This window comes from Novimethylophilus kurashikiensis (genome assembly GCF_003112435.1).
Taxonomy (GTDB): domain Bacteria; phylum Pseudomonadota; class Gammaproteobacteria; order Burkholderiales; family Methylophilaceae; genus Novimethylophilus; species Novimethylophilus kurashikiensis.
Genome location: NZ_BDOQ01000002.1, coordinates 288,358 through 346,028, shown reverse-complemented (window position 1 = coordinate 346,028; position 57,671 = coordinate 288,358). Strand labels below are relative to the sequence as shown.

The window sequence follows — 57,671 nt, the reverse complement described above, 5'->3', positions numbered from 1 at the left end:
ACAGGTATTGCGTCGCGTCGAAATCCTTCACTTCCCCGGCAATTTGCGAGGAGAAGGCAGTCGGATCGAATTTGGTAATTCGCGAAATGCCGGACTTGCCTGCAACAATGTTGGCCCAGGCGGTTTCGACGCCGATACCGACTGGCGAAACAATACCCAGGCCCGTAATGACGACCCTACGTTTGGACAAGGCTACTCCAGGAAAAACTTAAAGAATGGTGAGGCGAGATTACTTGACGTGAGCGTTGACGTAGTCGATCGCTTGCTGAACAGTGGTGATCTTCTCAGCTTCTTCGTCAGGGATTTCGCAGTCGAATTCTTCTTCGAGTGCCATCACCAGTTCGACGGTGTCCAGAGAATCGGCACCCAGGTCATCCACGAAGGAAGACGTGTTCTTGACGTCGGCTTCGTTGGCACCCAATTGCTCGGTAACGATCTTCTTAACACGTTGTTCGATATCAGACATCAAATTTCCCCTTTCAAGTTGTAGCAAAAAAGCTGGCCGCCATTCTAGCAAACTCCAGCCGATTTCCAAAGAAACGGCCCTTAGGCCATGTACATGCCGCCGTTGACGTGCAGCGTTTCACCGGTGATATAGCCTGCTGCCGGAGAGGCCAGGAAAGCCACGGCAGCAGCGATATCCTGCACATCGCCGAAGCGCCCTACCGGTACGAGCTGGACCAATCCGTTGCGCTGATCTTCAGACAGCGCACGCGTCATATCGGTGTCGATAAAGCCTGGAGCGACGCAATTAACCGTAATACCGCGACTGCCCACTTCGCGTGCCAAAGACTTGGTAAAACCTGACATACCAGCCTTGGCAGCAGCGTAATTGGCTTGTCCGGCGTTGCCCATGTGGCCGACGACGGACGAGATACTGATGATTCGGCCCTGGCGCGCTTTCATCATAGGGCGCAGAACGGCCTGGGAAAGACGGAACACCGACTTCAGGTTGGTCGACATCACGGCATCCCAATCGTCTTCGCTCATGCGCATCAATAAGGTATCGCGGGTAATGCCGGCATTGTTGACCAGGATGGAAACGGTGCCGTGCTTTTCGCCAATCGCCTTCAAGACCTCTTCGACCTGGGCTGCGTTGTTCACATCCAACGCTACGCCTTCGCCCTTGACGCCGCCTTGCTGCAATGCCACAGAAATCTGTTCTGCTCCCGACGCAGTCGTCGCCGTGCCGATGACGGTTGCGCCCTGCTTGCCCAATTCCAGCGCTACTGCGGCGCCAATGCCGCGGCTAGCACCCGTGACCAATGCGATTTGTCCTGACAACATTGCTTTCTCCTTAAACTTCGAACTGTGCCTTGGCTTCGGCTACCGATTCATTGCCGATCAGTGCCAAACACGGCATTTCGGCGACGATGCGCTTGTTAAGACCAGCCAAAACCTTGCCCGGGCCACATTCCGCCGCTATAGCGACACCATCGGCAGCCATTTTCTGTACAGTTTCCACCCAGCGCACCGGGCTGTAGAGTTGACGCACCAAAGCATCCTTGATTTGTGCTGCATCGCCATAAGACGCCACGTCTGCGTTGTGCAACACCGGGACTTGCGGCGTGACAATGGCGACGTTATCCAGATACGTCTTCAACTTCTCCGCGGCAGGCTTCATCAGCGCGCAGTGAGAAGGCACACTCACCGGCAAGGTCAGTGCACGTTTCGCACCCTTGCCCTTGGCGGCTTCCATGCCGCGCTCGACGGCAGCCTTGTTGCCGGCTATAACGACTTGACCGGGAGAATTAAAATTGACGGCTTCCAGCACTTCGCCTTGGGCCGCTTCGGCACAGACCGCACGTACTGCATCATCGTCCAAGCCAAGAATTGCTGCCATCGCGCCTACGCCTTCCGCAACTGCGGATTGCATCACTTCGGCACGATAACGGACCAAGGGCAACGCATCCTTAAACGTCAATGCGTTTGCAGCGACCAAAGCCGTGTACTCGCCGAGGCTATGCCCGGCCATGATAGCGGGCTGACTACCGGCGGCCTGTTGCCAGGCACGCCAGGCAGCAATTCCGGCGGTTAGCATCAAAGGCTGGGTATTGGCGGTCAGGTTAAGGTCTTCATTGGCCTCTGTGGCCATTTTCCAGAAATCTTGTCCTAACACGTCGGAGGCTTCTGCAAAGGTTTCACGAACCACGGCGAGGTCGCCGAATCCTTGCATCATGCCAACAGATTGCGAACCTTGGCCGGGAAACAAAAATGCGAATTTCATGCTGAATCTCTAAAGAATTTATTGCCTGAATCAGTACTTGAGCAGCACGGAACCCCAGGTAAAACCACCACCAAAGGCTTCCATGAGCACGTTTTGACCGCGCTTGATGCGACCATCCCGCACAGCCACATCTAGAGCAAGCGGAATAGAAGCGGCTGAGGTATTGCCGTGTTGATCCACCGTGACCACCACCTGATCCATGCTCATGCCGAGCTTTTTGGCGGTGGCCTGAATAATACGAATATTGGCTTGGTGCGGGACCAGCCAGTGCACGTCGGACTTTTGCAATCCGTTGGCTTCCAGCGTTTCGTCCACGATCTGATCCAGGGTGTTCACAGCCACCTTGAATACGGCGCTCCCTTCCATCTTGATCGTCGAATCGTCACCACGCTTAGAGACGCCACAGGGAACATTCAACAGATCGGCATAACTGCCGTCCGCATGGAGATGGGTGGAAAGGATGCCAGGCTCTTCCGCTGCCTTGAGCACGACGGCTCCAGCACCATCGCCCCACAAGATACAGTTGGTGCGATCTGTCCAATCGGTAATACGGGAGATCGTTTCCGCCCCCACCACCAGGGCACATTTTGCACTGCCGGTGCGAATAAATTGATCGGCAGTTGCCAAGGCATACACAAAGCCGCTGCAAACCGCCTGAATATCGAAGGCGGGACAACCGCTGATACCCAGTTTGGCCTGGAGCGTACAAGCGGTGCTTGGGAAAACTTGATCCGGCGTAGTGGTGGCCAGGATCAGCAGATCGATATCAGTAGGCGCAATGCCCGCCGCAGCGATAGCTCGCAGGCTTGCTTGATACGCCAGATCGCTCGTCACCTCGTCATCCGCAGCAATATGGCGTTGGCGGATACCGGTGCGGGTATAAATCCATTCGTCGGTGGTTTCAACCATCCGCTCGAGGTCGGCGTTTGTGAGTATTTTTTCCGGCAGATAGCTGCCGGTGCCAGCAATTTTTGAATATATCAAGATACAGACACCATGGCGGGATGAGCATCCACTGCAATTTGTTCACCGATGCGCCGCAGCACACCGTTGCTAGCCTCTTCGACCGCTTGGTCGATGGCAAAGCCGAAAGCGAAACTATCCGCCGATCCGTGACTTTTGACCACTAATCCGTTCAGTCCAAGGAAACTAGCACCATTGTAGCGGCGATGATCGACGCGACGCTTGAATGCGTTAAGTACCGGCATGGCCGCAAGGCCCATCAGTTTGGTAAAGAGATTACGCTTGAATTCTTGGCTAATGAAAGAACGCATCATTTGCGCCAAACCTTCCGACGCCTTCAATGCGACATTGCCAACGAACCCATCGCAAACCACAACATCCACCGTGCCCTTGTAAATGTCGTTACCTTCCACGTTACCGTAGAAATTGAGATGGCTGCCGCGCAGCAACTCGCCGGCCTCCTTCACTATCTCGTTACCCTTGATCGCTTCGGAACCAATATTGAGCAGTCCTACCGTTGGGTTCGGCTTGTGCTCAACGCAGGAGCACAACATGGCACCCATGATGCCGAATTGCAGCAAATGCTCGGCCGTGCAATCCACGTTAGCACCCAAGTCCAGCACATAGGTCTTGCCATGCAGCGTAGGCAGCGTAGAGGCGATCGCAGGACGATCGATCCCAGGCAGCGTCTTCAGCACGTAACGTGCCGTTGCCATGAGCGCACCAGTATTGCCGGCGGAGACGCAGGCATGCGCTTCGCCGCTCTTGACCAGATTGATCGCCACCCGCATCGACGAATCTTTCTTGTTGCGCAAGGCGGATTGAGGCTGCTCGTCCATGGCCACAACTTCGCTGGCATGATGAATGCGCAAGCGCGGGCCGACAGAAGCACCATGAGAACGCAACTCCATCTCGATGGCCTCGGCCAGACCGACCAGAACGATATTGATTTCACTATGCCGCTTCAGAGCCTGAAGGGCTGCGGGAATGGTGACATGAGGGCCGTGATCGCCTCCCATGGCATCGATAGCAACTGTAATATCCATAACAAAACGCCGCGCCTTTTGGGCGCGGCGCATGCTTCATCGGCGGCGGGTGATTATTCGCCCTTAGCCGGCATCACCTTGCGGCCGCGGTAGTAACCGGAAGCGCTGACGTGGTGACGCAGATGCACTTCACCCGTGGTCGGCTCGACGGCCAGTGCGGGAGCGGTCAGGAAATCGTGCGAACGATGCATACCGCGCTTGGAAGGGGACTTCTTGTTCTGTTGAACAGCCATTTGTTGCTCCTAACTAAAAATCAAAAAACCTAACTTTTATTACCGGTTTTCAATCCTTCCAGCACCTGAAAGGGATTGGGCTTGCGCTCCTTGGGAGCACCATCACCAGAAGAGCAACCGTCCTCATGCCGCAACGACATTGGCAACGCCAGAAGAACTTCCTCTTCAACCAGATCCGTGACATTCAATCTAGGCTCGATGACAAGATAATCGACGTCATCGTCATCAAGATCGGAATCGGGAATATCCGATTCGTCCTTAACCAACTCGAAACGCCTGACGATTTCGAATGGATAGTCCAGCCCATTCAAACAGCGCTGACACATTAAACCTAACGTCCCGCGCAGATCCAACTGCAAGTAGAACTTGCCGCGGGAACCCCGGCTACCCACAAGCCTATACTCAACATCACCCCGACCAGAAAACAGTACTTCCTGCACCCGGGGCAAATCAGAGGCGCGGATTTTATCATGAATTTCAAGCGATTGCTCGACGAATTCAAGAGTATTGATTAACACGGGCGTAGACACCAGCCAAACCTATTCAGTCAGTAACCCAGCATGATATAATTCTTAGGTTTGGGTGTCAAAAAGCCAGCAACCACCGGCTTTCCAAGCCTATCTATTATCTATAGACGCACGCTGAAACCAATGATCAAGAAGATTCTCGTAGCCAATCGCGGCGAAATTGCTGTACGCATCGTGCGCGCTTGCTCCGAAATGGGCATCAAGTCGGTCGCCATTTATACCGATGCCGACCGCCACGCACTGCATGTCAAGAAAGCGGACGAAGCCTATAACATCGGCTCCGACCCGGTGCAGGGCTATTTGAACGCTCACAACATCGTCAATCTCGCGGTAGCAGCAGGTTGCGATGCTCTGCATCCGGGTTATGGCTTTCTTTCAGAGAACCCTGTGCTCTCTGAAATCTGCGCCAAGCGCGGCATCAAGTTCATCGGCCCTGGCCCGGAGGTCATTGCCCAGATGGGCGATAAGATCCAAGCCCGCAATGCCATGATCGCCGCCGGTATTCCATGCGTACCCGGTAGCGACGGCAATCTTGCAGATGTCGAGGAAGCGCGCAAGCTTGCAGGGAAGATCGGCTATCCGGTCATGCTCAAAGCGACCAATGGCGGCGGCGGCCGGGGCATTCGTCGTTGCAATGATGAAAAAGAGTTGCTGGCCAATTACGAACGCGTAATTTCCGAAGCCAGCAAGGCATTCGGCAAGCCCGAAGTCTTCATGGAAAAGTGCGTAGTCAACCCGCGTCATATCGAAGTGCAAATCCTGGCTGATAGCCAAGGCAGTGCAATTCACCTGTTCGAACGCGACTGCTCGATCCAGCGCCGAAACCAGAAACTGATCGAAATCGCTCCGTCGCCGCAACTCACGCAAGCCCAACGCGATTACATCGGTAATCTCGCCGTGAAGGCGGCCAAGGCGGTCGGCTACGAAAACGCAGGCACAGTCGAGTTCCTGCTCGACCAGGACAATAATTTCTATTTCATGGAAATGAATACGCGCCTGCAGGTCGAGCACACGGTGACAGAAACCATCACCGGCATCGATATCGTGCAAGAGCAAATCCGCATCGCCGACGGCATGCCGCTGCAGTACAAGCAAAGCGAGGTGCAGTTCCGCGGCTTTGCGATGGAATACCGCATCAATGCAGAAGACCCCAAGAACGGCTTCTTGCCGAGCTTCGGCAAGATCACCCGTTATTACGCTCCGGGCGGACCCGGCGTGCGCATCGACGCGGCTATGTATTCCGGCTATGTCATTCCACCCTACTACGACTCCATGTGTGCCAAGCTTACAGTTTGGGCACTGGATTGGCCTGGCGTGATCGAACGCGGTCGCCGCGCGCTGAGCGACATGGTGGTGTACGGCGTCAAGACCACGATTCCTTATTATCAGGAAATCATGAAGCATCCGGAATTCCGCTCCGGTCGTTTCAATACCAGCTTTGTTGAGTCGCACCCGGAACTAGTCAATTACGCGATCCAGTTCCCGCCCGAGCTCATGGCAGCCGCGATTTCGGCAGCCATTGCAGCGCACGAAGGCATTTGATCAATTTTTAGATAGAAGATTAAGACTATGGCGAAAGTTCTTGTTTCTGAACTTGTTTTGCGTGACGGACACCAGTCCCTCATCGCTACGCGGATGCGTACCGAAGACATGCTCCCGATTTGCGCATCGCTCGACAGTATCGGCTTCTGGTCGCTGGAAGCCTGGGGTGGCGCCACCTTCGACGCTTGTGTGCGCTACCTGAAGGAAGACCCGTGGGAACGCCTCAAACGCTTGCGCAAAGCACTTCCCAATAGCCGCATCCAGATGCTGCTGCGCGGTCAAAACCTGCTCGGCTATCGCCATTATTCGGACGATGTGGTGCGCGCCTTCGTGCAGAAATCTGCCGATAACGGCGTAGACGTATTCCGCGTGTTCGACGCCATGAACGACGTACGCAACCTTCGCGTATCGATTGAAGCCGTCAAGAAATCCGGAAAGCATGCCGAAGGCACCATCAGCTACACCACAAGTCCGGTTCACGACATCCCCTATTTCGTGAACCTGGCCAAAGAACTAGAAGCCATGGGCAGCGACACCATCGCCATCAAGGATATGGCTGGCCTGCTCACCCCGACGGCAACCTATGACTTGGTCAACGCGATCACCGCCGCGGTCAAGCTACCGGTTCACCTGCATAGTCATGCAACGTCCGGTCTATCCGCCATGTCTTTCATCAAGGCCGTGGAAGCCGGTGCTGCCATTCTGGACACCTGCATCTCTCCCTTCGGCGAGGGCGCCAGCCACCCTTCTACCGAAAGCATCGTGGCAGCGCTGGCCGGCACCGAGTACGACACCGGCCTCGATCTCGGCAAGCTGCAAGAAGTGGCAGCTTATTTCCGTGAGGTGCGCAAGAAATACTGGCAGTACGAAAGCGATTTCACCGGCGTGGATACCCGCGTGCTGGTTAATCAGGTTCCGGGCGGCATGATCTCCAACCTGTCCAACCAACTCAAGGAACAAGGCGCGCTCAATCGCATGGACGAAGTGCTGAGCGAAATCCCCCGCGTTCGTGAAGACCTGGGCTTCCCTCCGCTCGTCACACCAACCTCGCAGATCGTCGGCACGCAAGCCGTGCTTAACGTACTCACCGGCGCACGCTACAAATCTGTGACCAATGAGGTCAAGAATTACCTGCTCGGCCATTACGGCAAGGCACCGGGCACAGTCAACGAAAGCATTCGCGCATTGGCTGTCGGCAACGGCGAAGTTATTACCTGCCGCCCCGCCGATCTGCTGGAAGACGAAATGGACAAGCTGCGCACCGAGGTCGAATCGCTCGCTCGCAGCGAAGAAGACGTACTGACCTATGCAATGTTCCCGGAATTGGCCCAAACCTTCTTCCAGGAACGTGCCGCAGGTACGCTCAAACCCGAACCGCTGCTGGAAAAAGAAGCAGTTTCTGCCGCTGCTCCGCGTTTCGCACCCAGCGAGTTCAATGTGACGCTGCACGGTGAGACTTTTCACATCAAGCTCACGGGCAGCGGCCACGCAGGTGAAGAGCAGCGCCCGTTCTACGTCTCGGTCGATGGCATCGCAGAAGAAGTTGTCGTAGAGACCCTGAGCGAGATCGAAGTCTCCGGCGGCAGCAACGGCGGCCAGAAGAAAAAAACCTCTTCGTCCTCGTCCAGCAGCGGCAATCGCCCGCGCCCCACCCATGAAGGCTGCGTAACCACCGCCATGCCTGGCACCATCGTCGACATCAAGACCAAGGTCGGCGAGAAGGTCAATGCAGGCGACGGCGTGTTGGTGATCGAAGCCATGAAGATGGAAAATGAAATCCAGGCCCCCAAGAGCGGGATCGTGGTCGGCATCCATGTCCAGAAAGGCGATGCTGTTACGCCGGACGAAACCCTGATCGAAATTCAATAAGACTGTCAGGCCGGCGCAAGCCGGCCTTTTTATTTGTACTCATGAAACTGATACTTGCATCATCTTCTCCCTATCGCCGCGAATTGCTCGAGCGCCTGCAACTCCCTTTTTCAACGATTTCCCCCGAAGTCGATGAAACACCGCTTGCTGGCGAAACGCCGAACCAGACAGCCCTACGTCTCGCCCAAGCCAAGGCCCGTAAAGTCGCCGAATCGCATCCTGATGCCCTCGTCATTGGCTGCGATCAAGTCGCCACACTCGAGGGATTGCAACTCGGCAAGCCGCTTACGCACGACAATGCCGTCAAACAACTGCGTTTAGTGCGCGGCCGCATCGTTAATTTTCACAGCGCCATGTGCCTGTACAACCCTCAAACCGGCAACATGCAGGCCGAGGACGTCGTGTATGAGGTTAAATTCCGCATGCTAAGCGATAGTCAGATCGAAAATTACCTTGTCCGCGAACAGCCCTACCACTGCGCCGGTAGCGCCAAGTCCGAGGGGTTGGGCATCGCGCTTATCGAATGGATGCGAGGCGATGATCCGAATGCCTTGATCGGGTTGCCTTTGATTCGGTTGATCTCTATGCTGGAAAAGGAAGGCGTCGCTGTTATTTAACTGAACAGAAAGGTCTACAGATGAATGTCCGGTTCGCGATCCCCGTTTGCCTGATCATGCCGTTATCGGTATTTGCCGCAGAAACCGCGACTTCGTTGCAAGACCAGAAAAACGTTGCTGTCACCATCTATAACGACAATCTGGCGCTGGTCAAAGACCAACGTAACCTTCATCTCGATCCGGGCAGCAGCACCCTTGCTTTCAAGGATGTGAGCGCGCAGATTCGACCGGAAACCGCCCTCCTGCGCAGTCTAAGTCAGCCGGGCAAGCTTGCCGTGATCGAGCAAAATTTCGATTTCGACTTGCTTACGCCGCAAAAGCTGCTGGATAAGTTCGTCGGGAAAACCGTCACTATCGTAAAAACCAATCCGGCTACGGGCGCAGAATCATCCGAATTGGCACATGTGCTTGCAAACAATGCCGGAACGGTACTGAAATTTTCAGACCGTATCGAGACCGGCGTCCCCGGTCGCATCGTCTACCCGGAAGTGCCGGCCAATTTACGCGAGCGGCCGACGCTCGTCATGTCGCTCACTAACAGCGGAGCGGCTAATCAAGACGTCGAACTAAGTTACCTGACGGGCGGGCTGGGATGGCATGCGGATTATGTGGCTGAACTGAATGCAGCCGAGAACAAACTGGATTTATCGGGCTGGGTGACGCTCACCAATACCAGCGGAACGACTTATCGCAACGCCAAGCTGCAACTGGTCGCCGGCGACGTCAATCGTGTTGTAGCGGCCATGCCGATGTTGGCTGCCCCCATGGCTGCACGCAAGGCAGAGATGGCAGCAGACAATGCCATGCGAGAAGAAAGCCTGCTGGAATATCACCTTTATTCGCTGGATCGGTCGACCACGATAGAAGAGAGCCAAACCAAGCAAGTGTCCTTGCTTTCCGCCTCTGAAGTGCCTGCGAGAAAAGAACTCGTGCTTCAAGGCAGCAGCTATTATTACCAGGCCAGCTACGGCGATCTGGGTCAAAAGCTTAAGGTGGGTACGTTCCTGGAGTTCGACAACAAGGAAGTCGCGCACCTGGGATTGCCTTTACCCAAGGGCGTGATGCGGGTCTACAAGAAGGACGCGAACGGCAACGTGCAATTTGTTGGCGAAGACAGCATCGACCACACGCCCAAAAACGAGAAAGTTCGCCTCAAACTTGGCGACTCGTTCGACGTAACCGCAGACAAAAAACAGACTGACTTCAAGAAAATTGCCGGCGACTCACGCAATCTCACCATCGAGAGCGCTTACGATATCCAGCTTAAAAATGCCAAGAATGAGGTCGTTACCGTCACGGTGCTGGAGCCCGTTCCGGGCGATTGGAAAATCGTCAGCGAAAGCCAACCGCATACCAAAGGTGCCAGCAACACGGCGGTGTGGAAGATCATTGTGCCTGCTGAAGGCAAGGTCAGCCTGGTGTACAGGACACGGGTTAAATTCTGATTTACTTGCAGAGGCCTATAGAGCCTTTTGCGCATGTCTTGCCATCTACCCATTTCGCACCGGATAGGATGGCTTTATTGAATTGCGCATTGCGAATATCGGCACCGGAAAGATCCGCATAAGATAAATTTGCGCCAGTAAAATTTACATTCGCGAGATTCGCATCCCGTAAATCCGCTCCAACCATCAAATAACCGGATTTATCACAACCGTGCCAATCTGCCCCACGCAGGGGCGCCGCTACACAGTTTCCGCGTACTTTCCCAGACAAGCCGAGATCGATGACAGGGCTATCGTGGAATGCATACAAGGCCAACCCCACAGGTAGCGCAGCCAGTAGCAATAACACGGCGCTCCACCCCATCCTAAAATGCGAGCGACGAAGCTCGGTATCGACTTCCATATAGGTAAGTCGATACGCGTGCTCTTCAACGGTTTCCGGTCTATTTCGTCGATCCCCGCTCTGCCTTCGGCTCACCCATACCGATGGCTGATCCGAAGATTCATTGGCACGTCGGTCAGGATATTTGCGTTCGTCGTAATGGCGCAGAGCCGCTTTTACACGTTCATCCCGCCACTCCAGATCATCCGCGACGGTTTCGGGCTCTAACAGGCGCTGGAGTGTTGCATTGATTTCTTCAATCTGTCGAAAATCGCTCCATGCATGCGTGTCCAGACTGAGCAAATCTCCCTCTTGGATGCGACCCAGAAGAATTTGCTGACAAACCACAGTTTCGGGAAACGGACCGCTCGTCTCCGTTCCGCGCCTTACCCAATAAGTCCGATAGACGCTCATACTGTCGCCGGCTTCGCTTTACTCAGCCTGGACATGAGTTGAGCCGACAAGAGGGAAATTTGTTTGAATTGTTCGTACCCCGCGGCATCAAGTTCCGCTTGATCCCGATCCGCGTAAAACAAGCCTACTACCTTGCTCTGCACGCTCAAGGACATGGCAAAAAAGTCGCGACCGGAGGTAGTGGTTTCAATGTCCGGCGTCATTACTGGAGCATATCTCTGTCTGGTTTCGTCAGATACCCACACAGCTTGAGGCTTGCCCATCAGGATGCTGAACAAATGCCGTTGCTGCATCCCGAACTGGAATTTCTTAAGCGGCGAATCGGATGTCGCTCCAAACACATATCGTGCAGTTAATGTTGTATTGTCCTTTGCCAATAGCGCAAATACGATACGGTTAAGCCCAATCCCTTCGTGCATCCCGCGAACAACCAGACTCAGCAGCTCGCTCAAAGAGATTTCCCCTTCGGACTTACTCCGAATTTGCTCCATCACAGTTTCAAAAGCACTTTTGGCATGAGCATCAGCCAAGGCATCATCCTGTTGCAATTCAGGCCAATCACCCTCGAGCATGGGTAGCCATGCCGCTGGTGGAGTTACATCAGCAAAAGGATGTCGCCTGGCAGCCTCAACCATGCAGCGGTGAACCTGTACAACCGTCTCGTCAGGCGTTTGACGGCGAATAACGGATGCCAACTCCAAATCTTGTTGAATTTCTGGATGCCACCAACCTCGATCTGCGTTCCTCACGATACGATTGGCGAGGAAAACTAATGCGGGACGATGAGCAGGGTCATCGGATGGAAGTGCCATACCGCCCACGACCAGCGGAGGAAGGTGCATCATTTCGCCTAAATTTCTGGCTTGTTTCAACCACGCCTCTTCGAAAGTGCCAGAGAGCGTTTGAAACCAAGAATCGATTTCGTTGCTAACGAGCTCAGGCACCGTCACCCATAGTCCGATTTCTGCCATGTTGTGTAGCAGTCCAGCGACATAGACTTCCTCGGGGGCGATATCCAATCGTTGCATCGCCCACTCCCGGGCCAGATAAGCACTATGCCGGGCCAGCGTAACAGCCTTGAGAAGTCCTCCGCGGTGATCTGGCGCGATCACTTCTTCCACGGCGGGGAGTCGAGTCAAACGTTCAAAGACATTGGAAAAACCGAGCAACATGACTGCATGTTCGACGGTTGCAATACGTTGGTCGAACTCCCCTCCCCGGCGCGCATTTGCTTGTCGCAGCAAGTTAAGCGTCATCATGGGATCAGCCAAGATCACAGCAGCGATATCTGCGGCCGACGTCTTTGCCCTGCTGCTCAATGCCTGTAGCGCTTTCCGTGTTGCATCCAAAACCGGAAACTCTTGTTTTGTCAGTTGCTGCAAACGCGCGTCGTCGAGAAGTGAACTCACTTAAAATTTCCCAGGTGGAACAAATTCTTGTTCATATTCTGCGTATTCCGCAAAACCCCAACAGGAGTTGCGGTAAACGTCGATTCATAGCAGAATCGCACGGGTATTCTAACCGCGCAAGCATAACAAGCAAGGAACGTAGGGAATGAACCTGATTCTCGGGGCAGTCATTATTTTAGGTTGTATCATCGGCGGTTATGTCTTAGAGCACGGCCATCTCGCTGCACTCATCCAGCCCATTGAATTGCTTATCATTGGCGGCGCCGCCTTTGGCGCGTTCATGATCGCTCACCCGATGTCTACCGTTAAAAAATCGTTCGGCAGCATTGGCAAGATAATGAAGGGCTCGACCTACAACAAAGCCAAGTACATGGAACTGCTGGCATTGATGTATGCCTTGTTCAGCAAAATCCGTAAGGACGGCCTAATCGCGCTCGAAGCCGATATCGAAAATCCCGAACAAAGCGCTGTGTTTTCCCAATACCCAGGCGTCCTGGCCGATCATCATGTACTCGACTTTATCTGCGACTATTTCCGCATGATGGTAGGCGGCAGCATGAATGCCTTCGAAATCGAAAACTTGATGGATGTCGAACTGGAAACCCATCATCAGGAAGCGCACAAACCTATCGCGGCTATTCAAGGGGCTTCAGATGCCCTCCCCGCATTCGGTATCGTGGCCGCCGTGCTGGGCGTGGTGATTACCATGGGTGCTATTGGCGGCCCCCCTGAAGAGTTGGGCCACAAGGTGGGGGCTGCACTAGTTGGTACCATGTTGGGTATTCTGCTCTCCTATGGCTTTGTCGGACCGATGGCAACTTCGCTCAATAACATCATGGAAGATGAAGCCAAGTTCTATGTATGCATCAAAACTTGCATCATCGCCTACTTGAATGGTTATGCTCCCCAGGTCGCAGTTGAATTCGGCCGTAAGGTATTATTCTCCGACGTACGTCCAAGCTTCCTCGAACTGGAAGAACACGTAAAACAAAAGAAATAACAGGCTGAGAGCGCACCATGGCAGAAGACAATACCCAGCCAATTATCGTCAAGAAAATCAAGAAAGGCGGCCATGGTCATCATGGCGGCGCGTGGAAGATTGCATACGCCGACTTCGTGACCGCGATGATGGCCTTCTTCCTCTTGATGTGGTTGCTGGGTTCAACGACCAAAGAACAAAAACAGGCTATTTCCGACTACTTCAACAATCCTAGTCCCATCATGGGTCCGGGCGGCGCGAGTACCAGCATGATCAAGGTCGGCGGCGGCAAGGATGTGACCTATTCAGAAGGCGACACCAAGCGCGGCTCCAACGAAAAGGACGTAGCCAAGGAAGTCCAGGCGCAGAAAAGCGAGGTCGGACAGATCACGCAAGACGATAAACAGCGCCTGCTAGATTTGAAAAAGGAACTGGAAAAAGAAATTGATGCTAGCGAAGCTTTGAAACCTTTCAAGGATCAATTGCTTCTTGAGATTACAAAGGAAGGCTTGCGCGTGCAGATCATCGACAAGGAGAACCGACCGATGTTCAGTAGCGGCAGTGCCATCATGCAGCCCTACGCGGTAGGCATTTTGAAAGAGATCGGTAAGGTCATTAACCATGTACCTAACCGCATCAGTCTATCGGGACACACTGATGCTACGCCCTATTCCAAATTTAACAACCTCTATACGAACTGGGAGCTTTCCGCCGATCGTGCTAACGCTTCACGCCGTGCACTTATCAATGGTGGCATGGATGAAGATAAGGTCGCCCGCGTAGTAGGTTTGTCGTCGGCTGTGTTGTTCGACAAGGAAAATCCTAACAATCCGATCAATCGCCGCATCAGCATCATCGTCTTGAACAAGGAAACCGAAGACGCCATCCTGCATGACGAAGGCAAACTCGACCAGACCACATCAGATGCCAACAAGGCCAGCAATGCTCAGCCCGCGGTTCCAGAAGCGCCTTCGGCAGCGCCACAACCTCAAAACAATACTAGCGAACCTCCCAGCAAGCCGGCTCAAACCAGCAAGCCAATAAACTCATCAAGCAAAGCTGTCCCGGCCGATGCTGTTGCAGCCGCTGCGGCTGCTTCCGCTGCTGCGTCCGCCGCTGCCAAACACTAAAAACGCCAGAGATACAACTTGGATTTGTGCAGGTCATCAACCTGCACAATTTGATGGGGCGGGTGCCCTGGGATATCGAATGTATTGCTGATCAGCACACTCCCCGGGCGCATTTCATTCTTCGCCTTCTGCCACAATGTTGGCATCGGGACGGGTGAAAGGTATGCATACACAACATCGTAACGATTTAAATCGACGCGCCAAAAACTACCCCATGTCACTTGGCAGTTAGCCTGCCTTGCCAGCTTGATGCGTAGCCAACTCATAAAAAATGGCAACGGCGCATGTTCTATTCCGTAGAAGAACCCGTCTGGCCTGGCACTCGCCAAATGAGTCAGCACGCCACCCAGACCGCATCCCACATCTATAAAAGTAATTGATTGTCTAGGCTGCGGTGCTGGCAGCAAGGTTTCCAGTGCGGTCCACGCTTTGTTGCTCGTTAAGTAGAGCGGAACTCGTGATTGGTAAGCGCTCCAATAGATGACCAGCAGCAGCACAAATCCAGCGAGATAAGCCCAAGAAGGCAACTCCAATTGCGACGCCGCGAATACCACCGGAATAAACAAAATCTGGATCGGCACCCACCAAAACGGTAGTTGTGCTGCTGCCCCCAGGACAGCAGCACAACTACCACAAACAAAGCCGAGTTGAAGTGTCGTCAGCGGAAGGTGGAAATGATGTTTAAGCCAAAGGACAAGAACGAAAGAGACGAATTGCGCAAGCAGCGCAGTGGCAATAGGAGGCAGGCTTAACAGGAATCTAGGCAAGGTTTGCCAGCAAGGTTTTCACTGGACCGAAGCTGCGGCGGTGAATCTCCGTTACGCCGTGCAGCGTCAGAGCATCCAGATGCTCCGGCACGGGGTACCCCTTGTGCCGGTCGAAACCGTATTGAGGATAGATTTCATGCAAACGCAGCATATCTGCATCCCGAGCCGTTTTGGCGAGAATAGATGCGGCAGATATTTCAGCCACCTTGCTATCGCCTTTGACGATGCCTTGCGCCGGATATGGGATGTCAGGACAATGCAACCCATCTACCAATACCTCGTGCGGACTCGCTCCCAATCCTTCAACCGCACGTTTCATGGCGAGCAAACTGGCACGCAGGATATTGATGCTATCGATCTCTTCTACGCTGGCTTCGGCAATACACCACGCCAACGCCCGCTCCTTGATCAGCAGCGCCAGCTCGTCCCGTTTCTTCTCGGAAAGCTTTTTAGAGTCGGCCAATCCCTGAATGGGACGAGCCGGATCAAGAATTACTGCAGCCGCAAACACTGCGCCCGCCAAGGGGCCTCGCCCTGCCTCATCAACGCCGCAAATCAGTTTCATCCGATCATCTCCAGTACAGCTTCAGCGGCCTTTTCACCGGCATCCTGCTTCAGCTGATGGTGGATTTCTTCAAATTCACGCTGGATTTCAGCAACACGCTGTTTATCAGAAATCATGGGGAGCAATGCCTCGGCCAAGGCTTGGGGTGTTGCCTTGTCTTGCAATAATTCGGGCACTACGCTCTTTCCGGCGAGAATATTCGGCAACCCCACCCAAGGCAGATAGCCCATGCGCTTCATGATGGGCCAACTCCACTTGGATATCTTGTACGCAATAACCATGGGACGCTTGAGCAAAGCGGCCTCCAACGTCGCGGTTCCCGAGGCAACAATAATGCCGTCAGCGGCGGCCATCGCCATATGCGCATGGCCGAAAAGCAGCTTAAATGCGAGATCCTGCGCCTGATTGCGATAAATCGCACTCTCGAATTTACTACGGGTTTCCCTTGTTACAAGCGGGACCAGGAATTGCGCGTCAGGAAAGTCCGCCGCAATTTTTTGTGCTGTTTTGACAAACAGGTCCGCCATGAAATCGAGCTCGCTTTGGCGGCTTCCCGGCAACAGGGCTATCACCAGGCCAGGGTCGGTGATCTTGAGCGCCATCCTTGCAGCGTCCTGGTCTTGCTTAAGCGGAATCATATCCCCTAGGGGATGGCCAACGTACGTAGCCGGGATATTGGCGGTGTCGTATATCGGTTTTTCAAAAGGGAACAAGCACAGCATGTGACCAGCCGCCTGTTTGATTTTCTTGATTCGACCATGACGCCAAGCCCAGATCGAAGGGCTGACGTAGTGCAGGGTCTTGACACCCCGACGCCGCAGCATCATTTCAAGCCCCAGATTGAAATCCGGCGCGTCGATACCGATGAACAGGTCTGGCGGATTATCGATAAAGCGACGCGCAAGCTCCTTGCGCATGCGCACCAAGCCCCAATAGTGGCGTAGCACCTCAAAATAACCACGGACGGCCAAGCGCTCCATAGGATAAAGCGACTTGGCCCCCTGGGCCATCATTTTTGGACCAGCGATTCCGACAAATTCTATATCAGAGCGTTTTGCCTTGAGTGCGGCAATCAAGTGGCTGCCGAGCAAGTCCCCTGAGGCTTCCCCGGCTACGATTCCAATAGTTGGCATAGATAAAACTAGCGGATAATGCCTCGGGTTGAGGCCGACAGGAATTCCACCAGGATGTCTAAATCTGTAGCGTCTTTGCGCTGAATGTCCAATGCAGTCTTGGCTTCTTCCAGTGACAAGCTGGAGCGATAAAGGGTTTTATAGGCGCGTTTGATGGTGGCAATACGCTCAGGGGAAAACCCGCGACGCTTCAATCCCTCAGAATTGATCCCATGCGGGGCCGCATCATAACCTGCTGCCGTGACATACGGCGGAATGTCCTTGAACACCACCGACCCCACCGCAGTAATTACATGCGCACCGATCTTGCAAAACTGGTGTACCAGCGTAAACCCGCCCAGGATCGCGTAATTATCCATGTGGACATGCCCAGCCAAGGATGAGTTATTGGCCAGGATAGTATTGTCGGCAACATGACAATCGTGCGCGATATGCACATACGCCATGATCCAGTTGTTGTTGCCAATGCGCGTTACACCTGCATCCTGCACGGTGCCACGGTTGAATGTGCAAAATTCCCGGATGGTATTGTTGTCGCCGATTTCTAACCGCGTGGGTTCATCGGCGTATTTCTTGTCCTGCGGCGCAGCACCGAGCGAAGCGTACTGAAAAACCTGGTTGTTCTTACCAATGGACGTGGGGCCTTCGATGACGACATGCGGACCGATACGAGTTCCGCTGTCAATTTTCACATCGGGGCCGATAATGCTGTATGCCCCGACCTCGACATCACTAGCGAGTTCTGCTTTAGGATCAATGATGGCTGTTGCGTGAATCATGCACTACCCGTTACTTGATCATTTTCAAGGTGCAAAGCAGGTCCGCCTCGGCGGCCACGGCGTCGTCCACCAGCGCTTGCGCATTGTATTTCCAGATGCCGCGCATGATGCGGTCGATTTTGACCTTGAGGATTAATTGATCGCCTGGAGAAACGGGGCGTTTGAAGCGCACGTTGTCGATACCAGCGAAATAATACACAGAGTCGTCGGAAGGCTTGCTGTTCATGGTCTTGAACGACAGAATGGCCGCAGCCTGAGCCAAAGCCTCTACCACGAGCACACCGGGCATGACCGGGTAGTAGGAAAAATGGCCGGGGAAAAACGGCTCATTGATCGTCACGTTCTTGACGGCTGTGATCTCCTTACCCTCTTCCAGGGAGATAACGCGGTCAACGAGCAGGAACGGATAACGATGCGGCAGATAATCGAGAATTTCATGGATATCCATGCTGCTCATGTCTGATTTCCCTTCAATTGTTTAAGTTCGTTTTCAAGATTACCGATGCGAGTAACCAATGCATCCAGATGGCGGATATGGGCAGCAGTCGTCAACCATTCCCGGTGCGGCTGGAATGGCATCAAAGCAGTGTAAGTGCCAGATTTCACCACTGAACGGGTAATCATGCTACCGGGAGAGATGGTGACCTCATCTGCGATCTCCAAATGCCCCAGAATCATTGCTGCCCCGCCGATCCTGCAATGCTTGCCGATGATGGCGCTACCAGCGATACCAACGCAGCCTGCAATCACGGTATGTTCCCCGATACGACAGTTATGGCCGATCTGGATCAGGTTATCCAGCTTCACACCGTCTTCGATTACGGTGTCGTCCAAGGCGCCGCGATCGATGGTCGTATTCGCTCCTACTTCCACGTCGTTGCCGATAACAACCCTGCCGATTTGCGGAATCTTCACCCAAGTGCCGTTATCAGGCGCATGCCCAAAGCCGTCGGCACCGATCACGGCGCCTGCATGCACGATGCAGCGCTCGCCTATAGAGCACTCGCGGTAGATCGTCACGTTGGCATTCAGTATCGTACCTGCGCCAATTCTTACATTGGGACCGACAACGCAATTACTGCCGACAACCACGTTCTCCCCCACGATCGCTCCTTCGGCAATCACGGCATTGGCGCCGATACTTGCTGTGGCAGCAATGACGGCACTTGAATCTACGCGTGCTGAATCGGCAATCCCCTTTGGCGCAACAGCTTCCGGGTTAAGCAATGCGGCGACTTTGGCGTAATAGGCATAAGGATTGGCCGTGACGATACGAGGAAGCACAGTAGCATCGGCAAACTTAGGGGGTACCAATACGGCACCGGCCCGGGTATCTGCCAGCGCCGGGAGATACCGTGCATCTGTGAGAAACGCAATATGTTCGACGCCGGCACTCGCCAAAGAAGCTACCTGCCTGACCGTTACGCCGTTGTCAGCCCGAACCTCTCCGCCGAACCGCGCTGCGATTTCGGGCAATGTGTACATTTACGCGATGTTCTGAGTGTCTCTTACTTCTTGCCCAAGGACTTCAACACCTTATCGGTGATATCGGCCTTCTTGCTGGCGTAAGCGACTCCACTGTAAACCACGAGATCGTAACCCTCGGATTCCGCCACCGAGGTCACAGCCTTGTTGATGCGATCTTGCAAGGAAGACAATTCCTCATTCTTGCGCAGGTTCACGTCTTCGCGCAGCTCTCGCTGCTTGCGCTGGAAATCGATTTTCATGTTGGATAGATCGCGTTCCTTATTGCGGCGATCAGTCTCCGACATCGTCAAGCTATCCTTATCGAGTGACGTCTCATGATCCTTGATCTGTTTCGCCATGCGTTCCAGCTCCTGCTGGCGTCCGCTGAATTCCTTTTCCAGCTTGCGCCCGCTTTCGGCGGTTTGCGGAGCGTCTTTCAGGATCTGTTCTACGTTGACGAATCCGATTTTGACATCGGCTGCGTTTACCGTACCTGCGGCAAATGCGAAGCTACCGATCAACAGTAATTGCAACAGCTTATTCAATTAAATTCTCCTGAATTACGTAACTTTAGAATTGCGAGCCGAGCTGGAACTGCAGCATTTGCGTCTTGTCGCCAGTCTTTTCATTGAGCGGTTTTGCCAGCACCAGCTTGATCGGACCGAAGGGCGAGTACCAGCTGATCCCCATACCGGCTGAGAAACGCAAGCAATCGCTGGCACCCGAGCAACCTGTAGTAGTGTTGTCCTCGCCCCCCCAAACCGTACCGCCATCGACGAAGGCAGACAATTTCAATTGCTTATTATCTTTCATGCCTGGTATGGGGAAGAAGAGTTCAGCGTTACCAACTACACGTCGTGTGCCGCCCACAGCATAATCGCTTGAGGTGCCTGTATCAAAGGCACGCGGACCGATGGAGCTGGTATCGAAACCACGTACGGAAGAAACGCCGCCGGCATAGAAATTCTTGAAGAACGGCAGATCCTTGCCACCATAACCACCACCAATACCAGCTTCACCGTTCAGCATCAGGGTGAAATTCTTGGTCAAATCCTTGTACCAGGTATGCTGGTAGGACAGCTTGTAATATTCCTGATCGAGCCCAGGCAAGCCGAACTCCGCATTAATGCGTTGCAACACGCCCTTGTTCGGGTACAACACATTATCGCGAGTATCGTGCGCCCACCCTAAATCAAGGCGTAGGGTAGTGTTATCGCAGCCAGACGTATTGAAATCGCAATATTTCAGATACCGTGTGGAACTGGTGGACGACAACGTAAGGTCGGTATAGTCCACCGTCAAACCATAGCTGAAGCTATCGCGTTCGTTGAGCGGCACACCGAAGTTGACACCGACACCATATGAGGACGTCTTGTAGGAACCCACGTTGAGCGAGCTGGAATCCACGTCCTTGCGGTAGACGTTGAATCCGCGGCTAACGCCATCCGGTGTGTAGTAAGGGTCGACGAAGGAGAACGAGTACGTTGTATTGACCTTACCCGTATTAACCTGTGCACTGACGCGGTTACCCGTCCCCAGGAAATTGGCCTGATTGATGGTCACGCCTAATACGACACCTTCGGCGCTGGACAAGCCGGCACCGAACATCACACTACCCGTGGATTTTTCCGTGACGTTAATATTCATGTCCACCTGATCGGTCGTACCAGGAACCGCAGGTGTTTCGACGTTCACATCGGAGAAATATCCCAAGCGATCCAAACGCTGCTTGGATCGCTCAATCTTGCTTCCGGAATACCAGGCCGATTCGAGTTGGCGCATTTCACGACGCAGCACTTCGTCGCGGGTACGCGTGTTTCCTGTGAGGTTGATACGACGAACGTAAACGCGGCGACCAGGATCGACAAAGAAAGTAAATGCGACTGTACGCTTTTCCTTGTCCACTTCAGGCACAGCGTTAACATTGGCGAACGCATAACCGTCATCGCCTAAACGATCGCCAACGGCCTTGGAGGACTCTGTAATCTTCTGGCGATTAAAGTATTCGCCCGGTTCCACCGTGACCAGCTTGCGCAATTCATCTTCAGGAACCAGCATTTCGCCGGCCATTTTCACGTCGGAGACGGTATATTTCTCACCCTCGGTGATGCTTACCGTGATGTAGATATCGCGTTTATCAGGCGTGATCGACACTTGCGTGGAGTCGATGCTGAAATCCATGTAGCCCTGGTTCATGTAGAACGAACGCAGCGCTTCCAGATCGGCAGACAATTTCTGCTTGGAATACTGATCGTCCTTGGTCCACCAGGTGATCCAGTTAGGCGTAGTCAGATTAAATTGCTGCAGAAGTTCGTCTTCAGTAAATGCCTGATTGCCAACTACATTGATAGCCTTGATCTTGGCAACCATGCCTTCTTCGATGTCGAAGCGAACGGCAACGCGGTTACGCTCCATGGGAGAAACAATAGCCTTTACCTTGGCGCCGTACTTGCCCTGGGAAAGATATTGGCGCTTGATTTCCTGCTCGGCTTTATCGAGCATGGAACGGTCGAAGATCAACCCTTCCGACAAACCGATCTGCTTCAGCCCATCCTTCATCTTGTCACTGGGGAACGCCTTGTTGCCGGAGAACGAAATTTGCGCAATAGCCGGACGCTCCTGCACCGTCACCACGAGCACATCATTGTCTTGTTCGAGGCGTACGTCTTTGAAGAAACCGGTGGCAAACAAGGCCTTGATCGCCTGGGCCGCCTTCTCGTCGCTCATGGTCTCGCCGACTTTGACGGGCAAGTAATTGAACACAGTGCCGGCCTCGGTACGCTGGATGCCCTCGACGCGAATATCTTTCACGACAAAGGGTTCCATCGCCGATGCAGCCGTGGCAAACAACGTCGAAACCAGGAGAGGGAGGATACGTAACTTCATGTTGTTTTAGCCCGTCAGGATGCGGTTGAAATCGTTATATAACGCTATCGTCATGAGGATGCCCAAAAGTGCCAGGCCCACTCGCTGCCCAATGTCCATCGCCCGTTCGGACACGGGGCTTCCCTTAAAAAACTCGACGATATAATACATCAAATGCCCCCCATCCAGAACCGGGACGGGCAGTAAATTGAGGACTCCCAGGCTAATACTCACTAACGCGAGAAAGCCGACGAAAGCCTTCCAACCGATATGCGCAGTCTGGCCAGCAAGGCTTGCAATGGTCGCCGGGCCGCTGATACCCTTCCACGACACCTGCCCCGTAATCATGCTGCCCAGCATTTTCAGGCTGAACACTGAAGTATCCCATGTTTTGATGACGGCCTGCTTAAACGCGGCCAACGGGGAATAGCGCACTTCCACCATGTATTGATCGAGATCGGAAGGCTGCATTCGGGTCGCCGCGCCAATACGCCCGATGCTCTCGCCGCGTTCCTGCATCCGTTCGGGCCGAACACTAAGCTTGATGGACTGGCCTGCGCGATCAATGACGACGTGCAAGACTTTTTCCGGACTCATGCGCACGCGTTGCACAAAGGTTTCCCATTGGGTCACGGCCATGCCGTCTACAGCTAGGATACGGTCCCCGACTTGGATCCCGGATTGTTCGGCTACACTCCCGGGCAGCACTTCGCCGACAATCGCCGGTATCACAGGTTGCGCAGGATTAAAGCCAAGCTTCCCAAGAAGGTCGCCCTCAAGATCGTCCGCGTTCAACGATTTAAGGCTTACGCGATGTAGATAAGTCTCATGGCCGCTGACTGCATCGACTTCAGCCACGCCGCTTTTCAAGGATTGCTTGAGCAAGGCCCAACGTACATCCTGCCAGGTCGTTACAGCCGCACCATTGATCCGCGTGATCAACTCCCCAGCCTTCATGCTGGCTTGTGCGGCCGGAGAATTGGCGTGAACTTCGCCCAGCAACGGTTTCATACCGTTGACGCCGCCCATAAAGAGCAGCCAATACAGCAAGATCGCAAGCAGTAGATTTGCGATAGGACCAGCGGCGACTATTGCAAAGCGTTTTGCCAACGGTTGGCGATTAAATGCTCTCGAAACTTCAGCAGGCATAACGGGCGCCTCGCTCTCGTCCAACATCTTGACGTAGCCGCCAAGCGGAAAAGCGGCAATGACGAACTCGGTTTTGTCTTGGCCGATAATTTTCGTGTAAAGCGGCTTGCCGAAGCCGACCGAGAAGCGCAGCACCTTGACGCCGCTCAAGCGGGCAGCAAGAAAATGGCCGAACTCATGAACGACGATCAGCACCCCCAGGGTGAGTAGGAACGCCGCCACTGTCAGCACGTCACCTTCCTTTCAAGCCAGTCCGAAGCTACAGCGCGGGCTTGTGCATCCGCATTGACCACGTCATCCAGTCCGCTAACTGCCGCCGTGCCCACTTCGGACAGCGTAGTTTCAATCATCCGGGGGATATCCATGAAAGTGATATTACCGGCAAGGAAAGCTTGCACCGCTATTTCGTTTGCTGCATTCAACACCGCGGGAGCGGTGCCGCCCTCATCCAACGCCTCGAAGGCAAGTCGCAGGCAAGGAAAGCGGCCGGTATCAGGCCGCTCGAAATTCAATTGCCCGATGGCGAAAATATCCAGTGGGGCTACTCCGCTCTCGATACGTTCCGGACAACCGAGTGCGTGAGCAATCGGGGTCCGCATATCGGGGTTCCCCAACTCGGCCAATACCGAACCGTCGTTGTATTGCACCATGGAGTGGATCACGCTTTGAGGATGGATCACCACCTCGATCTGATCCGGTGCGGCATCGAACAGCCAGTGCGCCTCGATGACTTCCAGCCCCTTGTTCATGAGGGTGGCCGAATCGATAGTGATCTTGGGACCCATCACCCAATTGGGATGATTCAGCGCCTGGGCCGGCGTCACATGCGCCAATTGGTCTAGCGTAAATTTACGGAATGGACCGCCGGAAGCGGTCAGGAGAATTTTAGTAATCCCCGCAGGGCCCAACCCTTGAGAAAAATTGGGCGGCATGCATTGAAAAATGGCGTTGTGTTCGCTGTCGATAGGCAGCAAGGTAGCGCCGCCCTGGCGTACAGCCTGCATGAAAAGAGCACCGGACATCACCAGTGTCTCCTTGTTGGCAAGCAACACCTTCTTTCCGGCGTTAGCCGCCGCCAGCGCCGGCTTAAGACCAGCTGCACCTACGATGGCAGCCATCACGGCATCAACTTCTTCCAGGGACGAAACGAATTCCATCGCCTCGATGCCGCATAGCACTTCCGTATCCAGCTCGAGAGAACGCAAGCCGTGCTCCAGACGCTCAGCAGCATCCGGATCCAGCATTACCGCATAGCGCGGGTGAAATTGCTGGCACTGCCTGAGCAGCGGCTCTACCTTGCTATGGGCAGTCAGCGCATAGGCCCTGAAACGTCCGGGATGACGGGCAATAACATCGAGCGTATTGGCGCCGATCGTTCCAGTTGCGCCTAGTACGGTGATGTTCTGAACCTTACTCATGGAAAGCAGCGTAATAAATCGGGAAATTCAGACAGACCGCAGCCAGCGGCAGCGTTGAAGTGAGTCCATCGATACGGTCGAGAATGCCGCCGTGACCGGGCAAAACATCGCCGCTATCTTTCAAGCCAGCTTGTCGCTTAAGCAAGGATTCAAATAAGTCGCCGACGATACTGAGTACCATCAACACTAACAAGCCAGCCACGATCCATGGCGTGAACCCGAAGCCCACTGACAGAATGACACCGAAGAGCGCAACAGCAACCGTAGCACCGGCCACTCCCTCCCAAGTTTTACCGGGACTGATCAAGGGCGCCAATTTTCTGCGGCCAAAGGCTTTGCCGGAAAAATAGGCGGCACTGTCTGCGATGGACACCACCATGACGACGATTAGAACAGACCAAGGGCTGACCTTGCGCAAATAAACCAGCGCGAGCCAAGCCGGCAATAAAACCATGGCACCCGCAATAGCAAGCAAGGGTTTACGAGAGGATTTGTGATGCGAAAAAAGCCAAGCCGGAACGACCCCGACCCAGAACAAGGTGGCAGCCAGCATCGACCAATGCACGACGTGGGGCTGGATATTACTCCAAGCCCCCGGCCAAGTGTCAGGCAATAACGCCAAACCGACAACCATGGCACCGAGTGCAAATCCATACTGGGCGCGCGCCGAGAAACCGGTCAATCGTCCCCACTCCCAGGCGCCTAAGGCGATGATGACCAGCATTACCAGCGCCCAATAGAGGTCCGGCAGGAAAAACAGCGCTGAAAGAAAACCGCCGATCAGAAAAAAAGCGGTAAATAACCGAGTTTTAAGCATTGCCAGTCAATTGCTCGCTGGTTCGTCCAAAACGACGCTCGCGCTTACGGTAGGAATTCACAGCAAGCATAAAGGCCTCGCGATCGAAATCCGGCCATAGCGTATCGGTGAAGTACAGCTCTGCATAAGCCAACTGCCATAGCAGAAAATTGCTGATGCGCTGCTCGCCACCGGTACGAATAAACAAATCGGGTTCAGGCGCGTAATGCATGGAGAGGTAAGCGGACAAATCCTCTTCGCTGAATGTCTCGGCTTTTTCCGGATGGGCATGCACCAAGCGCCGCGCTGCTTGCATGATATCCCAACGCCCGCCGTAGTTAGCAGCGATCGTCAAAGTAAGACGTCTATTATGCTCAGTAAGTTTTTCAGCTGCGTGAATTTCCTGCAGCAGCAAGGGATCGAAACGGGAACGGTCGCCGATCATGACGAGGCGAATCTGATTCTCGTGCAGCTTGACGACTTCACGCTTGAGGGCCTCCATGAAAAGCCCCATGAGGAATTTGACTTCATCCGGCGGACGGCGCCAGTTTTCGCTGCTGAAGGCGAAGAGTGTGAGGTACTCCACGCCAAGTTCGATGCACTGCTTGACCATATCGCGCACCGTTTCCACGCCACGCTTGTGACCCATAACCCGAGGCATGAACCGTTTTTTGGCCCATCGCCCATTGCCGTCCATGATGACGGCAATATGACGAGGAACCGGGCTAGCCTCGGGGATATCCTGCGTAGAGCTTTTGAAGAGCGCCAATGGGTTAAACCGCCATCAGGTCGGCTTCTTTGGCCTGGAGCGTCTTGTCGATTTCGGCGACGAACTTGTCGGTGAGTTTCTGGATTTCGTCCTGCGCACGACGCTCTTCGTCTTCGCCGATTTCCTTGTCCTTAAGCAGCTTCTTCAAGGCATCGTTGGCATCGCGGCGTACGTTACGCACAGCCACCTTGGCGCCTTCGGCCTCGCCACGCACAACCTTGATGAGGTCCTTGCGGCGTTCTTCGGTGAGCGGCGGCATAGGAACGCGAATCACATCGCCGTTGGCGGAAGGATTCAAACCGAGATCGGAATCGCGAATGGCCTTTTCAATCTTGCCGGCCATGTTTTTTTCCCAAGGTTGCACGGTAATCGTGCGGGCATCAGCCAGGCTGATGGCAGCGACTTGGCTGATCGGCACTAGGCTGCCGTAATATTCAACCTGAACGTGATCGAGAATGCCGGTATGAGCGCGACCGGTACGCACTTTGCCGAGGTCGACCTTGAGCGCTTCAAGGGACTTGTGCATCTTTTGTTCGGCGGATTGCTTAACGTCGTTAATCATTGCTTGTCCTCTTACCTTAAGGGGAAACCAGGGTTCCTTCGTCCTCTCCCATCACCACGCGCTTGAGAGCACCCTGCTTGAAAATACTGAATACATTGATCGGCAATTTCTGGTCTCGGCACAGCGTAAGCGCCGTGGCATCCATGACCTTCAGATTACGCATGATCGCCTCATCAAAAGTCAGCGACTTGTAGCGCATGGCATCCGGGTGGGTCTTAGGATCGTCTGTGTAAACGCCGTCCACCTTGGTCGCCTTGAGCACGATCTCGGCATTCATTTCCATGCCGCGCAATGCTGCGGCCGTATCGGTCGTAAAGAACGGATTACCGGTTCCGGCTCCGAATATTACCACCTTGCCTTCTTCAAGATAGCGGATGGCCTTGCCGCGAATGTACGGCTCAGCCACCTGCTCGATCGTCAACGCCGACTGCACGCGGCTGACGAGGTCCACGCGCCGCATCGCATCCTGCAATGCCAATGCGTTCATGACCGTCGCCATCATGCCCATGTAGTCGGCTGTCGCACGATCCATCCCCGCGGCGGCCGGAGCCACACCGCGGAAGATGTTGCCCCCGCCGATCACCACCGCCACCTGCACACCGAGGTCGACGACTTCCTTGACCTCAGCCACGATGCGTTCGATGGTTTCGCGGTTAATGCCATAGCTGTCGTTGCCCATCAGGGCTTCGCCAGACAGTTTCAGCAGAATACGCTTGTAAGCGGGAGCGGCCATAGTGCTTAGACCTTGGCAGCAGCAGCCACTTCGGCGGCGAAGTCGGTGACAACCTTTTCGATGCCTTCGCCCACCACGAACATGGAGAAACTGGCAACGCTGGCGCCCTTGGACTTTAGCAACTGCTCGATGGTCTGCTTGTCGTCCTTAACGAACGGCTGGTTGAGCAGTGTCACTTCCTTCAGGAACTTCTGCACGGTACCTTCGGCGATCTTTTCCAGCATCGCTTCGGGCTTGCCGCCTTCACGGGCCTTTTCAATCGCCACGCGACGCTCAGCGTCAATCAGGTCCTGGGAGATGCCGGAAGCATCCAGGGACTTAGGCTTGGCAGCTGCAATGTGCATCGCAATATCCTTAGCCAAGGCTTCGTCGCCGCCAACCAGATCTACCATGACGCCAATCTTGCCGCCGTGCACGTAGCTGGACAGCTTGCCTTGGGCGTTGAAGTTCACAAAACGGCGGATGGCCATGTTCTCACCGATCTTGCCGACCAACTGAGCACGCACTTCATCGACAGTGGAATCGCCAATCTTGAGCGCGGACAGCGCGGTCACGTCAGCAGGGTTGTGCTTGGAAACCAACTCGGCAGCGTTACGGGTCAAGGCCAGGAAATCTTCGTTCTTGGCCACGAAGTCGGTTTCGCAGTTGACTTCGATCATCGCACCTTGCTTGCCGTCAGCGCTGATATAGATGCCCACGGTACCTTCGGCAGCCACGCGACCAGCAGCCTTGCTGGCCTTGTTACCGAAACGGACGCGCAGGATTTCTTCGGCACGGGTCATATCGCCTTCAGCTTCGGAGAGTGCCTTCTTGCAATCCATCATCGGTGCATCGGTGCGCTCGCGCAGTTCTTTGACCATGCCTGCGGTAATTTCCGCCATTTTCGTACTCCTCAAATCTTGTTAACTGAATCGAATATCGTCGGAATCGACGGTATAAAAAAAGGGGCGAATCGCCCCTTTTTGGGAAGCTATTACTTCGTCGCGCCTTCTTCGACTTCGACGAACTCTTCTTCCGGCGAAACCATCTTCACGACTTCCGCCAGGCTTTGCGCACGGCCTTCCAGCACTGCGTCAGCCACGCCGCGGGCGTACAGCGTAATTGCACGGCTGGAGTCATCGTTACCCGGGATCACATAGGTCACGCCTTCAACACTGTTGTTGGTATCGACCACGCCAATGACGGGGATACCCAGCTTGCCGGCTTCGGTCACAGCGCCGGATTCATGACCGACGTCGACGATGAAGATCGCATCAGGCAGACCGCCCATGTCCTTGATGCCGCCGATGGAACGCTCGAGCTTTTCCATTTCGCGCTTCAGAACCAGGGCTTCCTTCTTGCTTACGCGTTCGATGCTGCCGTCGGCGATCATAGCTTCCAGATCGCGCAGGCGCTTGATGGATTGCTTGACCGTCTTGTAGTTAGTCAGCATACCGCCCAACCAACGGTGGTTGACGAAGGAACAACCGGCGCGGACTGCTTCTTCCTTGATGATTTCGCGTGCTTGACGCTTGGTACCGACAAACAGGATACGACCCTTGTTTGCTGCGACTTGGCGGACGTACTTGAGTGCGTCCTGGAACATCGGCAGGGTCTTTTCTAGATTGACGATATGAATCTTGTTGCGTTCACCGAAGATGAACGGAGCCATCTTGGGATTCCAATAGCGGGTCTGGTGGCCGAAATGGACGCCCGCCTCCAGCATTTGACGCATGGTTACTGACATTTTAATCTCCTGTAAGGGTTAGATCCTCCATACGCCGCAGAAACCCGGAAAGTTGTTTAAGCCGAGCACCCTGTACGTGGCGTATGTGTGAATTGCCTTCTCATCATGAAAAGGCCGCGTATGTTAACATAAGCGCCCATCCCCATTCAAGGCGGAGTCACGTTTTCCGCCTGTTAAGCACCATGGCTATCACCATCAAGAATTCGCAAGATATCGAAAAAATGCGTATCGCCGGGCGCCTTGCCGGCGAAGTTCTCGACTACATCACCCCATTCGTTAAACCTGGCGTGACGACCGACGAACTGGACAAGCTGTGCCATGACTACATGGTTGATGTGCAAGGATGCATTCCAGCCCCTTTGAACTATGCTCCACCAGGTCACCGGCCCTACCCCAAGTCCATCTGCACCTCAATCAACCACCAGGTCTGCCACGGCGTTCCAAGTGATAAGAAATTGAAGAGCGGCGACATCGTTAACCTGGATATCACCACCATCAAAGACGGCTACCACGGCGACACCAGCCGCATGTTCATCGTCGGAGAAGGCACCATCCAGGCCAAGCGACTATGCGACATCACGCACGAATGCATGTGGCGCGGCATCGAGCAGGTGAAGCCCGGTGCTACGCTGGGCGATATCGGCCATGCCATTCAGACTTTTGCGGAAAAGAGCGGTTATTCCGTAGTGCGAGAATTCTGCGGTCACGGTATCGGCAAGAATTTTCACGAAGACCCGCAAGTGCTGCACTACGGCAAACCCGGCACTGGACTCAAGTTGCAGGCAGGCATGATCTTCACGATCGAGCCCATGATTAATGCAGGCAAGCGCGACATTCGCCAACTAGGCGACGGCTGGACCATTGTCACCAAGGATCACAGCCTTTCCGCGCAGTGGGAACACACCATCCTGGTGACCGAGACAGGCTATGAAGTCCTGACCGTTTCCGCTGGTAGCCCTCCTAACCCCCTGGCTCCCTGATGCAACTCGCCATATTGCCGCCTCAAGACGTTACGGTCTGGCGCTCCCGCCTCCAGGCCGAACGCAAACAACTCAAAGAATCCTTCGAGCGCAATGGTGACGCCCCCACCCTGCTTCGGGGACAATGCCGGATGGTCGATCAACTGCTGAAAGACATCTGGAAGCAGTTTCAACTGCCTGGCGATCTCTGCCTGATTGCCGTAGGCGGCTACGGACGTGGGGAGCTTTATCCGCAATCCGATGTAGACCTGCTGTTCCTGTTGCCGGAAGGCGAGGAAGCCACACTCGAACCTGTGCTGGAAAAACTGGTCGGCTACCTTTGGGATCTTGGGCTGGCGATTGGCCATAGTGTGAGGACTTTGCCGGAATGTCTGGAGGAAGCCTCCAAGGACGTTACCGTACAAACCAACCTCATCGAATCTCGCCTGCTTGCCGGGAGCAAGCAGCGCTATCAGGAATTCCTCAAGCGCGTGTTTTCCGGGTTGAACGCTGTCGCATTCTTCGATGCAAAAATGCGAGAGCAGACCCAGCGCCATAATCGCTTCAACGATACCGCATATAACCTGGAGCCCAATCTGAAAGAAAGCCCAGGCGGGCTGCGCGATTTGCAGAATATTGCATGGATCGCACGCGCTGCAAGCGTTCCCGCATCCTGGCACGGACTAATGAAGGAAGGCTTACTCAGCAGCCAAGAATGTCGTCAGATCAGGCTGAATGAACGTTTGCTGCAAAACCTGCGCATTCGCCTGCATTACCTTTCCAACCGCCGTGAAGACCGGCTGCTATTCGACCATCAGGATACCTTGGCGCGAACCCTGGGACTGGCTCGTAGCGAACATCTCATGCAGCAGTTTTATCGTTGCGCTCGATTCGTCAGTCTGATGAATGAAATCCTGCTGCAATCGCTAAAGAGCATTGTTCATCCGGAACAGTCGATCCGCGTCGACCTGGACGAAAACTTCGTCGCACGAGGCCATTGGCTCGAAGCTCGCACGGAGGATTTGTTCAAACAAAAGCCGCAAACCATTCTGCAAGCATTCCTGACGCTGCAACACAACAAACAATTGACGGGCATGGGCCCTGCGACAATCCGCCAGCTCTGGCATGCACGCCATACGATCAACAAATCCTTCCGCGCAAATCCCGAAAATCGTAAGAATTTCATGCGTATCTTAAGAGCACAGGATGGCATCCTGCACGCGCTTCGCCGCATGCACCGTTACGACGTTCTGGGGCGCTACATCCCGGCTTTCGGGCGGATTACCGGACAGATGCAGCACGACCTGTTCCACGTCTACACCGTGGACGAACACACGCTGAACGTCATGCGCAACATGCGTCGCTATTCGGAAGCCAGGAATGCCCACGAATTTCCTTTGTGCAGCCGACTGTTCAGTGAGTTCGAGCGGCCGGAAGTGCTTTATCTGGCAGTGTTGTTCCACGATATTGCGAAAGGCCGCGGCGGCGACCATTCAACCTTGGGTGCAGTAGATGCAGAGGCTTTTTGCCGCGAACATGCTCTGCCCGAAGAGGACGCAAAATTGGTTGTCTGGTTGGTAGAACAGCATTTATTGATGTCGGCGACAGCCCAGCATCAGGACATCAGCGATCCCGAAGTGATTGCCAAATTTGCACGCAAAATGGGTGATGTGCGTCACTTGAATGCGCTTTACCTTCTTACCGTGGCTGACATCCGGGGCACAAGCCCAGGTGTTTGGAACGCATGGAAGAGCCGCTTGCTGGAAAGCCTCTACCATACTGCGTTGCGCCATTTGCATGGAAAGTTGTTAGATATCGCCCAGGAAATCGCGGCCAAGCAAAAAGATGCACTCAAGGTATTGGGGTATTACGACGTCACGGAAGAAGCCTGCCGACCGCTGTGGAAATATTTGGACGATGAGTATTTCCTCAAGCTCGACGCCAAGGAAATTGCCTGGCAAACACGTTTATTGCTCACTCATGTCGAAACCGCACAGGCTATTGTGCGTGCACGCCTCTCCCCTGCCGGGGACGGCATTCAAGTCATGATCTACACACGTGATCGGGACGATTTGTTCGCCCGCATTTGTGGATTTTTCGAGCGTATGGGATACAACATCGTCGAGGCTCGCATTCATACCACTCGCCACGGTTACGCGCTGGACAGCTTTTTGATCCTCGACCAAAGCGACCGCTCGGTACGCTATAGCGACCTCATCGCCTATATTGAGCGCGAGCTAACGCCAAGGCTGACCGCCTCTACACCGCCCGAACCGCCCCTTGCCGGACGCATCAGTCGCAGGCTAAAGCACTTCCCCATGACTCCCTCAGTCACTATCAAGCCTGACGAGCGGTCATCCAAACATGTCCTATCTCTCGTCGCAGGAGATCGGCCCGGCTTGTTGTCTCGAGTCGCACAGGTATTGCTCAAACACGGTGCGAGCCTTCATACGGCCCGTATCAATACTCTAGGTAATCGTGCAGAAGATACGCTGATGATCTCCGGACACCGCAGTGCGACTTTGCCTCAGCGCGAAATAGAAGAGATCGAGCAGGAATTGTTAAGGGTGCTGTAATAGCCCCTCCGTGTGGCCGTGCTCCAGGCGATAGAGCCAGGCCAACAACTCAGCGACCGCCACATAAAGTTCAGGTGGAATACGTTGATCGAGATCGACCTGCATCAACAGCGAGACCAGTTCAGGGGATTCGTGCACGTACACCCCGGCTTCCTTGGCCTTCTGAATAATAGCCTCGGCCAAGAGCCCGCGTCCTTTCGCAGTAACCCTCGGCGCCGCCGTCCCGGCCTGATAAGCCAGCGCGACCGCCAGTTGACGTGGGGGCGAATCAGCCATGCTTCACCGTCAAGCCTGCCACCTTGATGCCAGAAGCTTCCATCGACGTCGCCAACTGCGTCATTTCGTTTTTCAACACATTGGCACTATCGCTTTTTTCCGTAGCCATTTCCACTCGAATACCCGCACGGTCTATAGCCAACCTGGCAGTCACACCGCCCAAGCTCGGCAAATCGAGATGCAAGCGCGTGCGCCATTGCGGCGTCTCGTCGTCGTAGTTCGAGTCAGGATGAGAAGCGTCCTCCTCGATTTGCCAGTCCATATTTTGTCCTGGCCATACTTGGCCTTGCCAAACGATCTGGCGAGTATCCAAGGCTTCCAGCTGCTGCTGGACGAGGGGGGCTGCTTGCGGGTGCACTGCATCGCGCCCGGGTTGTAATGTAGGCTGTAGATTATTATCCAGTGCTGTCTTGGTATCGGCACTGACTTGAGTCATCGTATTCGTTGTGGCATGCGCCAATGGCAACTGAGCCTGTGGCTCTTGCATGAGGATAGACAAGCTGCGTTCGCCACTCACCCATTGCGCCTGATGGGATTCATAGAACAGCCCGCTTTGTGTCACCGCAGTCTTGAGCGCCGCTGCAAATTCTCGAATATTGGCAGGAGGTTCACCCGCTAAAATCGGCGCGTTTCTAACCACCCTATTGGTAGTCGCTGCATCAGTATTAGAGACGCCTTTTTGAATCAAGGCACCAAGAAATTTTGCAGTTTCACTAAGACTTACCCCGCTGTTGGCGGGGAGGGCTTTAGCCAGGTCGCCAGCCAGCGCAAAGGTCATTCGGGGCGTTGCAGATACAAAGGTGAGATCGAGCTTCTGTCCTGGCTCGGAATTACGCGGTAGGTTCATATCCAGAACCTGATCCTGGATCTGAACCTGAAAACGCCCGTTGGGCAAACTGGCCAGCACAAAAGCAGGAAGTCGCTCTCCCGGCACCCACTGCGGGGTTTCGGTAACATCCTGCGCCACTTCGATAAGTGGCGCAGCGGATGTCTTGACCAGTAAAGCCAGCTGGTTCTGGATATCGTTGTGAATCATCGCTTCTGCATGGAAACGATTAATTCGGCCTCGCCACGCGAGATACCGCACTCTTCAGACAAACGCGCCGCATCATAACCCTGGCGAGCAAGCAGGATCGCCCGATTGTATGGGGTATCGGTTTCACCTTCTTCATTTTTGATCGGCAAGTTCGCCTCAAGTTGCTCAATGCGTTCGCGCAACGCCTCCAACTCCTGGCGCAGCTCCGTTTCGAACTTTTTTTCCTGGATCAGCCCCAGCCAGCGCGGCCTCCGCAAGTTACCGCTCGATCGCATCATCAGCAGCATCTCGGCAACATAGACACCAAGCACGATAACGAGTACCACCAACAACTCACGCCAGGTAATTACGATTGCGTCCATCTCGGACTCCATGGATGAATGCACGCGATGGTATCAACATCAAGCATAGTCGTCGACGATATGGCCCTCTTCCGAGGTATGCGGATCAGATGATGAATCTTTTTTCTTTTTCTTTCGGTCTTCAGCTGAGTTATTTAACGGAAGGCCAGAAATTGGCTCGCGGGGGTGGATAGGATGCGTTGCATCTACATGCGCTATCGCTTCGTTGCCAGGTGAAATATTGGCGGAAGGAAATCGAATTTCGGGGGGAACCATGAAAGCAAGCTTGTCCTTTCATTGTCCTGCATGAACTACAAGTAACTATCTCCCAACCGGCGTTGGTTCACTGTGGAATCGATGAGCTCTTTTAAATCGCCCATCGCCGTGGCTAACGCGAATTTAGCAGACTCATCACATGCCAAAGCATCTCGAATCAGCGATGCAACCTCAACACTCGTTTCATTAGAAAGCATCTGATGACCGAGCGTTTCAATCTTATGGACTACTTCCGCGCGCGCTTGTTCCAACGCAATTGCCGCATCCCACTCTCCAGATTTGGCAGCCTCAGCCAGCGATTGACTCAACGTCAACAGGCGGCGGTACTCGCTGAGGAGTTCATCGCTCATGCGCGTGCGTAACTCACAGATGCACGTTCGACAGGGGCTGCGGCCTCCGCCTGGGTTTTGCCTTCGATTGCATCCCATGCACCTTTCAAGTCACGCAACAAAACAGCAACTTCATCAAGTTTTGCGGAGTCATTCTGGATATTCGCGTCCAGCAGCACCCTTAACATATATTCGTACAGCATCTGCAAATTGTGAGCCAATTCACCTCCTACAGAGGTGTCCAAGCTCGCTAGCAAGCCAAGATTGATGATAGACATAGCCTTTGAAATGGACTCGCCCTTCGCAGCAACCTCGCCGTTTTGCATGTAAGCCTTGGCTTTGACTATTGCAAGAATGGCTCCTTCATAGAGCATGCTGATCAATTTATGCGGAGAAGCCGTTTCCACCGCGACATCCTGCCCCATCTTCGCATATGCATTCATTGCATTTCTTGCCGAAGTATTCACTTTGTTCTCCAGGTTTATGCTTTATTTACTGCTGGTAGAGGCCGAGATGCTCGCCAATTGCTGCGTCAAATAATTACTCGTAGATGTCATCTGGCTCATTAAGGTATCCAACGCCGTGTATTGGGCACGATAGCGTTTTTCAATATCTGCCAATCGATTGTTAAGCGTCGTACGCTGATCGTCGATACTCTTAATTGAGCTATTAATCCCGTCTGTTCTACTTGCAAGGGGGCCGGTTGAAGAAAGGAATGTATCCATGAGATCGCTGATTTGCAGCGCAAATCCATGGGAATAATTAATGTTCCCTCGACTCCCAATGTTACCCCCATTGATCCTCACCTTCAGACCGTCTGCTGCACTGCCTGCAGCTCCCGTGAGGTATTGCCCAGAACCCAATGCCGTCACGCCTCCAATAGTTCCCTGAACATCCACGCCAGCAACATCTGTTGTCGTTCCCGCGATTGTCGCCTGGGCTGTTCCGCCCGTAATGCTGACATTGGATCCAGAGCCGTAACGATTCGAAGTAAACAAGAGATTGTTGCCGGATACAGTAACTGCTACCGAATCGCTTGCCTTGGAAAAATTCGAGTTTCCGTTAATTGCCGCTTGCACCATAGCAGCTAATTTAGAAGCCGTATATGTACCAGGTGTCAACGTAACTATCGCAGTTGTCCCATCCAGTTTTACTGCAAGAGTATCGTTTACATCTTTAGTAATGACAGCACCCGCGGAAATATCGACGCCACCAGTCGCCGTTGCTTGCGTTGCAATCTGGGTAACGTTCAACGGATAACTACCAGCAATCGTTTTAGTGCTGGAACTACTATAGCTAACTAAACTATCGGACGTTTTGGTATAGGCAGAGAACAAAGCTGCAACATCATCAGGCTTACTGGCCAATGCAGTTTGCAGTTTGCTGGTATCCAGAGATAGTGTGCCATCTTTTTGGAAGGAGACACCCACTTGGGAAAGGGTCGTGTAGCTCCCTCCCACACCAGTTAATGCGGATCCCAATAAACCGCGGATTCTGGCCTGAATCGAATTAACCGCAGAATCCCCGAGCAAAATACCACCTTGCTTGCTCGTGGCATCATAAGATGCCAAAGACGAGATTGTTCCATTTAAGGAATTGTAGGCAGCAACAAAATCCTGAATTGCTTTTTTGGCAGTACTGGTATCCCTAGCCACATTTAGTGTTGTACTGCCAGTTTTAATTAAACTTAAGCTCACTCCATCAATAGCACCACTGACCGAGTTGGACGCGCTAGTAATCGAAATACCATTAACAGTGAGCGCAGCACTTTGTGCAGCGACAGTTTGAGTTAAATTCTGACCAGTCTGCGATCCCGCAGCTTGCGTAGGATCATAATTGAGCAAATTAGCCAGGGTCGAATCGCCGCTAACACTGATACTCATGCTGCTATTAGCACCGGTCGCTTTTGAAGTCAGAACCAACCGGTTGGAAGTACCATCATTAACAATAGTGGCATTAGCACCGACATTCGCAGCGTTGATTGCATCCCGAATGCCTTGCAAAGTGTTGTTCGAGCTATCAATGGTCACCGTACCGGTCGAACTCGTGCCATCTTGTGAGAAGCCAGCCCCAGTATAAACACCGTTCGTGAACGTCCCCCCAGAGATCGTCCCAAATTGAAAGGTCAGGGTCGTAGTAGCGCCCGAACCAATGGCTGTATTGGTGGTAGATTGACCAGCAGCCATTAAACTCTGGGCCTGGGCAAGCTGGGTAACATTTATGTTATAAGCCCCAGCCACCGAATTACTTTGTGCGGTAGCAGTGAAAACAGATGAGTCTCCTACGGTGGCGCTTGCAGACTGAAATTTAGATACATCATTAACCGCCTGAGCCGCAGTTTGAAATGACGACAAAGCTCCTTTAAGCGTCCCGTAGGCCGTCAATTTGGATTGGTACTTGGCTTCCTTAGAATCCAGCAGCGCTAATGGCTGCTGCTCTACCTGCATCAGCTTGCTGACAATACCGTTAACATCAAGCCCTGAACCTATGCCTGGAGACGTAATTGAAGCCATGTCATCACCTTTTCATCAATCGCTACACTTGCTGTTTGATCAGCAATCCTTGGATTTTATCCAGCGCTTTGGCAATAGCAACAACTTCTTCTGAAGGAATTTGCCTGATAACGTCATGAGTTTGAGTGTCCACCACCTTTACAATGGTCATGTGAACATCATCATCGACAGCGAACTCCAGGCTTCTCGACATACTCGCCATGGTTTTATTGATCGCATCAATCGCATTCTTGGTTTGTTCTTTTGATGAATCTTGGCCACCACTTTGGGAAGAGGTAGAGCTACTTGTCGGTTGAATATCCAAGCGAGACTGTTGAGGTTGTACAGGCGTCATAGTAACGGACTGCTTTTGGAACATATCCGTTGTGGCGCTGTTGATCGACATTAGATCCATGATGGTGATCCTTATGAAAAGGCCCGGCTACTTGACGTAGCCGGGCTTACTTCAGGACACGATTACTTCAGCAGAGACAACACGGTGTTGGGCAGAGCATTTGCTTGCGCCAACATTGCCACACCCGCTTGCTGCAGTACCTGGGTACGAGACAGGTTTGCCGTTTCAGCAGCAAAGTCCGTATCTTGAATCCGGCTGCGCGATGCAGACAGGTTCTCAGAGGTGGTTTGCAGATTCGAAACGGTATTTTCGAAGCGTGACTGCAGTGCACCGAAGGATGCGCGCTGGCCGTTAACCGTAGCCAGGGCCGAGTCAATAATCTTCAGAGCCATAGTGGAACCATCAACCGTAGACACATCGATGGTGTTCACTGCATTCAGGCTTGAAGCACCGGTGGTCGCCATTGCAGAGGTACTGGTTGTGTTAATCGAGAAGCCCTTGTTAGAGCTCATTTCAACCGTACCTTCAGCCACCCCTGTGCCGCCAGCACCTGCAACAGCAAGTGCGGCACCGAACGATGCCGTACCACTGGTCAGGGTAGTCGGAGCATCGAAGGCATACATATTGAAGCTCGTGCCTGCAGCAGCCGAATTGTTCGTAATATCGACGTTTGCACCAGCTTCATTCGTAAGAACGATCCCGGTGTTTGAAGTATTCAACTTTGCCGTGATACCGGTAGTTGAAGATGCATTATTGAAGGCAGAAACAGCTTCAGCCAGGCCAGAAGCTGTGTTCGCAGAAACGCTAAACGTGATATTCGCTGCCGTGGTCGTATTATCGCCCTTGACAGCCAAGGAATAGGAGCCGCCAGCAACGAAGGTATCCAACTGAGTGACTGTACGAGCAGAAGCCGTAACACCGGTCGAATCAGAAACAGCGTTGATTGCGGCAGCAGCTGAACCGGCCGTATCAGAAGCAGTCAAAGTAACGGTTTTACTTTGCAGACCATCGATAACCACCGTACCAGCCAACGACGTTGCGGTTGCAGCAGCATCAACCAGCTTGGATTCGTTAAGGTTAGTACCATAATTATTGGTACGGAAATTACCAGTGGTCGCGGTAATCGTTTGATTTGCATTTGCGCCCACCTGGAAAGTGGCGGAACCGAAAGTACCATCCAACAATTTTTGACCGTTGAATTCCGTCGTTTGGGAAACACGATCCAGTTCAGACAGAAGATTACCAACTTCAGCTTGGATCGCCTTGCGGTCACTTGCAGAGTTAGAGGCGTTGGCAGACTGAACAGCCAACTCCCGGATACGCTGCAACATATCGCCGGAAGAGGACAAGGCACCTTCAGCCGTCTGGGCCAAGGAGATACCGTCGTTCGCGTTACGTACAGCCTGGTTAAGACCCCTGATCTGAGAGGTCATGCGTTGCGAAATCGCCAAGCCAGCCGCATCGTCTTTTGCAGAGTTGATGCGCAAGCCGGAGGACAAGCGCTGCAACGTCGTGGACAGGGAAGATTGCGACATACCCAGGTTACGCTGGGCATTTAACGAAGCAACGTTGGTGTTAATTACCGAAGCCATTTCCAAACTCCTTTATTTATCTAAAGTGGTCCATCTGACTGGAGCCAGTTTGTTCCAGTTGGATACTTTATCGGAGGGCTACAAGGAAACTTTAGAAAAATTTGAGAAACATTCATGAGCGCATGGGACGGCAATAACCAGACGCTATAACGCGTCGGGCATCGGTGCGCTACATCAATGCTATAGGTTATTGTGACGTCAGTTATAAATTCGTTCGAAATTAAATCATAAAGTGGCCAGAATACTTGGCATATCTTGCTTCCGGCAGAGAGCTTTTAACCATATCTTGGCCAATCGCCAAGTATTCAACCATAAATTGGCCGTAAAAAAATCCCTTCCTAATTCCTCGGTGTTTTCTGGTTTTATAAAATAGATTGCCACCAGCAAGGATTAGAAATGCACGTGCTCATCCAATAAGCTGCTCTCCTTTACCTGAGGAGCAGTTTCATGGAAGCCAGACTTTGCGTTTCGTGCGGCCAGGAATTTACGCCCCGAGCCCAATCTCCCAGACAGACTTATTGCAGCCAACCAAAATGTCAGCGGGTACGGCAACAGCATTGGCAGCGGACAAAGCTCAAGACCGACCCAGATTACATCGACAATCAGGCACGGGCTCGTGAAAACTGGTTGGCAAAGAATCCAGATTATTACCATCAGTACCGTGCTCGGAATCGGCAATATGCGGAAAGAAATCGCGCAATGCAACGCTTCCGCAACCGCAAAATCCGACTTCCTTTGATTGCAAACATTGACGCGCCACACTCCCCGTCGTTGCTTGCATCTGGCATTTATCAACTAAGCTTTCTCTCGCATCAAAAAATTGCAAAGAAGGACGCGTGGATTGTCGAGATTGTCGCGTTTCCGAAAGAGCCCAAGGTCTTGGCGCCGCGGAAAACTATTGCAAACAGATGACTTCATAGAGTTTTGCGGGAGGTACTGCTAATTTGGCTTCTGACAGCATCAGACCTGGAGCTGGACTATCTAATCCAAAATTTTGTGAGGGTTGGCAGTACCATGCAGAATGCCGAGACAACCATACCCCGTGCCGCAGAGTACGTCCGGATGTCGACGGAGCATCAGCAATACTCCACATCCAACCAACGCGACAAAATCCGTGAATATGCGGCCCGACGTGGCATCGAAATTGTCCGGACTTATGCAGATGAGGGAAAAAGCGGCCTCAATATTGGTGGAAGACAATCTCTGCAGCAGCTGATTAGGGACGTCGAATTAGGCATTGCAGATTTTCAGATAATTCTCGTGTATGACGTCAGCCGCTGGGGGCGCTTCCAGGATGCGGACGAAAGCGCGTACTACGAATACATTTGCCGACGTGCCGGTATCCAAGTCGCCTATTGCGCTGAGCAATTTGAAAACGATGGCAGCCCGGTCTCTACTATCGTTAAGGGCGTCAAGCGTGCCATGGCTGGGGAATACAGCCGTGAGTTATCGGCCAAGGTGTTTGCTGGGCAATGCCGGCTAATTGAACTGGGATATCGGCAAGGCGGACCGGCTGGTTATGGATTACGCCGGGTTCTGATTGACCAGAGCGGCTCAATAAAGGGTGAGCTCGCCAGAGGCGAACACAAAAGCCTGCAAACCGACCGCGTCATCCTGATGCCTGGCCCTGCCGATGAAGTCGCAACCGTCAATCAGATGTATCGCTGGTTTATCGATGATGGCATTTCATCAAGCGACATTGCAGTACGACTCAATACGATGGGCATTCTCTCGGATATCGGTCGCCCCTGGACGCGGGCGACAGTTACGGAGGTTCTGACCAATGAAAAATATATCGGCAATAACATCTACAACCGTACGTCGTTCAAGCTTAAAAAGCTCCGCGTGGAAAACACCCCGGACATGTGGATTAAAAAGGAGCGTGCCTTTGAGCCTATCGTGCCACCGGAGGTGTTTTATACGGCTCAAGGGATTTTCCGAGCAAGAGCGCAGCGCTACAGCGATGGAGAGCTCATTGAGCGCCTGCGCACGCTGTATCAGCATCGTGGCTACCTGTCGGGCCTCATCATTAACGAGTGCGAGAGCGTGCCCTCCGCCGCTGTATATTCTCACCGGTTTGGCAGTCTCATCCGAGCTTATGAGTTAGTGGGCTTTACCCCGGACCGGGATTATCACTTTCTCGAAACCAACCGGTTTTTGCGCAAGCTGCATCCGGATATTACTGCCCAAACGGAAGCCGCCATCGTACAAATTGGGGGTAGAGTGGTTCGCGACCAGATAACCGACCTCCTGCATCTCAACGATGAATTCAGTATCTCTTTGGTGTTATCCAGGTGTCAGTCCCTCGATTCGGGCTGCCATCGCTGGAAAATTCGCTTTGATACTGGTCTGGCACCCGATATCACCGTCGCTGTCCGCCTCAACTACGAAAACACTCAAGTCATGGACTATTACTTGTTGCCGCGACTCGATTTTTGGCAACCTGGAATCCATCTTTCAGACAAAAACCGGATTGAATTGGAAAGCTATCGCTTTGACAGCTTGCAGTACCTCTATGGAATGGCGGAACGCGCGCACTTGAGGAGAGCGGCATGACCCATCCGGTCATGTCAGCAGATGTACGCATGATTCCCATTAACCGCATTCATGTGCTCAACCCGAGAGAGCGTAACGGCAAGATATTTAGCGAGATAGTTGGAAACATTAAAGCCATCGGACTCAAAAAGCCAATTACAGTCACTCCAAGGGGGGAACAGTTTTTGTTGGTTTGTGGTGAGGGCCGTTTGAAAGCCTATCTGTTGCATGGAGAATCCCACATCCCTGCCATCATTGTTGAAGTGAGTGATGAGGACGCGTTCATTATGAGCTTGGCAGAAAATATCGCTAGGCGGCAATGCCGACCGCTTGAATTATTGGAGGGCATTCGGGCTCTGTTTGATAAAGGCTACAACACCAAGCAAATCAGCGAGAAAACTGGCCTCACGTTCAGTTACGTTCAGGACATTCTGACGCTACTACTCAAAGGTGAAGAACGGCTTCTGGTCGCAGTACAAACTGGACGTATACCGCTCAGAACCGCCATGACGATTGTTGGAGCTGGTGATGATGGCCATGCAGTGCAAAGCGCACTTCAGGATGCTTACGAGTCTGGCACATTGCGAGGCAAACAACTGCAAGAGGCACGACGTGTCATTGAACGTCGCCAAACTCTTGGCAGAACAATTAGCAAGAATGGAGCGCGAAAATCTACCGGTGTGAGCTCAGCAAGTTTGATTAGGACCTATCAAAAGGAAGTCAGTCGTCAGAAAATCATGGTCAAAAAAGCCGAGTTTACTCAACAGCGACTGTTGTTTGTGATTGGGGCACTAAGGCAATTGCTTGCCAATGAAAACTTCGTTAATTTGCTTAGAGCAGAGGGCCTAGACACCCTTCCTCAATATCTAGCTGAACAAGTATGGCCAAGTGGTGTTTTGGCATGAGCAATATCCCTCTTGGTTTCGAACTCGCTGCCCTCTCCTTACCGCTTGACCGGATTCTTGCATCAAAGAAAATTGTCGCAGGACTTTCCAACTCTCGAAAATACAAGCAAATTTCAGCATCGATAGCGGAAATAGGATTAATTGAACCGCTTTCGGTAGCTCCAGTCGAGCATTCAGAAGGAATGCATATGCTGTTGGATGGCCATACCCGCCTCCTGATTCTGCAAGACCTTGGATATAAAGAGGCCCCCTGTCTCATATCTAAAGACGATGAGGCTTACACCTACAACAGTCGTGTCAACAGGCTTTCATCCATACAAGAACATTACATGCTTCGTCGAGCTGTTCAGCGTGGGGTTTCTCCTGAACGGCTGGCTAAGGTATTAAGCGTCGATATAACCAACATCACCCGAAAGCTTGCATTGCTGGATAATATTTGTCCGGAGGCCATTGAGATGCTGAAAGACCGACAGTTCTCACCAGAGATATCGCGAATTCTGCGAAAGATGAAACCAACGCGCCAACTAGAGTGTGTGGAGCTGATGATTGCGGCTAACAATGTCGGGATTACCTATGCACAAGCTCTGCTAGCTGCGACCCCAGTCGAATTCCTGGTTGATGGCAAAAAGCCAAGCCGGCTGCACGGGGTCAGTGCTGAGCAGATGGCGCGCATGGAACGCGAAATGGAAAACCTGCAGGGTCAATATAAACTCGTCGAAGAAAACTATGGGCAGGATGTGCTCAATCTCGTGCTAGCCCGAGGCTACTTGGCCAAGCTTCTAGAAAATGAGTCTGTCACACGATATTTACGCCAGAATCACAACGAAATTCACGCACAATTTGAGGCTATCGTTCAGGTCTCATCGTTAGACGCCTAGTTTTGATTTGCTGTCAGGTTTTAAGGATGGGATTGAACGTGTTTATGCTCTGCCTGGCCCCCATGATGTGGAATTTCCTTGTCCATTAGCTTCATCATGTCCGCCACTCTTTTCATGCCTAGGCGAAATCCTTATACTGGTGCTGTTGGGTAGCTGCAAGAGCTTGAGGCAAGGACATCACCGGAATTGGTCTTTGGTCTCCTGGGCAGCAGAAACGCCGGTGTTTCTGAGGTGGCGGCAGTGGTTTAGTGGCACTGGTCTCTGACCCCGCATTGACGTGCTAAAGAGAGGTTGCGACCACCCTGGCTCGACAGACAGTCAAAAGGCTCCTATCGGAGCCTTTTTCTTTTGTTCCAAGAGTCCGGAGAGGCAACTAATCCAGCGATTGCATGTTGCGGCATTAAAATAACTGTACGAACGTACAGATTACCGCGATTCGATTCGAGTTTACAGCCACCTTGTTACACCTAATTACTTTTGCCTGGGTTCTAGACCTGGCATGTCTGAATAGCTGCCGCGCTTCGACATCTCGATTCCTTCCTCTGGGGTGTAACTAAACCCCTTGAAATGAGGGGGTTGGGGCAAAGACAAGTCGCAGACGACGGGCAATTGGCCGTCCTCTAGATGACTACTGCTCTTTTGTTTGCGCTGCCCCAAGAATACTTTCATCTGTAATCCACCCGCCTAGACTGACTTCTAGGATAGCAATGATTTGCACTAGGGGTTGTTCCTCAGCTTTGAGTTTTAGACTTGAATGTCTTGAAATACCCAAGTAAACCAAGTCCCCATAATCAACATGGCGTAGGTCCTTGGCTCTGGCACTGGAATAGGTCCACCATTAACAGGACCATCGTTTATTGAAAGCACATAACCAACCACTTGGCCAGAATCGTTGACCCCAAATGCAGTACTGTAATCACTACCAAGGGTCCCCAAATCTGTAAACGTATGAGCCTGGACTACTGAGGAAGCAACTAATATATAAAGAGGAATCAGCCTTAGTCTCGCAATCATGATGCTCTCCCAGTTGCGACTACCGACCCAATATACATTCGAACGGCTCCTTAATGGAGCCGTTTTATTTTCTTCCTCAGCCTCATTGTTACCGTTTCAGAGTGACAATATCGCCCCTTAGGTCAATTAATGCTTTGCCCCTTCCAGCCAATAAAGACCGTTTGATTCTGTCCTCAGCATCAGCTGTCGTCCTGGCAATTTGTAAAAGTCGGCAGATTGTGCGAGCTAGTTCGCTAAAACTAGTCGACCCATGTTGCGATAATATATAAACAGCTAGATTTGCCAATTCCTCAGGTGCAACTTCATCCAACTGTCTTTTGCTTATTTCATATTGGTCTGCGACTCTAAACCACTCCCATTCACTGGGCTGAATCATGTTGGGCCAGTAAAAGGTAACATCGCCCTCTTTAGTTTTCGTCACTGATGACGGTACGATTGCGCGCAGCAGTTCAGTAATCTTGTTCCCAGTTCTAGTCAATCCCCATGCACGTGCAAGCCGACGGAAGAGCACAAAGTCAGCAATGGGACCCTCTTCTTCAATGATTTGCATCAGTTGTGTTTGGAGTGTCCCCCGTGATGAGAACTCATAAAATTTTTCAGGGTTTCCTCCTCGAACGGTAATAGCTCCATATGGAGTCAACTTTTTGGATTTTGCAGCATTCGTTTCCGGTTCAACCTGCTTGGCATAAGCTTGTGTTTCCGCAACACTTACATTGTTGACCGCTAAATCTTCAGATGAATTTGTAGGACCCTCCTCTGGGGGAGTAGATTCTGGCTCTATCGATAAAAGATGTTCTAGGCGCGCAATAATCTTTTTCAATGGCTCCTGAGGATTTCTCCACCAGTCGGTTGACCAGATTCTATGTAACTCCCAACCTAAACCTTCGAGAATCAAATGACGCAAGCGGTCTCTATCTCTTGCAGTTGCGGCCGAGTGGTACATCCTGCCATCACATTCCACACCCAACAGGTAGCGACCAGGAGCCCGCGGGTCGACAATTCCTATGTCAATTCGGTAACCAGACACCCCAACTTGCGGATGCACAGTCCAACCTTTTTCGCGCAATAGGCTAATGACCTGCTGTTCAAAGGGACTGTCTGGCTCTAATCCAGTAGGTACAACTTGTTCAAAAAGGGCTTTGGGTCCGCGAATAGCGAATTCCAAATAGTTCTTGAGGTCTCTAACACCAGCTGCCCTTACTCTGGATAAATCGATTTGCTCTGGCATGAGAGTGCTGAATATAACGACACCTTGCCGAGCACGAGATACAGCTACATTCAGCCTACGATGTCCACCTTCAAGATTGAGTGGTCCAAAATTCAGTGCAACTTTACCGGATACATCTGGACCATAAGTAATCGAGAAATAAATAATGTCGCGTTCATCGCCCTGAACATTTTCAAGATTCTTTATAAACAAGGGCTCAAAGCTAGCATTCGCTATAGCTTGGTCAAGTTCGGTCGAGGCACGACGGCGGACATCCAGTAGATTCTGGATAAGACTCTGTTGAGCTTGATTAAAAGTCACTACACCTAGAGACAGTTTGTTGTTTCTGGTATCGAGGTAGTGCTTTTCAATGGCTGCAACGATTGCATCAGCCTCAGCGCGATTAGTTCTCGAACCTCCTCGGTCATACACCCCATGTACCCGCTCAAGACGAACCCCTTTATCTTCGGTTACTGGGGAAGGGAATGTTATTAAGCGGTTTTCATAATAAGTGGCATTGCTGAAGGTAATCAGGCTTTCATGCTTGCTTCGGTAGTGCCAGTCTAAGCCGAGCTTTGGCAGACCAATACTCATGCACTCGTCTAGGATACTCTCGAGGTCTTGCACCTCATCTTCAGCTTGATTACCGTCATCCTCATCGACGCGATTGAAAAAATTCGTTGGTGGAAGCTGTTTAGGGTCACCAACACAAACAAGTTGCTTGCCTCGTGCAATTGCACCAACAGCATCCCAGACCGGGATTTGTGATGCTTCGTCAAAGATGACCACATCAAATGGCTGATGCCCAGCTTCAAGATACTGAGCAACTGACAATGGTGACATTAATAGGCAAGGCTTAAGCTTAGGAAGCAGTGTCGGCAAGCTCTGCACCAATTGGCGAATTGGAATGTGTTTTTTCTGTTTTGTAAGTTCTCGACGAAGCTTGCCCATTTCCGAATCAGCACCGGGCACTAGAGCCGTGCTAGAGGGAATCTGACCGGAAAGCTTTGCAATGACATACTGCTGAGTCAGCCTCTGGAATCGCTCATCCGATTCCTTGAATTCTGCAATCTTGCGTTCGTGGTCCGCGCTGGAAAACGCACAAAGCACCGGCTCTCGGTCCATGGCTTTGCGGACCCACCAACATTGATATGAGTATTCGAAGAACTCAGCAATATCAGCGAGAGAAACTTCACCTGACTCAAGGGAACGAACGATGCCAATCAGGCCGGCACTGATGACCTTTTCCCTGTTGTTCTGCCAGAGGCACCAAGGCTGAATTTGGTGGGCCGCTTGTTGCCAACCTTGCAGTTGGGCAAGCAGGCGCTGAATTGCGCCAGAGGCATGCGGCTCCTCAATAAACGAGTCCTGGGCTCCGCTAAACTCAGCGATTCGATGCACCTCGCTTACTAGATGTCGGTAAGCATCACGATATCGAATCAACGCCCCACCCAGAATGCCGTCGGACCGAAGCATCGCTCTGTTATCTGTTACATAGGGCAAGAGCTTACTCAACAAGGCTGCATGAAGGTGAATGTCGCCGTTAGCTAATTGAATCAGGGCATCTGAGTATTCCTTTGCCCATTTTTCATGGGCATCAACAGCGTTCCAATCAGTCTTGTGGGAGTTGAATTCATCCTGCAGAAGCGCAGTTGCTTCCACTTCCATTGCATTCAAAGCCTTATCTTCATCGTTGAGCTTACGAAGAGCACTAATGAGTCCGTTGGCTTCGGTCTCACTGGGGGCCATACGGTCAATCCGATAGAGCCCCAAACGCTTTAGACAAGCCCGTTTTGAGAACCAACTTTTGGGCCACCAAGAGATATTGGCCTCACCCCACTGGAATTCGAGTTCTTGTCCGTTAAGGTTGGCCACCTCCTCTCGATATGTGCCTTCAAAAGTTTTCCATGCAACTTCGCGCTGAAAGCCATGATGACGGAGTATCTTCAGACGATTTCGAGCGACTTCATCGGTGGCCGAACGAGCAACGCCCACCGGAACGCTTGATGCTTTCAACAACACATCTGCAAGTCGGTCCAATGATGCTAGCTCTGACCAAGATGAACCGTGCTCGGGTCTACCCAGAAGATGTAGGAATGGTGCAATTAACTCTTGGGTTGTTGATGCAGCTATCGAGAGATTATTGGCTCCATCCAGCAATTCTTGTTGCCAAGAAGGAGTCCAACTAGTTCGTTTAATCGCAAGCAGAGGGTGAGCTCTTAAGTCATGCAACTGACCAGCAAGAGCTGCCATTTGCCGGCAAAGCATACGAAGATTGTCTAGTTCTTTCCGCCCATACTGGTTGGGGTCGGCCCAATCAATGGGTGCTGCCTTCCAATGCGCGTATTTAATGCAGGTCCCAAATGCGTCGTAGATGGTCAAGTCATTGGGGTGGGTTTTATGAAGTGCGCTCACCAACGAATTTAGCTCACCCCGCAAGGTAGCAAGCCTTTCGGCTTCAAGTTCCCAATCCTTTACGGTTCTGGCATTACCAGCATCTAGGGCCTTGCCCAACTGAGCGAGGACCTCAGATTTTTTTGCTTTGGCAGAATGCAATTCAAGGCAGAAAGGGCCCAGTCCGATTGAGTTTAACCGGCGATGAACTACCTCAAGTGCCGCCATTTTTTCGGAAACAAAGAGGACCGTCTTACCTGTCGCCAATAAATGGCAAATGAGGTTAGTAATGGTTTGGCTCTTGCCAGTACCCGGTGGGCCTTCTAAAACCAAGTTGTTGCCAGCATAAGCAACACAAATTGCTCTCAATTGAGATGAATCTAACAACATTGGCGTGAACAATTCTTGAGGCTTAAATTTGTCATCAAGAGTTGTCGGCAGAAATTCTGCTTCACTCTCCGAGAATGCTTTTCCCGGATTATTGATAAGGTGAGCAACGACAGAATTTTCTTGGAGCTGTTTTTGGCGGTCCTGAAGGTCCTTCCACATAAGATACTTGGTGAAGGAAAATATACCGAGATGGACCTGTTCTTTGACTTCCCAACCTGATAGCTCAGTTATGTGCAACCTGAAAGTCTGCAGAATCTTATCAACATCCAATCCATGGTCATCTGTCGGTAGTACCTCGAAGGAAGGTAACCTCAACTGGAACTCAATCGCCAGCTTTTGAATGAGTGTGGGATTAACCAGTGCTTCATCATCGTGACGCGTAAGCCGGAATCCAGACCTGACTGATTGCCGAGTAAGGGTTACTGGAATTAAGAGTATCGGAGCAAGGTGATTTACCTCAGAGTTCTTGTCTTCTCGCCATTGAAGCAGGCCAAAAACCAAAAACAACGTATTAACGCCACCTTCCTCTTTGCCAACTTCAGCAGAACGGTAAATTTCTATTAGACGGTCATCAAGTTGCTCTTCTGGTATATCAATGACAATTTCGTTTCTAGATAAAGCATCCTCTGCAAATGCATTGATAGGCATTTGACCAGTTCGACCTGTAAAGACAGCGGCGGCTCTAGGGTCGTCGCCCTCCATCACCTGGGGAGCAGCCTTAATACGAAATTCCCGACCGTCAGAAAGCTTGTCCTCAAGAATGCCAGGATTAGGGCAAACCAATTTTAGGTTGCTTCTAGTTGGCTTAAAGTTGAGAAGCCGATTACGAAGCGTTAGGTCGAGCAGCTTGCTCTTCCATTTAGCTAAGCGGCCTTCGGGTGTTTCTGGAGTTGAAACGTCAGTAACTGGTAGAAGCTCCGGGTCGAGTGGTGGAAGTGCTGGCATCTCCTCAATTGCAGGAGGAGCATCATCAGTAACGTTGACGGTGGAATCTTGAGCGGTAGAGCGGGATGGAAGTGCTCTAATTTGAAGTTGTCGTGCTCGGTGAATATCTACAGCATAGTGGAAACCATTCTCTTCTTCCAGATAGGCCTCCCCAGTTGAGCATGCCCAGCGGAGCGTTGGCTTTTGGTCTGAAGCGATACCTGTAGTTTCTAAAGTGAGAAACTCCCCTGACTTAACCCGCTTACGTACTGCCTGAACATCATCTACAACTGCTGTGGGGAAGCTAGTTTCGACGAGCCAGACGCCAACCCAAGCATGGGCTTCTTTAAATATAACAACCGGATTAAGACCAGCCTGTTCAAAACATGAGGCAAATAACATTGCCAAATCTAGGCATGTAGCAACTCTTCCGTCGAATATACGTTCAGGGGTTCGGATTTTTTGACCATCTGAACCAAACGAAGCCGGTGGATTGGAGTAGTGGAGGCCTTCCGATAACAGTGCACTGTAAATTGCAGAAATCTGCTTCCAGGCATGTTCTCGATTCTTCGATTGATAGCCATCAAGGGAGTGGCCGGGATGATTCTGTCGAAGTAAGGCAGAAGCTTTTCCTAGTATGCGGTCAACAACCAGAGAATTGGGCATACTGAATGCAGCAAGAAGCTCGGGAAGGCTTCGTGTGCCTGCCCATTGGTCATAAGCTAGTACCTCAATTTCCTGATGCTGTTCAGCAAGAACGTTGCCAGAGACAACTGCTTTAACGCTTATGGTTGCTTTCTCACTCTCATCAAGCTTGATGAAGTATGAGTGGTCAGGTTGCAGGTCTACCGGTGCAATCTTTCTGACTTCACCAGACTCCATACGGTCAAACTGAAAGCGAGCACCTTGAGCAAATGCCGGCGTGCATCCGACATGAATTTCAAGTCCCTCTAATAGCTGACCCGTATGATTCTGTATATTGATTGAGCGAACTACAGGAATATTATTTTGAATAGCCGCATATCCAGTTGTTGGGTCGGTGACTACTTTAATTTCAACTCGATGAACGGCGTCCACCCCTAAGTCTTCTTGTTGTTTAATTTCATCAGCCATTATTACCCCCGAACAAATTCTTCCTGTTTGCCAATTAGGCAATCTCGAAGCCTTGCATGATGTTTTTTATTGCCCAATTTGTGACACCAAGGTTACCCGCTGAGTAGCCATAGTTATATAAATTCCCCAGCGAACCAATAAAGGCGCCCCCAATACCGACGTAAAACAACCCTTGGTACTTTTTTCGATAGTAGGTGGTGCATATGAGGATGACTGAATCTCTACAATCTCTAGTCCTCGAACAAATCTTGATACTCTGAATCGATACCAAAAAATCCCTGGAAGTAATAACAAATTCAAGTAGCTCAGATAGCAGGGTCACCGACAGTTTATAAATAAACCTCATACACCCATATCTCTACTACGGTTTGGAATATTGGGCCTTCGAGTATTTACGACACCGAACATCACCCTGCCTTTGGAATGTCTCCACGCGAGGCGTGTGAGCATAGCCTGAACAATTCAGGAGCACGTTCGCACCGCATCGTCACGCTCACTCGCGACTTCCTCATCCTGACGTGCCCCACGGTCTGCCGCCGTGGAATGCGCAAAGTCGACCGCCAGCGCGGCATCAAGGTTCATAGCAACTTCTACTACTGGTGCCCGGAATTGCGCGACCCCAAGCTGCACGGCAAGTTGGTTCGCGTATTGATGTAGCTCTTCCTTGCTATTTAACATGCTGCTCGGAATTTGCATTAACTAGTCTTTTGGTGTCTTTTGTCTTGTAATCAATAATCCGTTGACGTGATATCTGGATTCCTAGCTCACTACACAATTTCTGTTTGTCGGCGTCGGAAGTCTTAAACATATAAAGATGTCCAATAACGACGGACTGCATCAGCCGAATGACAAATGGATTGTTTTTTTGATTCTTGGCCAATTTATCTATTCCGGCGAATGGAATTGAGTTGGGCAAATCAAGTTGTGCTGTAATCTCAATCAGCTTATACGCTACGGAATCAGATTCATTAACGACTTTACTGATAACATCAAGCAGTTTCTCAGAGCTCACTGATGTCGCTGTTTTGTAGATGAAAATAGTGGACACCATTCCAACTAGGTCAAACACATATCTCCTAGCAAACTTTTTACAATCATCCTCAGAAGCGCTCTCATGCCCCCGTTGTAGGTGTGCTGCAATATCTGCTACCAGCAAATCCTTTTGGCTATGAATAAGTTCGAAGAATTCCCTAAGGGCTCGTAGAGGGCCATCAAACAACTCATGCAGCAATTCTTCCTTGATTGAATTTCGAAGAGAACCGTAATGGTTCTTTAGTATCTGCCCAAGAATTTCTACAGTTTTGAATAAAAAATTCAGCTTGGATGGTAGGTCAAGGTCTCCATCTAGCTCTTGAGAGGCAGTAGGAGAATGGCTACTCGACCCTGCTTCAATATCATCTTGCAACTCACGAATTTCTCGTCTTTGCTCTTCAGCATTACCCTTGTGATAGATGAGCGATGGTGCGGATTCAACCAGCTCATTTAGCATTTCGGTATCGCCGTCATAGTCAATGGGGGGCTTGTCATTGAAAAGACCCGCAAGCGCGGCTTTGATACTGTCGTAAATAAATGGAGACTTTGAGTGATGAGTTAAGAACAGTATCGTATTGGCGTAGTCTTTGACATAGAGGTGACTGCAGTAATGCCTCACTAATTGTGAAACCTCGCCATCATTTAGGTTCTCAGCCAAATATTTCCCAAGGAAGAAGTAGTACACGTATGGATAGCAAAACGAGTAACTCTCCCCATGTCTTATTAACAATTTCGCTGTACAGAGCTGGTTTAACCTGCTAGTAAGTTCAACATAAGCATATTCTTCGGAATATGCTTTGGAAAATTCCTTGAGCTCATTAAGCTCAAGCTCCTTTACTTTTTTCTGGAGAGTAAACCATGCTAGCTGACAACAATAGTTAATAAACTCATCAACTTCTTCATGTTTGATAGAAATAGAAGTGAGGGAATGGAGTATTAAAAATTCGTAATAGTGCCCAAATGCACTATTTTGTAGGTCCCCTTGTTTTCCAGCTTCAAAGCTTTGCATCAGGATAAGAAGGTAAATTGGAACCGAAGGAATTAGGTTTTTGCCTATTATTGTGTTTAAGAGTTTTTCAACCTTATCAACCATGGCCATCAAAGCCTGAGGGTCTCTGTCTTCACTTCCAAGATTCGCCCATTTTCTAACCAGGTCGAGCCTCAGCTTATATCCAAAAGGTAGCAGCCTATACTGTTGGAAGGACCCAACTAGGTCTGTAACATCTGATGAAATAAGCTCATCCAATTCAAACAAGTCATTTGAAGTAGCTATGACACCCCCAAACAAACCTAGCAGGTATTTAAGCGCTTTACCTTTGTTCTTTTCTGGCGCCTTTTGCTGGTCGATATCATCTAGGAGCAATACTTTTTTTGCTTTAGGTAATTGATGAAATGGGACAATTGCTTGTGTGCCGTACTGACGCCCAATTGCCCTATCAATGGTCGCACGCAGTTCTTTATCAGATACTTTCGACAAATCCTTTCCACGAATAATTATGGGAATGACTCCTGAGGATTGATACCTTTTGAAAAGGGTGTAAAGCAGACTTGTTTTACCGGTTTTCTCCTCCCCTTGAATCAAGACTCCAGAGGTAATTTTCTCTGGCGAAACTAAAACACTTGAACTAATTTCAGGCTGGTCTTTAGTTGGCGCATCATCTATTAAACGCAAATCAGGAAAAACATAAATGTCATCCAAGGTAATCTTAGGAATGCTTGGATGACTAAAGTTAGCTCCAGGATTATTCAATTCAGCTAAAAATTCGGCAGAAATTTCAAATTCTGACCTTTGCTTTACAACATATTTTCTATACGTAGACCACGATTCAGCTCCATCAGTTGGGTAATATCGTGCCCCATCCCATGAGAATCTTTCACATCTATACTGTTCTTGGGACAAATCTATGGTCACCAGATTAAAACTAGACTCGTCAGGATGATGCCCTGCTTGAAGTACGCCGCCTTCAATATAAATACTCTCGTTGGTTGAGGGGTCCCAGTTTTCCCCATAATTTGCGGTATGCTCATGCCCCGTGAATACCACTTCAGAAATTGAGCGAATAAAACTTTTGAAGGTGTGATAGGTGCTTTGGCCAAACCAGTTGAATGGGTGGTGAAGAACAGCTAGTCTCAGATGTGGAGTATCTTTTTCGAAATCCTGATAGGCTTCCACAGGAAATAACAATTTTCCTTGTGCCTCTGATTTTCTGGACATCCAGGCGACATTTATGCAATCAAAAACAATTTGATGGCCGGCGACATCAAACTGGTATTTTGTCCATCGAGAATCTTGAAAACTTGGAGGCTCAGATTCCAATTTATTTCTGAATACAACAAATTCTCCTTGAACGGAGGTGCACCCTTCAACGACGGACTTATCTAGTGCTTTTGACGGCTCCGAAATGATTGCTTCGATAAGAATATCTCGGATTGATTGGTTGTCTGTGAAATTGCAGTCATGGTTTCCGGGGACCATAATAAAGTGAACCGCAATGTTTGATTGTTCGAGGATGCTAGCTTTAATTTGGTTGAACAGGCTCTCTGCTTCTTTATATTCCGATTCTTGCCCTCCATAGGCAATATCCCCCGATACGACAATAAATAGACACTCGACTTCTGGTAAGAGCGAGTAAGTAGTAGATGCAATTTGTAGCCCTCGCCCTAACACGGGGTCATGAGTAGTTCTAATATGAATATCGCTGAGGTGGAGAATTCCAATCTTCATTTTTATACCTTGTTAAAATGCGTAGCCTCAAAAAATCGGCATTCTTACCTTTTATTGCAACAGCAAGCTGCCGCTCAACACCAATTGCTTCCTGCATTTAAACTACAAGTGGAGCTTGCAGTTCAAAGCCTTCATGTTATCAGTCTCGCCAATACCTTACGTTCGTCATAAGAAGAGATATTTAAGGGAGTTATTACCCAATTTAATTAACTGTTTTTAAATTATCTTTTTGACCGCGATTTAATTTTCTTAGCCCATGTCCAATTTGTCGAGCCCTTTCCAAATTAAGGGTCTAAGCAGGTCAAATATAAACTCGGCATAGTCGTAGGAAAACCTATTACCCTTAATAGTTATAATGATTAATCCCAAGTAATATATAGTTTCCTCTGGGATTATTCACTTCGCTTAGTATTGAGTCTGATTGGCTAAGTTAGAAAGTCCAGCTACAGGATTTCAGCAGGCATCTTAAGTTCCTTAACTGAATCCATAGCCTATTTATTTCGTAACAGGTAGGTCCATCAGAACTATTCCAAACTGATGAGCTATCGTCGATGATGTCATGATTAATATTGAAACTCATGCGTCTCATTAATCGCTTTTAGATTGCATTTGGAGCGCCTTATTTATGGACTGGCTACCCGTCCAGCACAACTTTATGAGGCACTGCAGGCACGTTCCCAATCAGCCCCTGCAACACTTTGGCCCCTTAACAACCTCCCAAATATATCTCGGTTAGCATATTAACTTTGAGCCCTAGTCTCACCCTCCTGGTTGGGCTCAGCCAAACTAAGAAATTTCCAAGCTAGCCATCCTGCAGGGTGGTGAGGCTGAGCCTAGCCCTCCCAATTTTAGGGAAGAACCTTCACTCCGCCTCTCCCCTGCATGCAGGTATGGAGCCGCATCGCCCGACAGCCTTTCGCGTCACGGTGCTGCCTTCGCCGCCGTGTGTCGGGTCTCACGCAATCCCCCAGTCCGACCTATCCCCCCGTTGCTGGTGCCTTGTACGCGCGTCCTGCGGGGCGGCAGCAAGAAATTTTCGGATGAAAATCAGGTACTGCTAGGGTTGTATAACGAGAATGTGGAAAAACGCGACCAAAATTTTTAATGGCATCGAGCAGAAAATAGGGATGCCTCTATAAAAAACATTGGTATCAGTAGCTTAGGGTTGCACCGCCTCATCAATGGGGGTACCCTTTGCGGAGGTGATTCCACCTTCCGACTGCTTGTAACTGAATGGGCTCCTTACCTGAGCCGTGTGACTATTCGCCATTTGTGAGAGGGTACGAAATGGTGAATGGATGGATAAGTTTCAAATATCTCGCCTCCCACAGGCTCGCCTGTTCAAGCCTGCAGGCTGGTGCTGCTCCGCGCATCTACGGCTGACGCAGCCGCAAGAAACTTCCGAGCGGCACCGACTCGACTTCCATCGCTTGGCAGCAGGCCAGAAAAAAGGCCGTCGAAAATTTCCTGCGATTAACCTTTCGATTGAGCCTATCTGGGCTCTCAGCGATGCCCATCAATGCAAGACGCTGAGAAAGCATTTTGTAGGTGATGTGGCGTTGCCCCATCTCCTTCACCAGCAGCTCATACGCGATTGCCTCCCACTCGGCTTGAATCTCAGACTGCGGCTTACTCACTCCTGGGCCATCCCTCTTCGTCAAAAAAATATCTACATAGCAGCCATACCGGAACGCCAAATCGGTCGTATACGACCGATTCATACGTTATACCTGATAACGAAGCTTTACGACAGCGTGAGCAATTATTGGAAGCGCTGAAGATGCTAGAAACATCACAACTTATGGCTCTTTTCGACCGCCTTGGGACGCCGCAGAAAGGTCGAGAGCTTATACTTCGGGCCCGGGTGGAAGCACCCGTTCGTGAGGTCAGGTCGTATGGCGGCAACGTCATCACCTTTTTGGCTAGCAGCAAGATGGGACGGGAAATCCCGACGGAAAGCCGGCACTATGAATTTGCGAATGCCGTCATCAAAGAATACGACTCTCAGGTGCTGGAATATTACGTGCAGCCCTGCGTGCTTCATCTTGAACTGCTTGATTTTGTGACGGGCGAAATCCACAAAATCCAACACACCCCGGACTTTCTGGTACTTGATGATGATGGCATCACCTTGGAGGAGGTAAAAAGCAACGCTCAGCTGTCCCGTTTAGCTGAGCGATATCCCTACCGCTACAACTATGAGGACGGTCATTGGCGCTCCCCACAGATTGAAGAAAAATTAGCTGAGCTGGGCATCCGCTATCGCATCATCAGCGATGAAGAAATCCCCCGGCGCAAAGTAGAAAACCTTCAATATTTAGCAGATTATTTCCATCCAGCAGCCGAACCATGCCCTGAAACCACCTTGCTACGGTTGAAAGCCGCACTAAAAGAACACGGGGCCATCTACATCGCTGAGTTGCTGGCAGAGCCCTATGCGTTCAAAGCAGACGAACTTAATAAGGCTATCGCCGACCACTTGGTGGTCGCAGACCTTGAGCGCGAGCAGCTTACCCGCCCCGGGCGCTCGAGAATTTTCCGTGATGAGACATTGCGGGAGTTTCTGGTGAATGAAATCCGTGATGCTCACGTCCCTGGGCAGGACAATTTCGTCATCGACATTGAGGTCGGAGCGCGTTTTGTCTATGAATCCAATGAACTGACCATCTCGCTACTAGGCGAAAACGAGGTCGTCTGCTCCCAGCAGGATGGCAAGACCATCAGCTTGTCACGCGATTGGATACTGAAAGCCCTGGACAAGGGGCAGATTTCCTCTGTGCACGGTTCGACCGGGGCTCCACTGAATGTGG

Annotated in this window: 53 protein-coding genes (2 of these 53 only partly in view); 14 read left to right on the top strand and 39 right to left on the bottom strand. The window is 51.6% G+C overall.

All coding sequences use genetic code 11. The annotated features are described in order from the left end of the window. From fabF to NMK_RS02840, 8 genes are all read right to left on the bottom strand, one after another. A protein-coding gene (gene fabF / locus NMK_RS02875) for a beta-ketoacyl-ACP synthase II (protein WP_109014249.1) crosses the window boundary here: on the bottom strand, positions 1-190 show its start. Its footprint begins 1,049 nt before the window's first position; 190 of the gene's 1,239 nt are visible here — the first part of the coding sequence; it begins with the start codon at positions 188-190; its stop codon lies off the left edge, out of view. 39 nt (positions 191-229) lie between these two features. Beyond that, the gene (gene acpP, locus NMK_RS02870) at positions 230-466 is read right to left on the bottom strand and encodes an acyl carrier protein (protein ID WP_109014248.1); all 237 of its coding nucleotides are present in this window, start codon (positions 464-466) and stop codon (positions 230-232) included. Positions 467-546: 80 nt separating this feature from the next. Further along, positions 547-1,287 (bottom strand): 3-oxoacyl-ACP reductase FabG, encoded by a 741-nt coding sequence (fabG, locus tag NMK_RS02865; RefSeq protein WP_109014247.1) that lies wholly within the window; start codon positions 1,285-1,287, stop codon positions 547-549. Positions 1,288-1,297: 10 nt separating this feature from the next. Further along, positions 1,298-2,227, bottom strand: coding sequence for an ACP S-malonyltransferase (gene fabD / locus NMK_RS02860; protein WP_109014246.1), 930 nt, complete (start codon positions 2,225-2,227; stop codon positions 1,298-1,300). Between the two features lie 30 nt (positions 2,228-2,257). After that, on the bottom strand, positions 2,258-3,211 hold the full coding sequence (locus NMK_RS02855) for a beta-ketoacyl-ACP synthase III (protein ID WP_109014245.1): 954 nt from the start codon (positions 3,209-3,211) through the stop codon (positions 2,258-2,260). Continuing rightward, the gene (gene plsX, locus NMK_RS02850) at positions 3,208-4,236 is read right to left on the bottom strand and encodes a phosphate acyltransferase PlsX (protein ID WP_109014391.1); all 1,029 of its coding nucleotides are present in this window, start codon (positions 4,234-4,236) and stop codon (positions 3,208-3,210) included. The genes NMK_RS02855 and plsX overlap by 4 nt, the downstream gene beginning before the upstream one ends. A gap of 53 nt (positions 4,237-4,289) precedes the next feature. Beyond that, positions 4,290-4,469: a 50S ribosomal protein L32 gene (rpmF, locus tag NMK_RS02845; protein WP_109014244.1), complete on the bottom strand. Its 180-nt coding sequence runs from the start codon at positions 4,467-4,469 to the stop codon at positions 4,290-4,292. Positions 4,470-4,498: 29 nt separating this feature from the next. Beyond that, positions 4,499-4,999 carry a YceD family protein gene (locus NMK_RS02840; RefSeq protein ID WP_146187123.1) on the bottom strand — a complete coding sequence of 167 codons (501 nt, stop codon included), beginning with the start codon at positions 4,997-4,999 and terminating at the stop codon, positions 4,499-4,501. 120 nt (positions 5,000-5,119) lie between these two features. On the opposite strand from NMK_RS02840, the gene NMK_RS02835 reads away from it, so the two are divergent. Genes NMK_RS02835 through NMK_RS02820 form a run of 4 tightly spaced genes read left to right on the top strand, consistent with a single transcriptional unit; the run spans position 5,120 to position 10,469 of the window. Beyond that, positions 5,120-6,538 carry an acetyl-CoA carboxylase biotin carboxylase subunit gene (locus NMK_RS02835; RefSeq protein WP_109014242.1) on the top strand — a complete coding sequence of 473 codons (1,419 nt, stop codon included), beginning with the start codon at positions 5,120-5,122 and terminating at the stop codon, positions 6,536-6,538. Between the two features lie 27 nt (positions 6,539-6,565). Then, on the top strand, positions 6,566-8,407 hold the full coding sequence (oadA, locus tag NMK_RS02830) for a sodium-extruding oxaloacetate decarboxylase subunit alpha (RefSeq protein WP_109014241.1): 1,842 nt from the start codon (positions 6,566-6,568) through the stop codon (positions 8,405-8,407). 41 nt (positions 8,408-8,448) lie between these two features. Continuing rightward, positions 8,449-9,024: a Maf family nucleotide pyrophosphatase gene (locus NMK_RS02825; RefSeq protein ID WP_109014240.1), complete on the top strand. Its 576-nt coding sequence runs from the start codon at positions 8,449-8,451 to the stop codon at positions 9,022-9,024. A 20-nt stretch (positions 9,025-9,044) separates the two neighbouring features. Continuing rightward, positions 9,045-10,469: a DUF4139 domain-containing protein gene (locus NMK_RS02820; protein ID WP_109014239.1), complete on the top strand. Its 1,425-nt coding sequence runs from the start codon at positions 9,045-9,047 to the stop codon at positions 10,467-10,469. A 1-nt stretch (position 10,470) separates the two neighbouring features. Here the strand turns inward: NMK_RS02820 and NMK_RS02815 are convergent, their stop codons facing one another. Continuing rightward, the gene (locus NMK_RS02815) at positions 10,471-11,265 is read right to left on the bottom strand and encodes a pentapeptide repeat-containing protein (protein WP_109014238.1); all 795 of its coding nucleotides are present in this window, start codon (positions 11,263-11,265) and stop codon (positions 10,471-10,473) included. Continuing rightward, a complete protein-coding gene (locus tag NMK_RS02810) occupies positions 11,262-12,674 on the bottom strand; it encodes an HDOD domain-containing protein (RefSeq protein WP_109014237.1) in 1,413 nt (470 codons plus the stop codon). Before NMK_RS02810 ends, NMK_RS02815 begins: the two co-directional genes overlap by 4 nt. Positions 12,675-12,819: 145 nt before the next feature. On the opposite strand from NMK_RS02810, the gene motA reads away from it, so the two are divergent. Beyond that, a complete protein-coding gene (gene motA / locus NMK_RS02805; protein ID WP_109014236.1) occupies positions 12,820-13,674 on the top strand; it encodes a flagellar motor stator protein MotA in 855 nt (284 codons plus the stop codon). A gap of 17 nt (positions 13,675-13,691) precedes the next feature. Further along, positions 13,692-14,783: a flagellar motor protein MotB gene (gene motB / locus NMK_RS02800; RefSeq protein WP_109014235.1), complete on the top strand. Its 1,092-nt coding sequence runs from the start codon at positions 13,692-13,694 to the stop codon at positions 14,781-14,783. Here motB and NMK_RS02795 read toward each other — a convergent pair. From NMK_RS02795 to rpsB, 16 genes are all read right to left on the bottom strand, one after another. Next, positions 14,780-15,550 carry a class I SAM-dependent methyltransferase gene (locus tag NMK_RS02795; RefSeq protein WP_109014234.1) on the bottom strand — a complete coding sequence of 257 codons (771 nt, stop codon included), beginning with the start codon at positions 15,548-15,550 and terminating at the stop codon, positions 14,780-14,782. The genes motB and NMK_RS02795 overlap by 4 nt on opposite strands. Then, positions 15,543-16,115, bottom strand: coding sequence for a ribonuclease HII (gene rnhB, locus NMK_RS02790; protein WP_109014233.1), 573 nt, complete (start codon positions 16,113-16,115; stop codon positions 15,543-15,545). Before rnhB ends, NMK_RS02795 begins: the two co-directional genes overlap by 8 nt. Then, positions 16,112-17,248 carry a lipid-A-disaccharide synthase gene (gene lpxB / locus NMK_RS02785; RefSeq protein ID WP_109014232.1) on the bottom strand — a complete coding sequence of 379 codons (1,137 nt, stop codon included), beginning with the start codon at positions 17,246-17,248 and terminating at the stop codon, positions 16,112-16,114. The genes rnhB and lpxB overlap by 4 nt, the downstream gene beginning before the upstream one ends. Before the next feature lie 8 nt (positions 17,249-17,256). Beyond that, positions 17,257-18,027, bottom strand: coding sequence for an acyl-ACP--UDP-N-acetylglucosamine O-acyltransferase (gene lpxA / locus NMK_RS02780; RefSeq protein ID WP_109014231.1), 771 nt, complete (start codon positions 18,025-18,027; stop codon positions 17,257-17,259). 10 nt (positions 18,028-18,037) lie between these two features. Beyond that, on the bottom strand, positions 18,038-18,484 hold the full coding sequence (gene fabZ / locus NMK_RS02775) for a 3-hydroxyacyl-ACP dehydratase FabZ (RefSeq protein WP_109014230.1): 447 nt from the start codon (positions 18,482-18,484) through the stop codon (positions 18,038-18,040). Further along, positions 18,481-19,512 (bottom strand): UDP-3-O-(3-hydroxymyristoyl)glucosamine N-acyltransferase, encoded by a 1,032-nt coding sequence (lpxD, locus tag NMK_RS02770; RefSeq protein WP_109014229.1) that lies wholly within the window; start codon positions 19,510-19,512, stop codon positions 18,481-18,483. Before lpxD ends, fabZ begins: the two co-directional genes overlap by 4 nt. A 23-nt stretch (positions 19,513-19,535) precedes the next feature. After that, on the bottom strand, positions 19,536-20,030 hold the full coding sequence (locus NMK_RS02765) for an OmpH/Skp family outer membrane protein (RefSeq protein ID WP_370848365.1): 495 nt from the start codon (positions 20,028-20,030) through the stop codon (positions 19,536-19,538). A gap of 34 nt (positions 20,031-20,064) precedes the next feature. After that, positions 20,065-22,380, bottom strand: coding sequence for an outer membrane protein assembly factor BamA (gene bamA / locus NMK_RS02760; protein WP_109014227.1), 2,316 nt, complete (start codon positions 22,378-22,380; stop codon positions 20,065-20,067). A 6-nt stretch (positions 22,381-22,386) separates the two neighbouring features. Next, on the bottom strand, positions 22,387-23,739 hold the full coding sequence (gene rseP / locus NMK_RS02755) for an RIP metalloprotease RseP (protein WP_109014226.1): 1,353 nt from the start codon (positions 23,737-23,739) through the stop codon (positions 22,387-22,389). Then, positions 23,733-24,926 (bottom strand): 1-deoxy-D-xylulose-5-phosphate reductoisomerase, encoded by a 1,194-nt coding sequence (gene ispC / locus NMK_RS02750; protein WP_109014225.1) that lies wholly within the window; start codon positions 24,924-24,926, stop codon positions 23,733-23,735. Before ispC ends, rseP begins: the two co-directional genes overlap by 7 nt. Further along, positions 24,919-25,743, bottom strand: coding sequence for a phosphatidate cytidylyltransferase (locus NMK_RS02745; protein WP_109014224.1), 825 nt, complete (start codon positions 25,741-25,743; stop codon positions 24,919-24,921). The genes ispC and NMK_RS02745 overlap by 8 nt, the downstream gene beginning before the upstream one ends. Further along, positions 25,736-26,491 carry an undecaprenyl pyrophosphate synthase gene (gene uppS / locus NMK_RS02740; RefSeq protein ID WP_109014223.1) on the bottom strand — a complete coding sequence of 252 codons (756 nt, stop codon included), beginning with the start codon at positions 26,489-26,491 and terminating at the stop codon, positions 25,736-25,738. Before uppS ends, NMK_RS02745 begins: the two co-directional genes overlap by 8 nt. Before the next feature lie 4 nt (positions 26,492-26,495). Next, entirely contained in the window at positions 26,496-27,053 is a 558-nt protein-coding gene (gene frr / locus NMK_RS02735; RefSeq protein WP_109014222.1) for a ribosome recycling factor, read from the bottom strand. Positions 27,054-27,069: 16 nt separating this feature from the next. Continuing rightward, entirely contained in the window at positions 27,070-27,786 is a 717-nt protein-coding gene (pyrH, locus tag NMK_RS02730) for a UMP kinase (RefSeq protein WP_109014221.1), read from the bottom strand. 5 nt (positions 27,787-27,791) lie between these two features. Then, entirely contained in the window at positions 27,792-28,667 is an 876-nt protein-coding gene (tsf, locus tag NMK_RS02725; RefSeq protein ID WP_109014220.1) for a translation elongation factor Ts, read from the bottom strand. Between the two features lie 92 nt (positions 28,668-28,759). Further along, positions 28,760-29,512: a 30S ribosomal protein S2 gene (gene rpsB / locus NMK_RS02720; protein WP_109014219.1), complete on the bottom strand. Its 753-nt coding sequence runs from the start codon at positions 29,510-29,512 to the stop codon at positions 28,760-28,762. 29 nt (positions 29,513-29,541) lie between these two features. Between rpsB and map the strand changes: the two genes are divergently transcribed. Next, on the top strand, positions 29,542-30,492 hold the full coding sequence (map, locus tag NMK_RS02715; protein ID WP_227871347.1) for a type I methionyl aminopeptidase: 951 nt from the start codon (positions 29,542-29,544) through the stop codon (positions 30,490-30,492). Then, a complete protein-coding gene (locus NMK_RS02710; RefSeq protein WP_109014217.1) occupies positions 30,492-33,047 on the top strand; it encodes a [protein-PII] uridylyltransferase in 2,556 nt (851 codons plus the stop codon). The genes map and NMK_RS02710 overlap by 1 nt, the downstream gene beginning before the upstream one ends. On the opposite strand, the gene NMK_RS02705 is transcribed toward NMK_RS02710, so the two are convergent. The 9 genes from NMK_RS02705 to NMK_RS18940 all read right to left on the bottom strand — a co-directional run bounded on the left by NMK_RS02705 (position 33,033) and on the right by NMK_RS18940 (position 39,744). Continuing rightward, positions 33,033-33,323: an EscU/YscU/HrcU family type III secretion system export apparatus switch protein gene (locus tag NMK_RS02705; protein WP_109014216.1), complete on the bottom strand. Its 291-nt coding sequence runs from the start codon at positions 33,321-33,323 to the stop codon at positions 33,033-33,035. The two genes, NMK_RS02710 and NMK_RS02705, sit on opposite strands and share 15 nt — an antisense overlap. Then, entirely contained in the window at positions 33,316-34,359 is a 1,044-nt protein-coding gene (gene fliK / locus NMK_RS02700) for a flagellar hook-length control protein FliK (RefSeq protein WP_109014215.1), read from the bottom strand. Before fliK ends, NMK_RS02705 begins: the two co-directional genes overlap by 8 nt. Next, a complete protein-coding gene (locus NMK_RS02695) occupies positions 34,356-34,721 on the bottom strand; it encodes a DUF2802 domain-containing protein (RefSeq protein WP_181376147.1) in 366 nt (121 codons plus the stop codon). The genes fliK and NMK_RS02695 overlap by 4 nt, the downstream gene beginning before the upstream one ends. A gap of 39 nt (positions 34,722-34,760) precedes the next feature. After that, the gene (locus NMK_RS18225) at positions 34,761-34,976 is read right to left on the bottom strand and encodes a hypothetical protein (protein WP_146187122.1); all 216 of its coding nucleotides are present in this window, start codon (positions 34,974-34,976) and stop codon (positions 34,761-34,763) included. Between the two features lie 35 nt (positions 34,977-35,011). Then, positions 35,012-35,326, bottom strand: coding sequence for a flagellar protein FliT (fliT, locus tag NMK_RS02690; protein ID WP_181376146.1), 315 nt, complete (start codon positions 35,324-35,326; stop codon positions 35,012-35,014). Next, positions 35,323-35,772 (bottom strand): flagellar export chaperone FliS, encoded by a 450-nt coding sequence (gene fliS / locus NMK_RS02685; RefSeq protein WP_109014212.1) that lies wholly within the window; start codon positions 35,770-35,772, stop codon positions 35,323-35,325. The genes fliT and fliS overlap by 4 nt, the downstream gene beginning before the upstream one ends. 21 nt (positions 35,773-35,793) lie before the next feature. Further along, entirely contained in the window at positions 35,794-37,818 is a 2,025-nt protein-coding gene (fliD, locus tag NMK_RS02680; RefSeq protein ID WP_109014211.1) for a flagellar filament capping protein FliD, read from the bottom strand. Positions 37,819-37,840: 22 nt separating this feature from the next. After that, positions 37,841-38,212, bottom strand: a complete 372-nt coding sequence (locus NMK_RS02675) for a flagellar protein FlaG (protein WP_109014210.1) — start codon at positions 38,210-38,212, stop codon at positions 37,841-37,843. A 62-nt stretch (positions 38,213-38,274) separates the two neighbouring features. Then, a complete protein-coding gene (locus NMK_RS18940; protein ID WP_109014209.1) occupies positions 38,275-39,744 on the bottom strand; it encodes a flagellin N-terminal helical domain-containing protein in 1,470 nt (489 codons plus the stop codon). A gap of 447 nt (positions 39,745-40,191) precedes the next feature. Between NMK_RS18940 and NMK_RS02665 the strand changes: the two genes are divergently transcribed. From NMK_RS02665 to NMK_RS02650, 4 genes are all read left to right on the top strand, one after another. Next, positions 40,192-40,656, top strand: coding sequence for a hypothetical protein (locus NMK_RS02665; protein WP_109014208.1), 465 nt, complete (start codon positions 40,192-40,194; stop codon positions 40,654-40,656). A gap of 102 nt (positions 40,657-40,758) precedes the next feature. After that, positions 40,759-42,300 (top strand): recombinase family protein, encoded by a 1,542-nt coding sequence (locus tag NMK_RS02660; protein WP_227871332.1) that lies wholly within the window; start codon positions 40,759-40,761, stop codon positions 42,298-42,300. Then, positions 42,297-43,184 (top strand): plasmid partitioning protein RepB C-terminal domain-containing protein, encoded by an 888-nt coding sequence (locus tag NMK_RS02655; protein ID WP_109014207.1) that lies wholly within the window; start codon positions 42,297-42,299, stop codon positions 43,182-43,184. Before NMK_RS02660 ends, NMK_RS02655 begins: the two co-directional genes overlap by 4 nt. Continuing rightward, positions 43,181-44,062, top strand: coding sequence for a plasmid partitioning protein RepB C-terminal domain-containing protein (locus tag NMK_RS02650; RefSeq protein ID WP_109014389.1), 882 nt, complete (start codon positions 43,181-43,183; stop codon positions 44,060-44,062). The genes NMK_RS02655 and NMK_RS02650 overlap by 4 nt, the downstream gene beginning before the upstream one ends. Before the next feature lie 744 nt (positions 44,063-44,806). Here the strand turns inward: NMK_RS02650 and NMK_RS18220 are convergent. Beyond that, the gene (locus NMK_RS18220; protein ID WP_146187121.1) at positions 44,807-45,076 is read right to left on the bottom strand and encodes a hypothetical protein; all 270 of its coding nucleotides are present in this window, start codon (positions 45,074-45,076) and stop codon (positions 44,807-44,809) included. 88 nt (positions 45,077-45,164) lie between these two features. Beyond that, positions 45,165-51,146, bottom strand: coding sequence for an anti-phage protein ProA (gene proA / locus NMK_RS02640; protein WP_227871331.1), 5,982 nt, complete (start codon positions 51,144-51,146; stop codon positions 45,165-45,167). A gap of 381 nt (positions 51,147-51,527) precedes the next feature. Between proA and NMK_RS18215 the strand changes: the two genes are divergently transcribed. Continuing rightward, positions 51,528-51,761, top strand: coding sequence for a Mu transposase C-terminal domain-containing protein (locus tag NMK_RS18215; protein WP_146187120.1), 234 nt, complete (start codon positions 51,528-51,530; stop codon positions 51,759-51,761). 10 nt (positions 51,762-51,771) lie between these two features. On the opposite strand, the gene NMK_RS02630 is transcribed toward NMK_RS18215, so the two are convergent. Together NMK_RS02630 and NMK_RS02625 are read right to left on the bottom strand one after the other, a co-directional pair. Continuing rightward, positions 51,772-54,861: an anti-phage protein gene (locus NMK_RS02630; RefSeq protein WP_109014203.1), complete on the bottom strand. Its 3,090-nt coding sequence runs from the start codon at positions 54,859-54,861 to the stop codon at positions 51,772-51,774. Positions 54,862-56,234: 1,373 nt separating this feature from the next. Beyond that, entirely contained in the window at positions 56,235-56,498 is a 264-nt protein-coding gene (locus NMK_RS02625; RefSeq protein ID WP_181376145.1) for a DUF6471 domain-containing protein, read from the bottom strand. Between the two features lie 128 nt (positions 56,499-56,626). On the opposite strand from NMK_RS02625, the gene NMK_RS02620 reads away from it, so the two are divergent. Further along, positions 56,627-57,671 carry the 5' portion of a TnsB C-terminal domain-containing protein gene (locus tag NMK_RS02620; protein ID WP_227871330.1) on the top strand. Its footprint extends 1,664 nt past the window's final position, so 1,045 of the gene's 2,709 nt are visible here — the first part of the coding sequence; its start codon is at positions 56,627-56,629; its stop codon lies beyond the right edge, outside the window.

Coding starts and splice junctions, on each gene's coding strand:
- plsX (WP_109014391.1), bottom strand. CDS start 4,236: ATGGATATTACAGTTGCTATCGATGCCATGGGAGGCGATCACGGCCCT.
- fliT (WP_181376146.1), bottom strand. CDS start 35,326: ATGAGCGATGAACTCCTCAGCGAGTACCGCCGCCTGTTGACGTTGAGT.
- lpxB (WP_109014232.1), bottom strand. CDS start 17,248: ATGCCAACTATTGGAATCGTAGCCGGGGAAGCCTCAGGGGACTTGCTC.
- NMK_RS02660 (WP_227871332.1), top strand. CDS start 40,759: ATGCAGAATGCCGAGACAACCATACCCCGTGCCGCAGAGTACGTCCGG.
- fliK (WP_109014215.1), bottom strand. CDS start 34,359: ATGATTCACAACGATATCCAGAACCAGCTGGCTTTACTGGTCAAGACA.
- acpP (WP_109014248.1), bottom strand. CDS start 466: ATGTCTGATATCGAACAACGTGTTAAGAAGATCGTTACCGAGCAATTG.
- NMK_RS02710 (WP_109014217.1), top strand. CDS start 30,492: ATGCAACTCGCCATATTGCCGCCTCAAGACGTTACGGTCTGGCGCTCC.
- NMK_RS02835 (WP_109014242.1), top strand. CDS start 5,120: ATGATCAAGAAGATTCTCGTAGCCAATCGCGGCGAAATTGCTGTACGC.
- motB (WP_109014235.1), top strand. CDS start 13,692: ATGGCAGAAGACAATACCCAGCCAATTATCGTCAAGAAAATCAAGAAA.
- NMK_RS18220 (WP_146187121.1), bottom strand. CDS start 45,076: ATGATTGCGAGACTAAGGCTGATTCCTCTTTATATATTAGTTGCTTCC.
- rnhB (WP_109014233.1), bottom strand. CDS start 16,115: ATGAAACTGATTTGCGGCGTTGATGAGGCAGGGCGAGGCCCCTTGGCG.
- NMK_RS18225 (WP_146187122.1), bottom strand. CDS start 34,976: ATGGTTCCCCCCGAAATTCGATTTCCTTCCGCCAATATTTCACCTGGC.
- NMK_RS02665 (WP_109014208.1), top strand. CDS start 40,192: ATGGAAGCCAGACTTTGCGTTTCGTGCGGCCAGGAATTTACGCCCCGA.
- oadA (WP_109014241.1), top strand. CDS start 6,566: ATGGCGAAAGTTCTTGTTTCTGAACTTGTTTTGCGTGACGGACACCAG.
- rpsB (WP_109014219.1), bottom strand. CDS start 29,512: ATGTCAGTAACCATGCGTCAAATGCTGGAGGCGGGCGTCCATTTCGGC.
- tsf (WP_109014220.1), bottom strand. CDS start 28,667: ATGGCGGAAATTACCGCAGGCATGGTCAAAGAACTGCGCGAGCGCACC.
- NMK_RS02825 (WP_109014240.1), top strand. CDS start 8,449: ATGAAACTGATACTTGCATCATCTTCTCCCTATCGCCGCGAATTGCTC.
- NMK_RS02815 (WP_109014238.1), bottom strand. CDS start 11,265: ATGAGCGTCTATCGGACTTATTGGGTAAGGCGCGGAACGGAGACGAGC.
- NMK_RS18215 (WP_146187120.1), top strand. CDS start 51,528: ATGTCTCCACGCGAGGCGTGTGAGCATAGCCTGAACAATTCAGGAGCA.
- lpxD (WP_109014229.1), bottom strand. CDS start 19,512: ATGTACACATTGCCCGAAATCGCAGCGCGGTTCGGCGGAGAGGTTCGG.
- pyrH (WP_109014221.1), bottom strand. CDS start 27,786: ATGGCCGCTCCCGCTTACAAGCGTATTCTGCTGAAACTGTCTGGCGAA.
- NMK_RS02655 (WP_109014207.1), top strand. CDS start 42,297: ATGACCCATCCGGTCATGTCAGCAGATGTACGCATGATTCCCATTAAC.
- fabD (WP_109014246.1), bottom strand. CDS start 2,227: ATGAAATTCGCATTTTTGTTTCCCGGCCAAGGTTCGCAATCTGTTGGC.
- rpmF (WP_109014244.1), bottom strand. CDS start 4,469: ATGGCTGTTCAACAGAACAAGAAGTCCCCTTCCAAGCGCGGTATGCAT.
- lpxA (WP_109014231.1), bottom strand. CDS start 18,027: ATGATTCACGCAACAGCCATCATTGATCCTAAAGCAGAACTCGCTAGT.
- NMK_RS02745 (WP_109014224.1), bottom strand. CDS start 25,743: ATGCTTAAAACTCGGTTATTTACCGCTTTTTTTCTGATCGGCGGTTTT.
- ispC (WP_109014225.1), bottom strand. CDS start 24,926: ATGAGTAAGGTTCAGAACATCACCGTACTAGGCGCAACTGGAACGATC.
- bamA (WP_109014227.1), bottom strand. CDS start 22,380: ATGAAGTTACGTATCCTCCCTCTCCTGGTTTCGACGTTGTTTGCCACG.
- NMK_RS18940 (WP_109014209.1), bottom strand. CDS start 39,744: ATGGCTTCGGTAATTAACACCAACGTTGCTTCGTTAAATGCCCAGCGT.
- fliD (WP_109014211.1), bottom strand. CDS start 37,818: ATGGCTTCAATTACGTCTCCAGGCATAGGTTCAGGGCTTGATGTTAAC.
- NMK_RS02705 (WP_109014216.1), bottom strand. CDS start 33,323: ATGGCTGATTCGCCCCCACGTCAACTGGCGGTCGCGCTGGCTTATCAG.
- NMK_RS02675 (WP_109014210.1), bottom strand. CDS start 38,212: ATGGATCTAATGTCGATCAACAGCGCCACAACGGATATGTTCCAAAAG.
- motA (WP_109014236.1), top strand. CDS start 12,820: ATGAACCTGATTCTCGGGGCAGTCATTATTTTAGGTTGTATCATCGGC.
- NMK_RS02820 (WP_109014239.1), top strand. CDS start 9,045: ATGAATGTCCGGTTCGCGATCCCCGTTTGCCTGATCATGCCGTTATCG.
- NMK_RS02695 (WP_181376147.1), bottom strand. CDS start 34,721: ATGGACGCAATCGTAATTACCTGGCGTGAGTTGTTGGTGGTACTCGTT.
- fabG (WP_109014247.1), bottom strand. CDS start 1,287: ATGTTGTCAGGACAAATCGCATTGGTCACGGGTGCTAGCCGCGGCATT.
- NMK_RS02630 (WP_109014203.1), bottom strand. CDS start 54,861: ATGAAGATTGGAATTCTCCACCTCAGCGATATTCATATTAGAACTACT.
- frr (WP_109014222.1), bottom strand. CDS start 27,053: ATGATTAACGACGTTAAGCAATCCGCCGAACAAAAGATGCACAAGTCC.
- fabZ (WP_109014230.1), bottom strand. CDS start 18,484: ATGAGCAGCATGGATATCCATGAAATTCTCGATTATCTGCCGCATCGT.
- NMK_RS02650 (WP_109014389.1), top strand. CDS start 43,181: ATGAGCAATATCCCTCTTGGTTTCGAACTCGCTGCCCTCTCCTTACCG.